Raw genomic sequence first — 57,671 nt, 5'->3', positions numbered from 1 at the left:
AGATGTACCTGGACAACCTCTTCGCGGAGACGCGCGAGGTGTCTCCCGACGAGCGCGCCCAGCAAATCGGCCGCTTCCTGTCGGCCTTCGCCGGGGAGAGCAGGGACAAGCTCTCGTGGAAGGAGGCGCGGAAGAGGCTGCTGCCCGTGGTGCGCTCGGCGACGTTCGGCCTGATGGCGCCACCGGGAGAGTCCCGCCCGCGCCCCATGGTGGAGCGCCGCACCATCCCCTTCCTGCGAGAGCTGCTGGTGTTGGACCTGCCCGACGCCACCATGTACGTGCAGCACGACCACCTGAAGGAGTGGGGCGTCTCCGAGGCGAAGGCCTTCAAGGCGGCCTTCGCCAACCTGGACCGCATCCACGCGTCCGGAGTGGAGCTCCAAGAAGAGAATCCGAGCCCGCTGTGGTCCGTGGACTCCAATGACACCTATGAGGCCTCTCGCCTGCTGCACCCGGGCTTCCTCGCGTCCTTCACCCCCCGCGTGAATGGCCGCCCCATCGCCATCATCCCCACGCGCTCCACGCTCGTCATCGCGGGTGACGGGGACCCGGCCCTGCTCAAGCGACTGTGCACGCTCGCCGAGCGCGAGCACGAAGCCAGCACTCGCGGCATCTCCCCCGCGCTCTACACCGTGGACGACGCCGGGCACGTGGTGCCCTACCGGCTCGCCGGCAACGACGAGTTCGCGCAGTTGGTGCGCCGGGGCCACCTGCGCCTCGCGATGGGCGAATACGCCACCCAGAAGCAGTTGCTGGAGGCCCAGCACGCGGCGGAAGACGTGGACGTGTTCGTCGCCAGCTTCGGCGTCCTGGTCCGCGAGCAGGACAACCGGCCCATCAGCTGGTCCAGTTGGAGCAAGGACGTGGACACGCTGCTGCCGGTGACGGACGTGGTGGCCATCCAGGCGGGCGAGGAGGACTTCTTCATGGTCGCCTACCCCGACGTGGAGCGGATCGCCTCCAGATACCTCTCGTTCATGCCGGAGCTGTGGCCGCCGCGCTACCGCACCATCGCGTGGCCTTCGAACGCGGTACTCAACGAACTGCGCGCCGCCCAGGTGGACCTGGCGGCGTACGCGGACGACTGAGGCCCTTTCGCGCGACGTCAGCCGACCGAACGCCTCCGCGTCCGCCGGGGGCCGTGCTCCCGAGGAGATGATGATGCTCGCCTGCGTGGATGTGGACTACCGCGATGACGTCACCGTGGCCGCGTGCGTCGTGTTTCGCGACTGGGCCGATGCCTCGGAGGCCGCGCACCACGTGGACCGGGGCCCTCCCGCGGCGGCCTATGAGCCCGGCCAGTTCTACCGCCGCGAGCTGCCTCATCTGCTGCGCGTGCTCGCCCTGGTGCCGGAGCCGCTGGAGGCCATCGTCGTCGACGGCTACGTCTGGCTGGGACAGGACAAGCCGGGCCTGGGCGCGCACCTGTACGAGGCACTCGGCCGCGCGGTGCCCGTCATCGGCGTGGCCAAGACGTCCTTCCACTCCAGCGACGTCGCCCTGCCCGTGCTGCGCGGCCAGAGCCAGCGGCCCCTCTTCGTCAGCGCCGTGGGCCTGGGCTCCCCCACCGCCGCCGAGTTCGTCCAGCGCATGCACGGCCCCTCCCGGCTGCCCACCCTGCTGGGCCGCGTGGACCGGCTGTGCCGCGAGTCGTGAGCCCGCTTCACCCCTGACACGCGCGTCGCGCTTACGCGCCATCCAGACCGCCTTGCGGGGGCTGCTTCCCTCGGAGGAAGGAGCCCACACCCCTGGTATGCGCCTTGCTCTGGGACTGGACCCCATGCGTCCACCCCGCCTTCAACGACATCACCTCGTCACGGGCCTGCTGCTCGTCCTCGTCGTCTCGGCCTGCCCTCCGGAGCGCCGGGACCTCACCCGCGAGGAAGTCGCCTCCATCACCTTCACGCGGCTGGAGCGCTTCGAGTCGGAGCAGACGTTCGACAACCACGTGAAGCAGCTCGAGGCGATTCGAAACAGCCTGTCGACGGGCGGCGGCCCTGTCGTCGGCTGTGGCGGCACAGGCTCCGACATGGAGCCCCCCACGCAGACGCCCGGGTCGGGGGAGCCCTCCATCACCAACAACCAGGAGGCCGGCGTCGACGAGGGAGACATCGTCAAGGCCGTGGGTGACTGGTTCGTGGTGCTGCGCCGGGGCCGGCTCTTCACCGTGCGACAGACGGAGGGTGCGCTGGAGGCGGTGGGTCAGGTGGACGCCCATGCGCCGGGATTCACCTTCGGCACCTGGTATGACGAGATGCTCGTGTATGGCCGTCGCGTCATCGTCGTGGGCTACAGCTCCACGCTGAGCGCCACGGAGATTGGCCTGTTTCGCCTGGATGACGCCGGAGTGCTCACCCACGAGGGCACGCACTTCCTGAACGCCGGCGACTACTACTCCAGCCGCAACTACGCGAGCCGGCTGGTGGGCGGCACCCTCGTCTTCTACATGCCGTACCCCCTGGCGTGGTGGGGCAGCGAACGGATGATGATGCCGTCCGTGCAGAGCTGGATGAGAGACAACGACAGGACGCCCTGGCGACCCATGCTCTCGCGGAGCGACGTCTTCAAGCCCGTGCAGACGACGCTGTGGCCCATTCTGCACATGGTGGTGCGCTGTGACCTGGACGCGCGGGACTTCACCTGCACGGGCAACGCGCTGATGGGGCCGCCGGCGCGGACCTTCTACGTGTCGCGCGACGCGGTGTATCTCTGGGTCAACCCGGGCTACGAGTCGTGGACGGTGGAGGGCGAGACGCGCGACGCGAAGACACCTCGGGACTCCGTGGTGTACCGGCTGCCATTGGACGGAGGCGAGCCCGGAGCCCTGCGCGCGCGCGGCGGCCCGGTGGACCAGTTCTCCTTCCGGCAGAACGAGGATGGACACCTGGATGCGCTGCTCGTGGCCACGGGCAAGGGCGATTCGATGTGGGGCCCCGAGCTGACCCCGGGCGACGGCCGCTTCGCGCTGCTGCGCGCGCCGCTGGACGCGTTCTCCCCGGAGCTGACCAGCCTTCGCCCCGAGGACTTCACCACGCTCCCCGGCCCCCAGGAGGGCACGCTCCAGAATCGCTTCGTGGGCAACCACGTGCTGTGGGGCTCGGGCGAGGCGTACGACGACAGCGCCACTCCGGGCGAGCGCGCGGTCTGGGTGACGGACGTGCGCGCGCCCTGGGATGTCCATCGCTTGTCCCTGGGCCACACGGTGACGCGCCTGGAGCCGCTGGGCGAGGGCAGCGCGCTGGTGGTGGGTGAGAACACGCTGGGCCTGCGACTCACCACCGTGGCGCTCGGGGAAGGCGGGCCCGAGCTGAAAGGCACGCTGCTGCGCCCCGGCGCCGAGCAGGGCGAGTCTCGCAGCCATGGCTTCTTCTTCAAGCCGGACGGCTCGGGGGGCGGGGTGATGGGGCTCCCGCTGCGGTTCCAGGGTGGGGCCTGGAGTTCGCTGCGCTACGGCTCCGCGGAGGTGTCCTTCGTGCGGGTGGACCCGGAGTTGGAGCTGACGACGCTGGGCTCGCTGGGCGCTTCGGTGGAGACGGGCGACGACGCGTGCACGAAGTCGTGCACGGACTGGTACGGCAATGCGCGCCCCATCTTCTACCGGGAGCGCATCTTCGCGTTGATGGGCTACGAGCTGGTGGAGGCCCACCTCACCGAGCGCGCCGTGGAGGAGTCCTTCCGCGTGAGCTACCTGCAACCGGGCCGCTGAGCCCGGCTGCCTGGGGTGGAGGGAGGCACCGCGCGGGACGACTCGGGCGCGGTGCCCACCGGAGCGTGACTCCGAAGCGCTTCCCCTGGGGCGGGACCTGCGAGACAACGCGGGCCATGCACCGCCGTCACTTCCTGCGATTCTCCGCCCTGGGGGGCAGCACGCTCGCCCTGGGGAGCCTCGGCTTCTGGCGCAACGTGTACGCCGCGCCAGCCACACCGAGCGTCGGCGCGGGCCCCTACGGGCCGCTGGCGGACAGCCCGGATGCCCAGGGGCTTCGGCTGCCGCGCGGCTTCACTTCGCGCGTCATCGCTCGCAGCGGTGACGTGGTGCCGGGCACGGATTACGCGTGGCACATGGCCCCGGATGGGGGCGCCTGCTTCGCCCAGCCGGACGGCGGTTGGATTTATGCGTGCAACAGCGAGACGACACCGGATGGCGGTGTGTCCTCGGTGCGCTTCGACGCGAAGGGCAACGTCACGGGCGCCTGGCGCATCCTCTCCGGCACCCACGTCAACTGCGCGGGAGGCCCCACGCCCTGGGGGACCTGGCTGTCCTGCGAGGAACACCCGAGGGGGCTCGTCTGGGAGTGTGAGCCTTCACGACCGGGACAGGGCGTCGCGCGGCCCGCGTTGGGGGCGTTCACGCACGAGGCGGTGGCGGTGGACCCGATTGGCCGGCGGCTGTACCTCACGGAGGACACGCCCACGGGGCGGCTCTACCGCTTCACTTCGGCGAAGTGGCCCTCGCTCGAGGAGGGCACGTTGGAGGCGGCTCGCGTGATGGGAGACCCTCGCACGGGAGTGAAGGTGCAGTGGGTGCCCGTGTCGCCCCAGGCTCCGGCAGCGATGCAGGCGGCGGGGAGGGAGACCACCGCGTTCCCGGGTGGTGAGGGCTGCTGGTACGACGGCGGCGTGGTGTACTTCACCACGAAGCACGACAACCGCGTGTGGGCGCTCACGCCGCTGACGGGCCGGCTGGAGGTGCTGTACGACGCGGCCACGTATCCGAGCGCGCCCCTGCGCGGCGTGGACAACGTCACCGTCTCGCGGGCGCGGGAGTTGTTCATCTGCGAGGACGGGGATGACTTGCAGATGTGCCTGCTCACGCCGGACCGGAAGGTGACGCCGTTCCTCCAGGTGATGGGGCACGCGGGTTCGGAGCTCGCGGGCGCGGCGTTCAGCCCGGATGGCAAGCGGCTCTACTTCAGCTCCCAGCGCGGCTCGGACAGGCGCGGGGTGACGTACGAAGTGAAGGGCCCCTTCCGCGCCCGTGGCTAGGGGACCGTGGCAGCAAGCCCCCAAGACGGCTCGTCAGACGTGATCGGACAGCCCTCCTTCAGAGCCCGCGTGTCGGATGGTGACCGGGCGGACGAGCGTTCCTCTGGAAACCGCCCCCTCTGGAGGCATACCTTCCGGTAGCGATGGGAGTTCCCCCCTCACAGCTCGGGCTGTTCGACACGGTGCGGACCGAACGGCCCGCGTCGACGCCCCAGCCCGGCCGCGCGCAGGAGCCAGCCTCCACCGCGCGCTCAGGTCGCGAGGAGCAACGGCGCGCGGCGGCACTTCCCGTTCGCGACGAGCCCGCTCCCGCGCCTCGCTTCGCCGAGGATGTCGAGGCGACCACCGCCCCGCTCTTCTCCGAGCACGACGAGCCCACCCCCGAGCGCCGCCTGCCCGAGCGTGAAGAAGCGCTGCTCCAGGCCGCGAGCCTCGCGCGCCGCCTGGCCGTGGAGCTGGGCGCGCCGGTCCACCTTCGACTCACCGACAACCGCGCCACGCTGGTCAGCTTCCGCCGCGTCGCCCAGGGCCTGCGGCTGCGCGTGCACCACCTCTTCCTCGAAGCCCCCGACGACGTGGTGCGCGCCATCGCCCGCTATGCCATCCGGTCCGACGCGAGCGCCGGTGAACTGCTGGAAGCCTACGCCCGCGAACGCCAGGGACTCGTGCGCCGCGAGCGTCGGCCCGGAAAGGCCCTGCGCACCCGGGGCCGCTGCTACGACCTGCGCGCCGTGCAGTCACGCCTCAACGCGGACTGGTTCGACGGCCGCGTGCGCGTGGACATCGGCTGGGCGCGACGCCCCTCCAAGGGTCGCCGGCGCACCATCCACCTGGGCGGCTACGACGCACGGCTGCGGGAAATCCGCATCCACCCCGCCCTGGACCGCCCCCACGTCCCCGCCTTCGTCGTGGACTACCTCGTCTTCCATTCGATGCTGCACGCCGACCTCCACGAAGAGGGCGGCTCCAGCCTCGACGCCGAGGGACGCTGCACCCCAGGCCACTCGCCCGCATTCCTCCAGCGAGAAGACACCTTCCCGCTGCGAGACACCGCCCAACGCTGGCTGCAGGACAACCACACCTCCCTGCTGCGCGGCTGAGCGTCGACACGTCTCCACACGCCCGCCGACTCCGTGCGGTTGTCCGCGCTCCGGAAAACGAGCGATGGCGGCGGCGAGGCAGACCCCTGCATGCTCCACGGCCATGCGCTACTTCAGCGTCGACGAAGCCAACCGACTGGTGCCCCTGCTGAGCCGCACCTTCGAGCACATCCGCCCGTGGGTGGAGCGCGTGCAACAGCTCGTGGAGACGCTGGGCACCCCCGAGGGCAAGGCCCTGTCCAATCAGGAGGCGCTGCGCGAGGAGCGCGATGCCCTGCTGGAGAGGGTCCGCACCGAGCTGCACCACTTCCACGAGATGGGCCTGGAAATCAAAGGCGCGCAGGGGCTCGTCGACTTCCGAGCCCACCGCGGTGACGAACCGGTGTACCTGTGCTGGCGCATCGGAGAGGCCGCCGTCTCGCACTGGCATGGCATGTACGACGGCTTCTCGGGGCGACGTCCCATCGACAGTCCGGACGAGTTCGCCCCCACGTACCTCAGTTGAGCCACACCCTCGGCTCAGCCGCCGTTGAAGCTCTTCTGGAGCAACGTCATCTTGTTGCGCGCGGCCAGCAACTGCTGACGCAGGGAGTCCGCCTGCCGCGCGATGTCGTTGAACTCGCTCTGCTCCGCGGCCTGGCTCAACGACTGGGCCTCGTCCGCCACCTCGGACATGCGGTCCTGCAGGGACTGGAACGTCACGGCCAGCGCGGCCTGCTCCTCCGGCGTCTTCGCGTTCTGGCGCTGCGTGGCGAACTCCTGCATCCGCACGTTGAGCTCCGCCGCGCTCTGCCCCAGGCCGCCGTAGCGCACCAGCAGGTCCTTGAAGGTCTCGGTGCGCGCCTGGAGTTCCTGCGCGCGCACGTGCACGGCCTCGGCCTGGGCCTGCTGCCTGTCACGCACCTGGGAGATGGCGCCCACCAGGGCGCTGACCCGGGCCCGCAACTGCTCGTCCATGTCGGCCAGGGCCTTCAAGGTGGCGGAGGCTCGCTCCAGGTGTTTCTCCGCCTGGAGGGGCGCGTCCTGGAGTTGTTGGGCCAGGGCCTCGAATCGCTCCAGTCCCTCGTCCAGGGAGCGGGCGGCCTCGACCAGCTCGGAGTCCTGCGGTTTGTCTCGCTTGCTCATGGGCGAGCGGGAACATGGCACGCGCGAGGGGCACACGGGGCGAGGACTTCACGGCGGATACGTCCAGGGCCCGCCTGCCCCCCTGCCCGGCGGGCCCGGCCGTGGGCACGGGCGGCTCCTTTCCCACGCTCGCCAGACCCACCCATCGTCCCCAACTTCCCGACATCCAGCAGACCTGTCTGTCGTGAGGTTCACACATGCCCAGGGCTCACTCCCTTTCCGTGCTCGTCACAGGCGCCACCGGTCGGCAGGGCGGCGCCGTGGCGCGCTACCTCCTTCACCGGGGACACCGCGTCGTGGCCTATGTCCGCCAATCCAACTCCCCTTCCGCGCGCGCGCTGGAGTCCCTGGGTGCCGAGCTGTCCGTGGGCGACTTCGACGACGTGGACACGCTCGCCCGGGCCGCCAGCGGCGTGGATGCGTTCTACGCCATGGCCACGCCCTTCGAATCAGGTGTCGAGGCGGAGATACGCCACGGCATGAACCAGGTGGACGCCGCGCGGCTCGCCGAGGTGAAGCACCTGGTCTACGCGTCGGTGGCGGGAGCGGACCGGCTGACGGGCATCCCCCACTTCGACAGCAAGCACCGGGTGGAGCTGCACGTGCGCCGCAGTGGCCTGCCCTTCACCATCCTGGGGCCCACGTTCTTCATGGAGAACTTCACCAGCCCCATGTTCGAGGAGGGACTGAGGGCGGGAGTGCTCGCCTTCGGGCTGCCCCCCTCACGCGGGTTGCAGATGGTGACGACGGACGACCTGGCCGCCTTCGCGACGCGGGTGATGGAGGACGCGGAGCGCCACGCGGACCAGCGCATCGACGTGGCGTCGGACGAGGTGACGGGCCAGCAGGCGGCGGGCCTCCTGTCGATGGTGAGTGGCCATCGCATCCACTTCGAGCAGCTCCCGCTGGACTTCATCCGCGAGCGCAGCGAGGACCTGGCCGCCATGTACGAGTGGTTGGACCGGGTGGGCTACCACGCGGACATCCTCACGCTGCGCCACAGCTATCCGGACCTGCGCTGGCACACCTTCGAGGACTGGGCGCGGCGTCAGGACTGGAGCGCGCTCACCTCGCCCGCCTGGCCGCACGCCGCCGCCGAGGTCACCCCGCCTGCCGAACAGTGAGGCCCCGCGCCCCCTGGCGACGCGCCGGGGTGGCGCCGCTCACGCGTGCTCGGCGTGCCTTGCCGCTGCCTACCTTCGAACAGAAGGAGGCATCTCATGCGCTCGCTCGTGCCCGTCGCCGCGATGTTGCTGGCGGCAGGCTGTGTCACTGAATCGAATCTGAAACCCTCGATGGAGGCCCAGGTCCTCCAGGGAGACAAGGACACCGCCGTCGCGGAGTCCTCGGGGGTGACCTTGGTGGCGGATGGCGCCGCGTGGAAGGGCAGCCCCTCCAACCTGGAGCGCGCCCTCACGCCCGTCTACGTACGACTGGAGAACCAGAGCGGCAGGACGCTGCGCATCCGCTACGAGGACTTCTCGCTCGTCGGCACGGAGTCGCGCTTCAGCTACTCCGCGCTGCCACCCTTCACCCTGCGACAGCCGGTGGCGTCGTCCTCGTCGGTGGAGGGGACACTGGAGGGCACGGGAGGCTCGGGGAGCGGCGCGGTGTACATCGGCGCGGGGCCCGCATGGCGCACCGGCAGCTGGAGCTACGGACCGCGAGGCGCGTGGGGCAGTCCCTTCTACCCATATTATGGCCCGTACTACCCGGGGCCCTACACGACGTATCAATGCGAGGAGCCCCTGCCCACGCGGGACATGCTCCAGAAGGCCCTGCCCGAGGGCACGCTGGCGGACGGCGGCACCGTGCAGGGCTTCATCTACTTCCAGGTCGTCACCGGCCGGGAGAACGGCGTCATGCTCCAGGCGCGGCCCGTGGACGCGAACAGCGGCGAGTCGTTGGGGACGCTCGACATCCCCTTCCGGGTGGGAAAGAGCTGAGCGCCCCCACGCGCCGTCACCGTGACGGCGCGCGGGCCGATCGTCAGTGGAGCGTCATCGAGACGCAGCGCGAGGACGCGCGCCGGTGGCCGTTGAGCAGCGAGGCCTCTCCCGTGACGCCCAGCTCGCGGCGGATGTCCGAGCCGCGCATGGGAAGCCCGAAGAGGGGCCCCAGCAACACCAGGTCCAGTGATGCGGCGACCAGGGGTCCCAGGCCCAGCAGGGCCACCGCGGCGCCCCGGGCCGTCCCGGTACGCAACCCGCCCAGCACCAGACAGGAGCCCGTCACGATTCGCAGCCAACGCCCCGTTCGCGATGCCATGAAGCCGACGACCATGCGCACCTCCCCAGGGCGAAGATGGACACGCTCCGGCGAGCGACCACGGGCCTGACCTCTCCGCTCGGATGCCATGCGGGCGTCCGGACAAGCGCCCTCTTCAGTGGGTGGCCACCGCGTCTGGCTCGAGCGGCCAGGGCAACGCCGCGGCGGCCTCCCGCCCCAGCCTGCCCCGGGACTCCAGGAGGTGCTCCAGGGCCACGGCCGCGAAGTCCCGAGGTTGCTCGGGCGGGCGCCGCTGCTCCAGCGCATGGACCGCGGAGAGCTGCGCGCAGGAAGACACCAGCGCCATGTGCGTGAAGGCCTGGGGGAAGTTTCCCAGCGCCTCGCCGGTGAGCGGGACGGCCTCCTCCGCGTACAGCCCCACGTCGTTGGCCAGTCCCAAGAGCCGCGACAGCAGCACCTCCGCGTCCTCCCGCCGTCCCTCATGGGCCAGCACATCCACCAACCAGAAGGAGCACAGCAGGAAGGCGCCCTCTCCGCCCGACAGTCCGTCCGGCGCGAGGTAGCGGTACAGCAGGCCACCGGACTCCAGCCGCTCGCGCACTCGCCGCACCGTGCCGCGCACCAGCGGATGCGCCAGGGGAAGGAAGCCCAGGGCCGGCACCAGCAGCGTGGAAGCATCCGCCACGTCCGAGCCCCGCGACTGCGGAAACCAGCCGTCCGCCGCGCACTCCATCAGGTAGCGACGCAAGGCCTCGCGCTCCCGAGCCCAGCGCACCAGCGGCACCGGCAGTCCTCGCTCCCGCGCCAGTCGCAACCCCCTGTCCAGCGCCACCCAGCACAAGAGCTTCGAGTGGATGAAGTGTCGAGGCGCGTCCCGCATCTCCCACAGCCCCTGGTCCGGCAGTCGCCAGCGTCGGCACACCTCTTCCACGAGTCCGGAGAGGAAGGCCCAGTTGCTCGGCGTCACCGGCCCGCCCGCGCGCGCATACAGCCACGTCGCCTCCAGCAATTCTCCCGGCACGTCGAGCTGGAGCTGCTTCACCGCGCCATTGCCGATGCGCACCGGGCGCGAGCCCGCGTGTCCGGACAGGTGGCTCAGCTCCACCTCGGGCATCAGGCGATGGCCCTGGATGCCGTACATGATTTGCACGTCCTCCGCGCGCCCCGCGCTGGTGCGCCGCAGCCAGTACCGGAAGGCATCCGCCTCTTCGCGGTAGCCCAGCACCAGGAGCGAGATGAGCGTCAGCGACGCATCCCGCAACCAGGTGAAGCGATAGTCCCAGTTGCGCGAGCCCCCGAGTTCCTCGGGCAGCGAAGTGGTGGGCGCGGCCACGAGCGCCCCGGTGGGCGCGTACGTCAGGGCCTTCAGCGTGAGCGCCGAGCGCCGCACCGCCCTCGCGTGCTCGCCCGTGTATTCGCAGCGGCCAATCCACGTCCGCCAGAAGGTGAGCGTGTCCTCCAGGCGGCGACGGAAGTCTGCGGGGCCCGGCGCGTCCGTGGGAACCCGCTCGACGAAGGACGGCGTCCACGCGGCTTCAATCCACGCCTCGTCTCCCGCGCGCAGCGTCCAGCGGGCGCGCAGGGCGGACTCATGGGCCATGAGCGGATGCGTGGCGGCAATCCACAGCGCGTCCGCGCCGCCGACGACCTCCGCGGTGCGCCATGACGTCAGCCGCACGCGAGGGACGAAGGCGCCATACTCGAAGCGCGGGGCCACCACCGCGCGCACCCGGACCTCGCCGTCGAGACACCGCACGCGCCGCAACAGCGCGTGACGCGTGCTCACGCTCGTTCCGCCCGACGCCCCGGGCGACACCGGCATGCAGTCCACCACCTCCAGCACGCCACGCGACGTGGTGAAGGTGGTGGCCAGGACGTTGGTGTCCTCCACGTAGGCGCGCGTGGCGGTGAAGGGGCCCTCGGGTGACACGCCGAAGCTGCCGCCCCGCCGCGCGTCCAGGATGCGGCAGAAGACAGCGGGCGCGTCGAAGCGCGGGAAGCAGGCCCAGTCGATGGAGCCGTCCCGTCCCACCAGCGCCGCGGAATGACAGTCACCCAGGAGGGCATAGTCGGCGATGCGTCGCATCCACGCTTCCTTCCCGGAAGGCTCGCTTGTTTCAGTCCTGGAGACAGACCTCCTCACACCGATGGGGACGCGCGGGCGCGGGTGCAACCAGGCTTCAGCCCATTCCCGGACTCACCGCGTCGGTCGCCTGCCTCCTATGAAACATCCCTGTCGACTGAAACATCACCCGCACGCCCGGGCGCCGAGTCGCGGGGGTAGCCGTCTCCCGCAAAGCCTCCGAGGGGCCGTCTCACCGTGCGGGCGTTGCACCCGGCGAGGTCCCTCTCCAGCTTGGCCACGAGGGGCTTCTCCCACGCCCCCAGGGAGCTCCCATGTTCAGCCGAGCCGAGATTCAGAAGGGAATGAAGGTCCGCGGCAATGATGGCCACACCATCGGCCGCATCATCGACATCACGGAAAAGGAGCTCATCGTGGAGAAGGGCCTGCTGCGCCGCCATGACTTCGCGGTGTCCTTCGACGATGTGACAGAGGTCCTCCACGGAGAAGTGGTGCTGCGCCATGGACGCGACAGCCTCTTCTCCGCCCCCCGAGAGGTGCCCCCCGTCGAGCACTGAGCGCTAGTCCGCGCGCGCGGCCCCGGGAGCGGCGGTCGTCAGCGGAGCATCATTCCACCCCGCGCGGGCGTCGTCCTCGCGCGCGGCGCGCTTGCCTGCCTCCACGTCCACGCGCCACAGCACCGCCGCGCCCGCGCCGAAGAAGCCGAGCAGCGACAGCACCGCCAGGCGACTGGAGCCCGTCAGCTCCACCGTGGCCGCGAACACCAGCGGGCCCGCCACCGCCGTCACCTTCTCGAAGACGCTGAACAGGCCGAACATCTCCGCGGCGCGGTGACGCGGAATCATCTGCGCGAACAGCGAGCGGCTCAGCGCCTGGCTCCCGCCCTGCACCATGCCCACCAGCAGCGCCAGCGCGAAGAAGTGCACGGGCGAGCTCATGAAGTAGCCCAGGAACGTCACCACCACGTACACCGCCAGCGCGAACATCAGCGCCGGCTTCGAGCCTACCCGCGACGCCGCCTTGCCGAACAACACCGCGCAGGGCACGCCCACCGCCTGCGTCATCAGGAGCGCCCCCATCAACGCACCCTGGCCAATGCCCAGCTCCGTCCCATACAGCGTGGACAGCCGGATGATGGTGCCAATGCCATCGCTGTAGAGCAGATACGCCACCAGCAGCAGCAGGGCCTGCCGGTATTGCCGCAGCGCCCGCAGCGTCTCCGCGAGCTGCGAGAAGACGCCGGTGAGCGACAGCCGGGGCAGGGGCGCGCCGCTCGGGGGCCGAGGCTCGGGGACGCGCAGGAACAGCGGCACCGAGAACGCGCCCCACCACAGCGCCACCGTCACGAAGGACACGCGCGAGGCCGCCGCCGCGTCCGGCAGCCCGAACCAGCCGGGCTTCACCAGCAACACGAGCTGCGCGGCCAACAGCAGCCCGCCCCCCAGATAGCCCAGCGCGTAGCCCGCGGTGGACACCCGGTCCAGCTCCTCGTCCCTGGCGATGTGTCGCAGCAACGCGTCGGAGAAGACGATGCTGCCCGTCACCCCCACGTTGCCCAGACCGAAGCACACCAGCGCCCAGGCCCAGTCACCGGGCCCCACGCCGGCCAACCCCACCGTGGCCAGCAACCCCAAGGCGAGGAAGCCACCCAGGAGCGCCTTGAGTCGGCCCGCCCTGTCGCTCAGCGCGCCGAGGACGGGCGACAACACCGCCACCGTGCCCAGCGCCACGGCCGTGACGGCGGCGAAGCGGCCCGTGGCCACCTCGCGCTCCAGCCCCTTCGACGCGACGGAGGCGTAGTAGATGGGAAACACCACCGCGATGACGGTGGTGACGTAGGCGGAGTTCGCCCAGTCGTACATCGCCCACGCGCGCAGCTCCGGCCGCGTGAGACCCAGCCGCGACATGAGCGAGTCCCAGACCCTCATGCGCTGAAGTCCATGCCCTGGATGGCGTCATCACCCCGCGCGGCTTGATACACGTGCCACGCGGCCGCCAGGTCCTGGAAGGGCAGCCCCATCGCGCCGAACACCGTCACCTCCGCTGGAGACGTCCTGCCGGGTTTCAGCCCGGCAATCACCTCGCCCAGCTCCGCGTGGATGGCGTCCTCGCCCAGCCCCACGTTGCCCACGGCCCCACTGGCGACGGACAGGCCCCGGTGGTCGCAGATGAAGCGCGCCTGTCGAAGCAGCTCCGCGGAGACCTCCGCCTTGCCCGGCTCGTCCGCGCCCAGCGTGGTGACGTGCGTGCCCGGTCGCACCATGCCGGGGTGGAGGAAGGGCTGCCGGCTCCACGTCGCAGCGATGACGATGTCCGCGTCCGCCACCGCGTCCGCCACGGAGTCCTCGGGCCGCACCGGCAGGTTCAGCTCCTTGTACATCCGCGTGGCGAAGGCGAAGGAGCGCGTGGGGTCCGTGTCGTAGACCCGCACGTGGGACAGCGAGCGCACCAGGCGCAGCGACTTGAGTTGCATCACCGCCTGCGCGCCCGCGCCAATGATGGCCACCCGGCTCGCGTCCGGCCGCGCCAGCACGTCCGCCGCCAACGCGCCCATCACCCCCGTGCGCACCGCCGTCAGGTGTCCGGAGTCCATCACCGCGAGCAGCTCGCCGGTGGCCAGGTCATTCAGGTGCAGCACGCCCTGGATGGCCGGCGTGCTCGAAGGGAACTTCGCGTGCACCTTCACCGTGTACGCGGGGATGCCGGGCAGACAGCCGGGGAGGAGCGCCATCACGGTGCCTTCGGCGTGCAGCGACGCGCGCACGCGCTGGGGAGCCACGGTGCGTGCCAGGGCGTCGGTGCGGAAGGACTCTCGCAAATCCTCCAGCAGGGTGAGCGCCTGGAGATTGCGAGACACATCGGAGCGGGTCAGCAGGAGGGTGCGCATCTGCCACTCACCCTAACCGAGCGCGTGCACTCCGACAGCCCCCGACGTCGTCCTTCGGGGTCAACCGATTGCCGGTGGACGGACGAAGACCTCGTCCAGCGGGGAGCGACGGACGACTCCGGCGGGCGCCACGCGGGCTCCTCGGATGACGAGGGCTCGGGGTGGCCCTCGCACGCGCGACTCCCGCCAAACGGAGGGGCCGGACATACATACAACTGCCCAGGTGCCCAGATTCAAGTCAGGGCGGCGCGAGGGGGCGGGGCCTCAGGAGGTCGGTGATGCTGGAGCCGGAAACACGCTCCACGGAGCACGGCGAGCCCGAGCGGGAAACACCGCTCAGGGCGTCGGACTTCCTGCGCGCGAATCGAGAGGCCCTCTTGTCGGAGTGGGAGCATGCGATGCACGCGCTCCACGCCGGCTTGCGCGAAAAGCCCTCCTGGTTGCTGGACCACATGCCGGGGCTGCTCGTGTCGCTGGCGGACGCGCTCGACCAGGGCGAACAGGGCCCCGACACCGCGCTGGCGGACGAGCACGCGGTGGTGAGACTGGACCAGGGCTTCGATTTGGGCGAGGTGGTGGCCGAGTACGCGCTCCTTCGCAAGTGCATCCTCCGGAGGCTGGAGGCCCAGGCCCGGCCCCTCGAGCCCGGGGAGCTGGAGCGACTGGAAGGCGCCCTGGACCGGACGGTGGTGCGGACGGTGCAGCGCTTCGCGGAGGAGCGACAGCGCAGCCTCCAGGCGCTGGACCGCATGGCACAGGCCACGCTGGACGGCCCCGCGGTGGACACGCTCCTCGTGCGCCTGCTCAACGTGGTGATGGAGTCGACCCTTACCGTGGACTCGGCGGGGGTGTTGATGTTGGAGGCGGACCGCCTGGTGGTGCGCGCCGCGGTGGGGCTGGGCGGAGACAAGGCCCTGGGCAGCTCGCTGGCGCTGGGCGAGGGCTTCGTCGGCGAGGTCGCCGCGACACGCCAGCCCATGACACTGCGCTCGGCCTCCACGGACTCGCGCGTCGTGCTGACGGTGCTGCGCGACGTGGGGCTGCGCGCCGTCTACGGCGTGCCCCTGGTGGAAGGAACGCGGCTTTTGGGCGTGGCGTACCTGGGCTCGCGTACGTCTTTTGGCTTCTCCGACGCGGACCTGTTGCTGTTTCGCACCATGTGTCAGCGCGCCGCCGCGTACATCCTCCAAGCCCGGCTCCAGGACATGGAGCGGGATGCGCGGGTGGAGGCCCAGCGCTCGCTGGCGCTGCTCGACGCGCTGCTGGCGGCCTCGCCCCTGGGCATGGCCTTCCTGGACCCGGAGCTTCGCTACCTGCGCATCAACCAGACGCTGGCGGACATCAACGGCTTCCCGCCCGAGGCGCACCTGGGCCGGACGCTGCGGGAGATGCAGCCGAAGGCGGTGGCGGACCTGATGGAGCCCTTGCTGCGGCGCGTGCTGGAGACGGGCGAGCCCCTGCAGTCCTTCGAGTTCGCCACGCCGACCTCGCTGATGCCGCCGCGAGGCAAGCGCATGTGGCAGGTGACCTTCTATCCGGTGCGCGAGCCCCAGGCCTCGGGGCTGCTGGGCCTGGGCTGCGTCCTGGTGGACATCACCCATCACAAGCAGACGGAGGCCTCGCTCCAACGCGCGGTGGACTTCCGGGAACAGCTCCTCGCCGTCCTGGGACATGACCTGCGAAACCCGCTCAACGCCATTGGCGCCTCGGCCTTCCAGTTGGCGCGAGCGGAGGAGCTGGAGGCACCGGAGCGCCGCGCGGTGGAGCGCATCCGCAAGTCCGCCGGGCGCATGGGGCGCATGATTACGGACATCCTCGACTTCGCGCGCAGCAAGCTGGGCGAGGGCATCCCCGTCTCACCCCAGCCGATGGACCTGGCGGACGTGTGTCAGGCGACGCTGGAAGAACTCCAGGTGAGCCACCCGGGGCGTCCGCTCCTGTTCGAGTCGTCGGGAGACACGTCGGGCGACTGGGACCCGGACCGGGTGGCGCAGGTGCTGGGGAACCTGGTGTCCAATGCACTTCAGCACGGAGGCGGCGACACGCCGGTGCACACCCGGGTGCGTGGAGAGGCCCACGACGTGGTGCTGGAGGTCCACAACCGCGGCGAGCCCATTCCCGCGGAGCTGCTGCCGCGCATCTTCGACCCGTTCAAGACGCCGGTGGCGACGTCCGAGTCGGCCTCCACGTATCAGAAGCAGCGCAGCCTGGGATTGGGCCTCTACATCGTCCACCAGATTGCCCGCGCGCACGGCGGCCGCGTGGAGGTGCGCTCCTCGGAGGAGGAGGGCACCACCTTCCGCGTGTACTGGCCCCGCGCGAAGAGCCCACCCGCGCGGGTGTAGCCCTTACTTCTCCTTCGCGGAGACGGGCGCGGGCGTGAGGGCCAGCGTGTGGATGGCCTCCGCGAGCATGCGCGTGCCCAGGTCCAGGCTCTCCAGCGAGATGGACTCGTCGGGCGCGTGGCCGGTGTACTCCTCGCCCGGGAAGCCAGGGCCGAAGTCCACCGCCTTGGGGAACAGCCGCGCGTAGGTGCCGCCGCGCACGGACGTCGCCTTCGCGTCCGGGACGTTCTTGTGACGCTTGTAGATGTCCAGCAGCGTGGTGACGAGCGGCCCAGACGTGTCGGCCACGTGCGCGTCTCCCACGTAGCGTCCGCCACCCTCCTTCACGCGGCCTCCGGAGTCCTGGCCCACGCGCTCCGCGGCGTGGTCCAGCGAGGCATTGAACGCCGCCGCATCCTTCCCCTGGGGACGGCGCATGTTGACGCCCAGGCTCACCTTGCCATCCGCCACGCGCAGCACGGTGGGCGAGACGATGAGCGTCCCCATCAGCCCGCCGTCCGAGTACACGAGACCCAGCTTCTCACCGTGGTGGTCGCGGTCGAAGCGCGTGGCCAGGACGCGCAGCATGGCGGCGATGCCGTTGTCCTCCATGAGCAGCCTCGCCGCGACACCGGACAGGCCCCACAGCGCGTTGTTTCCCTCGTCGGCGATGGAGGCATGCACCGCCTTGCCGTGGACGGTGAGCACCACCGCCCCACCCTCCTCCTTCACGTCTGCCTTCAGCCCGGGGCGCACCCGCTGCTCCTCGGTGACGGCGCTCCGGACGGTCTCCAGGGCGACGGAGAGCGAGCCCTCATCACCGGGCAAAAGCTTCAGCGTGGCCGTGCCGGGCACCTGCGTGAGGAACTCGCCGGCCTTCACGTCCACCGGCCGCAGCGCGACCTTGGAGGACTTCAGAGCCGGCCCCATGGGCGCGACGAGGTTCCACGCGACGAAGCCGGACTGCGCGGCGACGACGGGGTAGCCCGAGTCCACGGAGATGACGTGCGTGGGCTTGGGCTCGGTGGCCGCGTACTTCGCCATGCCGTTCCAGTCGCTCTCCTCGCCGTTGCCGACGATGACGAGCACCTTGCCCTGGGGCTTGAGCCCGAGCCTTCGCGCGTGGTCGAGCGCCACCAGCGCCGACGCGAGCGGCCCCTTGTCGTCCTCCACGCCCCGGCCGAACAGGCGGCCCTCCTGGACATAGGGTTCGAAGGGCGGGCGCTTCCACTCATGCACGGGGGCGGGGACGACGTCACCGTGGAAGACAAGGCCCAGCGTCGGCGCGCCCTCGCCCCAGGCAATCTCGAACACGTCGTTGTCGCCCACGACGCGGTACGCCATTCCATGGGCCTTGGCCCATTTCTGGAGGAAGCGGCCCATGGCGGCGATGTCGGGGCTCTTCGCGGGAGGCGCCTCGCTGCTGACCGTCTTGAAGCGCACCAGCTGCTTCGTCAGCTCCACCACCTCGTCGAGCGCACATGCTTGCACATACGCGGCATGGCGCTGCTGGGCGGAGGCGCCCTTCATTTCCTGCGCGGAGAAGCGGCTGGCGCGGCAGCGGGAATCCGCACCCGCGAGCGCGAGGGAAGGGACGAGACACAACAAGGCCGTGGCGGTGGGGAGGCGCATTCGGTGGGAGACCCTATTTCAGCGGGGCAGGTCGGCCTACCTTGGTGGAGGAGGGCCTGTGGCCCCAACACCGCCTGATTGGCCGCCTGCTCCTTCTAGGGGTGAAACCAGACGGGCGGGAGGCTATTCCTAGGGCATGTTCTTCAACTCCACCAAGAAGCTGCGGATGCCGTCCCCGGCGGAGGCGCTGCCGGGCCGTACGGAGGAGATGTCCGTTCCCCCCAAGCACGAGGTGCTGGGCACCCCGCTGAAGGGGCCTGTTCCGGAGGGCCACGAGGTCGCCATCTTCGGCCTGGGCTGCTTCTGGGGCGCCGAGCGCAAGTTCTGGCAGACGCCCGGCGTGTACAGCACGTCCGTGGGCTACGCGGGGGGCCTGACGCCCAACCCCACCTACCGCGAGGTGTGCAGCGGCATGACGGGCCACAACGAGGTGGTCCGCGTGGTGTTCGACCCGAAGAAGCTCAGCTACGAGCAGTTGCTGCGAGTCTTCTGGGAGAGCCACAACCCGACGCAGGGCATGCGGCAGGGCAACGACGAGGGCACGCAGTACCGCTCCGGCATCTACACCACCAGCGAGTCCCAGAAGCGCACCGCCGAGGCCAGTCGGGACGCCTACCAGAAGGCGCTCACCGCGAAGGGCCTGGACACCATCACCACCGAAATCATCCCGGCGCCCGAGTACTACTTCGCCGAGGATTACCATCAGCAGTACCTGGAGAAGAACCCCGGTGGGTACTGCGGCCTGGGCGGCACCGGCGTGAGCTGCCCCATCGGCGTGGGCGTCAGCGCCTGAGCCGAAGTCCGTGACAGGAGTCACCGGGAGGCACCTTGGGTGCCTCCCGTCGCCGCCGTCCGCCTCGGACTCGCACAGCTCCCGCGCCGCCCTATCGCGTCGGCAGCTCGCGGAACGTGATGCCGTCCAGTTCCAGGCGGCGCACGGCGTCCACGAAGCGCTCCGTGCCGATGACCATCGTGGCGAAGTTTCCCACCCGGAACAGGTCCAGCTCCGAGGGAAGAGATGCCGCGTCCAGGATGGGCTCGTCGGGCCTCCTGAATGCATGTCGCCCGCATGTCGGGCACGGCGGAGGCACGTCCAGAGGGACGCAATCTGGGTGCAGGCGCCCACGGGGCTGTACCTGAAGCTCCAACAGCTCTGGTGGACTCTTCTGGCGGAACCGCAGGGCTGTCGGGCAAGCATGGATGCCGCGTAGCTCCTCCGCCTGGAGACGCTCCATCGCCTCTCCGTGAACAAGTAGTACGTCGATGATCCAGGCAAAGGCGGGGAACTTTCCGAAGGCGGTTCCAACCAACGGGCCAAAGCCTGTACCGGGTGGCAGTTGCGAATCCGGATCCACCAGAGGTCGCACCAACTCGCGCAGGCGCACAAACTCTGGGAAAGGCTCGGGTCGGGCCTTCTCGAACTCGCGGTGCTCTGGCAGTTGCGACAGGTCAACGGATGGAAAGTAGTGCCCGGCCCCGCTCCAGGTAACGCCGCAAGCGGAGCAACTCGCGCCGGGCAACCCCCACTTGTGTGAGCCGTGGGCCTCGCCGCCGTACTTGTCTGCGACCGCCCTGTCTTCCCGCATCCAGAAAAATCGACTCATAGGCTCACGCTCCGGGCCGGGAATAGTACGGCTGGATGGGGCCGCCGATGAGCTGGAAACGGTGAATGAGTTCCCCCGCGTGCTTGTAGATCTCGACAGGTGCGGCCAACGGGTTGTCCGCCTTGAATTCGCGCCAGGCTTGATTCCACTGCCCACCTCGTCCCCCCACGTTGTGAATTCGGTAATGGAGGTCACGCGGAATGGGCATGGTGTAGTCGTGGATTTTGACGCCCTGGCGCGCAAACCACTCTTTGAGTTCCGGCTCCTGCGGGAAGATGTGGTGCTTCTCCCAGCGTCCGGGCGTGAGCTGTCGCGACGGAGGGATGACTTTCGTCGGAGCGCCGTTCCAGTGGGGGAACGTCATGACAGCGCCACGCGGGAGGTTCTGCGCGCCGCCCCAGTTCCTCCGAGGGCCGCTACCCGGCGCAGCAGCAGCTGCGGGCGGCCTCGAAGGCGGGAAGAGCGCTAACTCAATCTCCCCTGGTGTGTCCTCGCAGCGGTAGAAGCCACAGCCGTCATCCAGACACAGGAGGGTGACGCACTGGTCTTCCCGAGGGTCGTCGCACTCCACCTCGGCCTCTTCCCATGCCTGCTGTATGGGGGGCCTGGTGACGGTGGAACAGCCCAACCAGGACACGGCGAACAACACAATCCTCAAAGCATGAATAGTTCGCATAATCAGCAAACATACTGCTCCGCTCTGACTGGATCGAAACCACAACGAAACCGGGTCACCCCCACCCCACGAACTCCACCGAGCAGTCACGCCCACGGCCACGCAATCGAGCCGCCGCTGAGCCGTAGGTGCGTTGGATATCAGAGGGGGAGCAACACACCATGCGTGTCGACGGCTCATCACGTCCGACTCAAACCATCTCATCCGAAGGCGCGACTGAAACAGCCCGGAACGAGACATCGTCTCAGAACCACGTCGTCGAGCAGGAAGACACTTCCGGCACGGAAGGCTTCGACTCGACCTCCCGCTTCGAGGACGGTGACGGCGGCGCCGTCCACCGCGAGCGGCTCCAGCCACCACCGCCTCCACCTCCTCCCGAAGAAGAGGAACCCCCCGTCCCGCTTCCGCTGAAGGACCTGAAGCGCGGCGACTCCGGCCCCGAGGTGAAGGCGCTGCAAGACGCACTGGTGACGCTGGGCTATCTCACCGAGGAGCAGGTCGCCACGGGGCCGGGCCAGTTCGGCCCGAAGACGGCGGCGGCACTGGAGCGCTTCCAGACAGAACACGACGTGACGGCCACCGGCCAGTACGCGGCGGGGACACGCGAGGCACTCACCCAGGCCCTCACGACCCAGGGCGGCTCACGGCGGCCAGCCATGTCCGCCGAGGCCGCGTTCATCACCCAGTTCACCTCCGAGTACAACCCGACCGGTCCGCGCGGCAGCACCAACTGCGGGCCCGCGAGCCTCGCGATGTCCCTGGCGTACACGGGCCACATGCCCCCCGGACTCTCCAAGGAGCAACAGGTGGACTACGCCCGCGCGCTGATGAGCCCACGTCGCGAGAGCGAGTTCACCCACGTGAAGGCGTCCGACGGCACGCGCGTGCCGCAGTTGGACAGGGACCGCGAGCTGACGGGCGGCACCATGGTGGGTGATGGCATCAAGGCCGCGGGCCTCGGCTCTCGCTACGGCCAGGGCTGGGAGACACTGGACCAGCAGCTCGCGGCGGGAAACCCTGTCATCGCGAATGGCCAGACGAACGCGAAGTGGCGCGACCAGTTCCCCGAGCGCATGGGCTCCGGAGACATCGGCCATCTCAACGCCATCCTCGGCAAGACATCCGACGGCAAGTACCTCGTCGCGGACCCACTGCACACCGGTGGCCCCGTGGCGATGACGCGCGAGCAGCTCGGCGTCTTCTTCTCCCCCACTCGGGGACAGCCGTCCTTCACCGCGCTGGAGGGCGCCTCGCGAGCCACGAGTCCAGCCGCCAACGCGGGCTCCAGCGCGGGCACGAGCGTTGGCAACTCCATCGCGGGCAGGCTCGACGAGGCCGCCCAGGGACTCCCTGTCCCTGAGCCCGAGCTCACCACTCCGAAGTCGGGCGTGGGCATCGTCAGCGTCTCCGCCGGCACGGACGTGAAGACGCGCGCGGCGCAAGACGCGAAGGCGCTGGAGGGCACGCTCAAGAACAGCCTGGAGCAGGGCGCGCGTCAGTTCGAGCAGTTCATCGCCAGCAACCCGGACCCCGTCTACCAGGAGGCGTTCGTCCACGCCGCCGAGCCGTCCCTGGCGAAGATGGGCCAGCTCTTCGCCGGCGTGTCTCCGGAGACGAATCGCCAGCTCCACCCCCGTCCGCCGCTGCGCCAGCCCGACCTGGACAATCCGGAGGTGCTCAAGAAGCTCGCGGACCAGGAGAGCCGCATCGAGCACCAGACGTTCTACTCCCTGACGCGCGCCACGGAGCTCTTGAAGGACCCCGCCGCGGGAATGGTGGGCAAGGCCTTCACGCGCGACGCGCCTCCGGGCCTCGTGAACATGTCGATGACGAGCGCGGTGCGCACCGCCGTCAACTTCGGGCTCGGCACTCGACTCGCGTTCGACATCGAGCGCTCGCTGAATCGGAGGGAAGTGATTGCGCCGGGCAGCACCGCGCCCACCTACGGCAAGGACCAGGCGGCGCTTCACCGCACGCTGTGGAGCGCCATCGACGGCGTGCGCGGCGACTTCGCCATGGCCGCGGAGAAGGCGGAGCTGCACCAGAAGAAGCTCACCGCGCTGCTCGGCGGCCCCTCCGCCATCCTCACGCCCCAGCAGCAGAAGGACTTCATCTCCACCTATGTCGGGCAGGCCGGCATCCAGAAGGACCTCGCGGAGTTCGAGCGGCTGGGCAAGCTGCTCGCCACCGCCGCGCCGGACGGCGTGCCTCAAGGCGCGGATGACCCGCGTGTCGCCGCGCTCGCTCGCGAGCTGCCCCGCATGGCGGAGACCCAGGGCGGAGCCAGCTACCTCGCCGGACAGCTCGCGGCCAAGGCGGAGGACGCACCGCTCTTCCTCGACGTCGTGGGCAAGCTGAAGGACGGCAAGGACTTCGACGAGAAGCTCGCCCTCGCGCTCGTGAAGAGCGCGGGCACCGGCGCCCTGCTCGCGGCCGGCGGCAAGTCCCCGGGCACCGCCCAGAAAATCTTCGACGGGCTCGCGCGCTGCTCGGATGTGTTCGGCATGAAGCCGGACGACATGAAGGCCTACGTCCGCCTGCTGCGGACCATCAAGCCAGGCACCTCCGAAGCGGACGTGCGCAAGACGACGCAGTCCCTGAACGCCCTCCTGACGGAACAGGAGACGGGCCTGCCCTACAGCGCGAACTCTCCTCGGGGACAGGCGCTGCGCGGGCTGGGGTTGCTCGTCGTCGGTACGGCGTTCGCCGGAGACGCCAGCAACTGGAGTCAGGCGGACCTCGCCGCGAAGCTCAAGATTGTCGGCGACGGCCTCAGCTTCACCGCGGACGGCGGAGTGTTCCTCGCCGGTGTGCTCGGCAAGACGGCGACGGCGGCATCTACCGTCGCGGCGCTCGGCAAGGCGTCCGCCATCGGCGCGGTGCTGGGCGCGGCGGGAGACGCGTTGCAGAGCTTCCAGTACCTGCGCGAGGGCGACGGCTGGAAGGCCAGCGCGTCCGGAGCCCAGGCCCTGGGCGGCGCGTTGATGGCGGGAGCGGCGCTCTTCAGCTGGGCACCGGGCTTCCAGGTGCTCGGCGCGGCCCTGTTCCTCGGAGGACTCGGCGCCAGGTACCTGGACCCGGAGAAGGAGCGCACCCGCGAGGAGCAGGTGAAGCTGCTCACCGCCAGCGGCATGGACGCCACGCTCGCGCGCAACCTCATCACGCTGGGGCCGGAGCTGCTCGACCAACGGCTGTGCCAGGACCTGGCCATGTCGCCGGAGCAGGTGCAGAAGCTCATCGCGGACCACCCGTCGCTGGGGCAGAGCGCCACCCACCTGGACAGCCTGGTGCAGGCCGCCGACGCCATGAAGATAGACGGCGCGCGCTTCCAGGAGTTCCTCGAGCGGCTCGCGAAGGCCCACGGCGTCGACGTGGGCACCCTCGCCCGCGAGGTGCACACGCGCTTCTTCGGACACCCGCCCTCCAGTGGCGCGGGCGGCGGCGAGGTGTACCTCTCCCAGGCCCATGAGTTCCGCGCCTGGGTGGAGTCACGCACTCCCGAAGTCGCCGCGTGGGCAAAGCAGAACGAGACGCGCTGAACCCGCATCGGTCGAAGTGGGCGCGCGACAACACTCGCCGCGCGCCCGCACCCGACGCCCTTGTCGACAACGCAACGCGGCACCCGCGTAACCTGATGAAACTTCAACGCGGAGCACCGTCACGCCTTTCGCGACTTGCCGCGTTAGCGGGTCCTGGTTTGACTTTCTTTGCCGTCCGAAGAAATAGAATCGTGGGTTGAAAGGAAAGGACCGCTCGGACGCAGAACCGTCTCGGTATGCGCTGGCTCACCCCCTCCCCTACTTTCTCCAGCGGCCCGCTTTTCGTCCCCATGCGATTACCAACCCCTTTTGTGCAGGCCACGCACCGTGTCAGGAGTCTGCTGACGCGGGTGTGTGCGACAGCGGTAGCAGTGGGTGTGATGGCGTTCGGCGCGGACGCGAACGCCCAGGCCGGGAATCTCGCTCTCAACCGACCGACGGTGACGTCATCGGCACAGGAGGGAATCACGGGCAACTACGCGGTGGATGGAGATGGAGGAACGCGGTGGGGCAGCCTCTTCACAGCGAACGAGTGGATCTACGTCGACCTGGGAGCGAGCACCACCATCAGCCGCGTGGTGCTGACGTGGGAGACGGCGTACGCCATCGGTTACAAGGTGCAGACGTCCCCGGACGCGGCGAACTGGACGGACATCCGCACCATCACCGACGGCGACGGCGGGACGGATGACCTGACGGTGTCAGGCACGGGCCGCTACGTGCGAATCCTCGGCACGGTGCGCGGCGCGGTGGACTACGGCTATTCGCTGTGGGAGTTCGCCGTCTACAGCGGCACGGCCGCCACGGGCGACCTGGCGAAGAACCGTCCCGCCACGGCGTCGACGGTGGAGGGCAACGCGGCCCACCTCACGCCGGGTTATGCGGTGGACGGCAACACGACGACGCGCTGGTCCTCGGACCCGCTGGACGGCCAGTGGATTCGCGTGGACCTGGGCTCGGCGAGGACGCTCGGCAAGGTGGTGCTGAACTGGGAGGGCGCCTATCCGTCGACGTACGCGATTGAAGGCTCGACGAATGACAGCACCTGGTCACCGCTCGCGACGAACATCACCGACGGCGCGCCGGGCCGACGCGAAGTCACCGTGTCCGGCTCCGCCCGCTACGTGCGCGTGCGCGGCATCACCCGAGGCACCGGCTACGGCATCTCCCTCTGGGACTTCGAGGTCTACGCGCCCGGTGACGGACCGCAGGAGCCGCCGCCGCAGACGACGAACCAGACCATCAAGCTGATGTTCCCGGAGCTGGCGTACGCGAAAATCAATGTCTCGCCCGCGCCCATCAGCGTCACGCCCACGCCGGAGGAAGGCAACACCACGCCGTCGGTGCGCAACCCGCCCGGGCCCTTCACCTACGAGCTGACCTTCGCTCCCAACACGACGATTACGCTCTCCAAGAATCAGTTCTCGCCCACCGCGCCCAACACGGACATCCGGCTGGCGGTGACGACGTCCACCGGCACGGTGCTGCGCGGGCAGAGCGTCACCTCGCTCGCGGTGCAGGGCGCGGAGTGGAAGGTCGAAATCTTCACCACGGGCGGGCCTCCGGACGGAAGAGACCGCACCATCATCCCGGACCCGTACCAGGCACCCGCGCCTCCCGCCATCGCGGGTGCGTTCGCCGTCGTCGCTCCGGCCAACAACGCCATGGTGACGAACACGCGCCGCCCCACGTTCCAGTGGGCCGCCGTCGCGGGCGCGGCCAACTACAAGCTGTATCTGAACATCAGCCGCGTCGACTACGACTGGATGGCCGCCGGCAGCCTGCTGGACCGCTACACGCTGATGACCACGACGACGGGCACGTCGTTCACCCTGACGCAGGACCTGCCGGACCGCTGGACGTACAAGTGGTACGTCGTGGCCACGCAGGCCAGCGGCGCCACCAGTCGCTCGGACTTGCGCCAGTTCAGCGTGTACCTGCCGGTCGTCGAGACGGCGGCGGACGGCGTCGCGCTCATCAACGGCATGCGCGACTTGAACAAGAACGGCGTCATCGACCCGTACGAGGACTGGCACAACCCCATCGCCACCCGCGTCAACGACTTGATGGCGCGGATGACGACGCGCGAGAAGGCGCTGCAGATGTTCTACGAGGCCAAGACCTTCCCCGAGGCGGGCTTCACCATGGGCCCGCTGAGTCCGGAGGACATCGTCAGCTTCCAGCGCGCCTCCGCGGGCACGCGGCTGGGAATCCCGAACGTCGACGCGGGAGACTCCATCCACGGCTACAAGACGAGTTGGCCCACGCAGCCAGCGCTGGCTGCCTCTCGCGATTTGGACACCGTCTACGAGCTGGGTGACATGCAACGCCGCGAGCAGCTCGCGGTGGGCAGCCGAGGCACCCTGTCGCCGCTGGCGGAGGTGGGCACCAAGGTCCTCTATCCGCGCATCCAGGAGGGCAACGGCGAGGACGCGGACCTGTCGGCGGGTCTCACCCGCGCGCTCATCGCGGGCCTGCAGGGCGGTCCCGAGGTGAACCCGCACTCCATCTGGGTGACCACCAAGCACTGGCCCGGCCAGGGCGCGGGCGGCGAGGCCGGAATCACCTATGACGGCACCACCATCCACTACCACATGCGTCCGTGGCACGCGGCGCTGGAGGCGGGCACCAGCGGCATCATGCCCGGCTACGCGGGCAGCTGGCTGTTGGGCCCGGAGGGCTACGGCGCCGGTGACAGCGTGGGCATCCTCAACTACCTGCGTGTGAATCTCGGGTACCAGGGCGTCATCTGCTCGGACTGGCTGCCGTCGGGTGCGTGGACGCGCTCGGCGACGGCGGGCTCGGACGTCATGGGCGGGGCGAACCCCGCGCAGATGGGCGACTTCGAGACGGCGGTGCCCATCGCCCGCATCAACGACTCCGTGCGCCGGATTCTGGACCTGAAGTTCCGCCTGGGCATCTTCGAGGACCCGTACCGCAGGGGCCTCGCGGGCACGTCCGAGTGGCACACGGCGGACCACAAGGCGCTGGTGCGGCGCGCGGCGCAGAACGCGATGACGCTCTTGAAGAACGACGGCGCGCTGCCGCTGCGGCTGGGCGCGGGCTCGAGCATCGTCGTGGCGGGGCCTTGCGCGGATGCGGGCCCCTGCATGGTGACGTGGCGCTCGGACTTCCACGGCACGGAGTTCGGGGACCTGACCATCTACCAGGCCATCAAACAGCGCGCCGAGGCGGCCGGCATCACCGTCTACAAGGACAACGCTCCGGCGGGAGTCACGCCCAACGCGGCCATCGTCGTGGTGGGCGAGAGCTACTTCACCCACGGCACCGAGTGGGACAAGGAGAAGCCCTACCTGCCCGGAGACCCGATTGGCCCGGCGCATGATGCCAAGTGGGGCAACCAGTACGGCCTCATCACCGGCTTCCGCGCGCGCAACATCCCCACGACGACGGTGCTCATCCTGCCGCGTCCGTACGTGCTGACGAACGTCGTCCCGCAGACCAACGCGCTCCTGGTGGCGTACCGGCCTGGAGACTCGGGAGGCCCGGCCGTGGCGGACATCCTCTTCGGCGACGTGTTCCCGCGCGGCAAATTGCCGTGGCAGTTGCCCAGGGGCATGGACCAGGTGGGCACCGACGTGGAGAACAACCAGTTGGAGCAGTGGGACATCCCGTTCGACTTGGGTGCCACCGCCGCCGAGCGGGCGGCCATCAAGTCTCGGATTGCCCAGGGCCTACCCATCCTGCCCATCTACGGCAACCCGCTGTTCCAGTACGGCGCGGGCATCCAGGGCTTCGGGCTGACGGATGCGACGCCGCCCACGGCGTTCACGTTGCAGACACCGGCACCGGGCTCCACCATCACCACACGGCCGAACTTCACGTGGACGGCGAGCAGCGACCCTCAGACGGGCATCCACCGCTACGAGGTGTTCCTGGACGGCAGCCCCTTCCCTGTCGCGACGACGCGCACGAACTCCGCGCCCGTCATCAACGCCGCGCTGGGCAACGGCGCGCATACGTGGTTCGTGAGGGCCTACAACTGGGCGGGCGGTGTCACGCAGTCCGCCACGGCGACCTTCACGTTGAACGACACGGCGCCTCCAGCGGCCTTCGCGGCGCTTGTGCCCGCGGCGGGCGCGGCGGTGCCGGGTGCGTCGACGACGTTCATCTGGGAGCAGACGACGGACGTGGGCGCGGGCGTGTCCAGGTACGTGCTCGTGGTGGACGGCACGGACCGCACGCCGGACGTGACGCCGAAGGCCTACGTGGGCACGTCGACGAACCTGGCGCTGGCGAAGAACGTCTCCGCGACGTCCTCGGAGTTCGGCAGCCCCAACGACGCGGTGGACGGCAACGTCACCGCCACGCGCTGGTCCAGCCGAACCGACGTGGCCAGCCCCGACACGGAGTCCATCACCGTGGACCTGGGCGGCGTGTATTCCATCAAGCGGGTGAACCTGTTCTGGGAGGCGGCGTACGGCAAGCAGTACGCCATCGAGGCCTCCGTGGACGGCACGACGTGGAGGACCGTGTACACCGAGGCCAACGGCAACGGCGGTCAGGATGACCTGCTCAACCTGAGCGGCGTGGGCCGTTACGTGCGCATGCGAGGCATCCAGCGCGCCACGGGCTATGGGTACTCGCTGTGGGAGTTCGAGGTGTACGGCGTGGGGACCGAGCAGACGACGCTGACGGGCCTCGCGGCGGGCAGCCACACGTGGCGGGTGCGGGCGGTCGACGGAGCGAACAACACCACGCTCTCCAGCGGCCCCATCACCTTCACCAAGTAGTCGGCCCGCACCGGGACGAGGGGAAGACGGCGGCTGACCTCCCGGCCGTCTTCCCTTCGCGTGTCGGGGCAAGCCCTGGTGCCAATACTCACAACGAAGCAGCACGGGCTCGCTCATGGCGAGCGCCCGGTTCTCCGAGCCGCGCTTCTTCCGGATGCATGTGACACGGCAGCACCCGGTCAACAGTCGTACAACCGACGCCACGCTGTCCCCATCGCGTCGCGTGACAACCTGTCACGACACCCTGTCACCCGTGAATCCGCGACGCGTGACAGGAGGGGTCTTCGCCAGGCCCGCAAGACAACGCGGGCCCGCCCCGGCGCGACGCGGCCCCGAGTGAAGACAGACACGCGCACCTCCCTGGCACCGAGCTTGCTCTTGTCTCCTTCACCCTTCACGGGGGAGGAGGCAGGACACGATGAAGCACAAAGTCTTCTGGCGGTACGCGGGGTTCCTCTCTGGCGCGCTCATCCTCGCGGGAGCACTGGTCGCCGCGCGCACGTTCCATCTCTTCACCAAGCCCCCGCTCGACGATTCCGATTCGAGCGTGGACATCCGGAGCGTCGGCGAGAACGCCTACGAAATCACCAGCAAGGACCCGCTCGTCGACACGTTGCAGCCCCGGCACTCGGAGATGGCGATGCAGGCCCGCATCGTCCCTGCCTTCAAGGATGGCAAGGCGCAGGGCTTCAAGCTCTTCTCCATCCGCGAAGGCTCGCTCTACGACAAGCTGGGCTTCCAGAACGGCGATGTCATCCAGCGCGTCAATGGAATCTCGCTCGACACGCCGGAGAAGGCGCTGGAGACCTACGCGCTCTTGAAGACCGCCCGCAGGCTGGAGGTGGACCTGCACCGCGACGGAGCCCCGCTGCGCAAGGTCTACGACGTGAAGTAAGGGAAGAACAACACAGGCCCGGAGACGGGGACGCTCGTGACGAGCGCCCACTCCATCCCGGGCCCACGGCCCACTCAACCCAGGTTGTGGAAGACGCGCTGCACGTCGTCGTCCTGCTCCAGCGAGTCCACCAACTCGAGGACCTCGTTGGCCTTGTCCTCGGGCAGCTCGATGAGGTTCTCCGCGATGTACTCGGAGTCGGCGGAGATGGGCGTCAGGCCCTTGGCTTCAATCGCCGTCTGCAGCTTGCCGAAGTCGGAGAAGTCACACCGGATGATGAGCTGCTTCTCGCCCTTCTCTCCCGTGCCCTCGCCCAACTCCTGGAGGCCGTGGTCGATGAGCTCCAGCTCCAGTTCGTCATGGTTGAGCCCCTCCGGATTGAGACGGAAGACGCCCATCCGCTTGAACATGAACGCGACGCTGCCCGCGTTGCCCATGTTCCCGGAGTACTTGTTGAAGCGCATGCGCACGTTCGCCACGGTGCGCACGACGTTGTCCGTGGCCGTCTCCACCAGCAGCGCGATGCCGTGGGGCGCGTAGCCCTCGTAGAGGACGATTTCGTACTGCGTCGCCGTCTGGCCGCTGGCGCGCTTGATGGCGGCCTCGACCTTGTCCTTCGGCATGTTGGCCGCACGGGCATTCTGGAGGACCCGGCGCAGCGTGGAGTTCGTGTCCGGATTGGGCCCACCGGACTTCACCGAGATGGCGATGTCCTTGCTGATCCGCGTGAACACCTTCGCCATCTTGTTCCAGCGGGCCATCATCGTGGCCTTGCGCGTCTCGAAAATGCGTCCCATGGGTCGATGCGACTCTTTGGTAGGGGGGCGTTGAAGCGGTGCGGCCAATCTAGCGCAACTCGGGTGGGGCGCCCGCGCTTCGTGTGCGGGGCGGCGGCCTACCCGGCGCTCGGTCCACGAAACGGGCGGGCGGCGACCTCCAGGCCACCGCGCCAGTCCCCTCCCAAGGGCCCTGCGAATGACTCAGCGCGCCTGCTGCGCGGGAGCCTGGGGCTGCGCCTGCTGCGCGGGCGTGAGGCTGTTGGCCCCCGTCCCCTGCTCGCCGTTGGCGAAGGCCCGCTCCATGTGGGCGTCGAGCTGCCCCACCGCCATCAGCCCCGCCATCCGGAAGTCGGAGATGAAGGACCAGAGCGGGTACTTGAAGCTCGCGGGCTTGTTGCGCTCGATGAAGAAGTGGCTGAACCACGCGAAGCCGTAGGCGGCGACCAGGGCGGCCGGCACCAGGGCCCCGCGTCCGGTGACGATGGCCGCCACGCCCGTGGCCAGTCCCAGACTGGTGCCCACGAAGTGGAACCGTCGAGTCACGGGCAGTGAGTGCTCGCGCAAGTAGAACGGCCAGAACTCGCCATAGGTCTGGAGGGGCTTGGGCATGGAGTGAAGTTGTGTCCAGGCAGGGGCATCCCGTCAACCCGCTCCAGGTCGGAGCGTGAAATCAGGGCCCTCGCCGGCCCCCGAGGGCATGGCCAGCGAGCGGGCAAGCGGCCCCCTGGTGCGTATTTCCCGACAGGTGGGCCCCCTCCCCCGCCGGGGACGACCGGACCCCGAGTGCTCCAGACTTCGAGCCCGGGGCTACTTCTTCACCTTCTTCGCGGCGGCGCGGAAGCACGCCTCGAACTTCTGGGTCTTGCTCTGGACCAGGCCCAGGTGCTTCATCATCGCCATCGTGGCGGAGCTGCTCCTGTCGCGGATCTCCGTATCCATGCACGTCATCGCCGCGTCCCAGCGCGAGCACATGCCCGTGTCGCTGAAGAGGTTCTGGCCCTGGATGCACTTGTCGAGGAGCGGCAGGAACCCCTTCACCGTCGACTGGGCACACGGCATCAGGTGCTTGTCGAAGCAGGCCGACGCCTCCTTCAGGAAGCGCTCCGGGAGCGGCTTCTCACCGACGACGGCGCACACCTTCGCCCGGTCCTCTTGAATCGTCTTGAAGAGCGCCAGCGTGGTGGACATGGTGGCCCCCGCCACCTCGGGACATTGCTGGGCCCGTGCCCGCAACGGACAGATGGCGATGACGGCGACGAACAGCACTCCCGCGAATCTCGACATGTCGTGCTCCTGGTGCCCCGCCCACCAGAGGGTGCCGCCGTGGACGTCCGGGCGTTCTCCTGAAGTTCTAGCGCCAGGGACAGCACTAGAAAAAGCAGGAAAACCAGCACCTCTGGCATGAGGGCTCGCGGCCTCTTGGGACGGCTTCTCGCGCCCCTCGTCGCCCCTGGCGCATGCCGTCGCTTCACAGTTTTCCGCTCGTCATGCATCGCGAGACGGGCCCTCTCCACCTCGTACACGGGTCGTGGGAGACTCGGAGCTGATGACGGATTGGATTCCCAAGCCGAACCCCCAGGTGGACCTGCGCTCCCTGGTGCTCAGCGCGGAAGAAGGCTTCGTGCTCTCGCGGCTGGATGGAGCGACCGCCGCGCGGAATCTGCCCGCCCTCACCGGCCTGCCTCCCGAGCGACTCCAGGGCATCCTCACGCGCCTGGTGTCGCAAGGCGCGCTGCTCCCCGCCGCGCAGCAACCAGCGCCCGCCGCGAGGAGTTCCTCCGCCACGAGCCCCACGCCGCCCTTCCCCAGCACCGCGAGGCCCCTGGCCACGATGCCCCCAGGCGGAGCAGCCACAGGAGGCCCTGTTGTCACGGCCCCCTCCCCTGTCGGTGGCTCGGCGCCCGCACCGCGCACCGCCTCGCCCTCCACGGTGAGCCCGGGCTACGAGCCGCTCGCCGCACCCGCCACGGAAGCCTCGTCGCCGGACGAGGAACTGCCGATGCTCGACCTGCTGCCCCAGGAGGCGGAGGAGCCCGACTCCTCGGAGTCCGGAGCCCATGACGGCGAGGCTCCGGAAGAGGACACGGAGGACGTGCCTGAAGTCGCGCTGGGCAACTTCCGCCAGCTCTTCGAGACGCGGTTGCATCCGCAAACGGAGGACCAACGCGTGGCGCTGGCTCGCGCGTGTGAAGACCCGGAGCTGTCCGCGCTGTGCTTCGACCCGCTGCCTTCCGTCGTCAAGGCGGTGCTGGAGAACTCTCGCGTGGGGCTCGCGCATGCGCGGCTCATCGCGCGCAACCACCGCAACCCCGTGGGACTGGAGGCGCTCTGTGGCCGCGCGGCCTTCACCGCGGACACGGGCGTGCGCCGGTGGCTGGTGCGCAATCCACAGCTCCCCTCCGGACTCTTCCGGCGCCTGTGGAGCTCGCGGCGACTGATGGAGCTGTACAAGGTGACCATCGACCGCGACGTGCCGGAAGGCACGCGGCGCTCTTCACGCGAGGTCCTCCGTCAACGCTTCACCACCGGCCCCGCCGAGGAGAAGGTGGAGCTCATCCTCAACACGGAAGGCCGAGCGCTCGCGTCGCTCATCGGCATGTCCGTGGACGGCAAGACGGCGTCGCTCTTGTGCGGGCGCACGTATCGCTCACCGATGCTCATCCAGAACATCGCCCGCTGGAGCGCGGCGCCACCGCCCCTCATCGCGCACCTGTTGAAACAGGAGGCGGTGCGCCGCCAGCCTCAGTTGCGCATGTTGCTCACGCGCCACCCCAATGCTCCGGCGGACGTGAAGCGCGGCGGCGGCTGAGCCTCACGGCCTGCGCGCGGTGAGGATGGGCTGGTGGAAGCCGGTCTCCTCGGGCGAGTACCAGCGTGTATCCATCAGCCCCGCCCGGGTCAGCGCGCGCTCCACCTCCACGCGCTGGAGGGCCCGGTAGACGCCGGTGTGCTCCGTCGCCTGCCAGCCCGCGCCCTCGGGACGAAGGATGAACTGGTGCACCTTGTACGTGCGGCCGTCGGCGGCCCAGTCCCAGACCTGAAACAGAATCCGACGACCCTCGGGTGCATCCAGCACACGCTCCGAGGTGAAGCGCGGCTGCTGCGCCATCAACAAGTCGTAGTCGCGCACGCTCAGCGCCAGCATGCCGCCCGGTTTCAGCTTGGAGGCCATCGCGTGCGCCGCGGCATCCAGGTCCTCGTCGGTGAGCAGGTGCGGCACGGCGTTGTCGAAGGCGAGCACCAGGTGGAAGGTGCCTGACACCTGCGTGTCCAGATGCCGCATGTCCGCGACGCCCGTGGTCAGCGTGATGCCCATGGCGCGCGCTTCGCGCTCGGCGCGAGCCACGGCGGCGGGGCTCAAGTCCGTGGCGTGGACGACGTAGCCTCGGCCCGCGAGCCCCAGGGCCTGGGTGCCGATGCCGCACGCGCAGTCCAGCACGCGCCGAGGGGGAGGCTCGCCACAGCGACGCAGCAGCGCATCCAGCGCGGCGCCCTGCCGCTCCACCGACTGCGCCCAGTTGACGAAGAGCAGGTGGTACTCCTCCGCCAGCCCCTCGTAGAACCCGAGCACGGAGTCACTCATGCGCACGGGCTCCGTGAGCACAAGTCCCGTCTTGGAGTGAGTCGCTCCGGAGGTCTCATGTCCCGAAGGACCGTCCCTCCACGGCCTCGATGGCGGCGCGCAGGTGCGCGGGCACGGGGACGGTGTCGTTGGTGACGTAGTTCAGGGTGACGATGACGGCGGTGCCCTTCGTGTAGAGCACACCGTCCTCCTCGCCGAACACGGCGTGCTCCAGCGTGACGGACGTCGTGCCGATGCGGGAGACGCGCGCGCAGGCCACGAGGCGCGCCGGGAAGACGACGGGGCGCACGTATTCGGCCTGGGTGGCCTTGAGGATGGGGCCCACGCCGCCCGGGGCCCGGGTCTCTCCCGTGCCCGACGGACCCGTCATTCCGATGCGCACCAGGTAGGAGATGCGGGCGGACTCGAACCACGTGAAGGTCCGGGCGTTGTTGGCGTGGCCGAACGCGTCCATCTCACTCCAGTGCAGGGTGAAGGGGACGGCAACGGGGAAGTCCTGGGAGGTGAGGTCCGCCATGTCGGGCAGGGTGCCCCAGTCGAGGCCATGAGGGAACGAAGAACACCGCCTGCCTGCTCTCCAGTCAGGGGCCGTGGCCGTGATAATCCAGCTACACGATGAGTCCACGACTCCAGATCTCCGCGCTGGCCCTCATGGGGCTCGGTATCGCCACTCCAACCTGGGCCGGCGAGCCCGCGCCCCAGACATCGCCCGGTGTGAGCTCGCCCCGTCCGACTGTCGACACATCGCGAGCCACCGCCGCGCCAGGCGCGAAGCCCACGCCACCCGCCGACACGCGAAGCGCTCACGCCTCGAACCCCACCGCCGCGCCGGGCACGAAGCCCATGCGACACCGCGTCACCACCGCCGAGGCCCCGCGTCACATCATCGCGGGAGGCAAGGGCCGCGCGACGCTGTTCCTCAACGAGGGCACGGGCGCCACCGCCGCCTCGCTGACGCTGCTGGAGCTCCAGCCCGGAGGCGAGGTCCCCGAACACACGCACGACACGAGCGTCGAGATTCTCTACATCGAGGAAGGCGACGCGGACATGACGGTGTCGGGGCAGACGATGCGCGTGAGCAAGGGCGACGCGGTCTACATCCCCGCGGGAGCGAAGCACTCGGCACGCGTCGTCTCTCCAGGCGCGCCCTTCAAGGCCGTGCAGGTCTACGCCGGCCCCGGGCCCGAGCAGCGCTTCACCCAGGGCCCGAGGGAGAACATCCCCCATGGCAAGTGAGCGGGACGGGGCGGCGGCGCGCAAGGACGGCGAGGCACCCGCGACACAGTCCGCGAAGGTGACGACGGGTGAGCGTCCTCACCTGGTGGAGTCGAGAAACGAAGCCGCGCTCATCTCCGACAGCGGCACGGCGACGAAGCCTCGGCGGCACGCGGGCATGGTGCGCTGGCTGCACCCGGCCCAGCTGTTGCGCACGGGCCTGGATGCACTCGTGGCGGCCGTGTTCGGCGCGCGCGCGGACCATCGCCTCATCGAAGCGGTGGTGCGTCCGCAGGAGCCCTACTTCGACTACTCGCAGGAGACGCTGCCCGACGGCGACTTCTGGCTCGACTACGTCGCGGACACGGGAGACGGCTGGGACTCCACGTACACGGTGGCGCGACTGCTGGCCCTGCCGGAGCTGAAGCTGACCGTGCGAGGACAACCCAGGGCGGGTGAATACGACACGAAGCGTGGACGCGTGCTCGTCTCTGGCGGCGACGGCGTCTACCCCGGCGCCAGCCGTGAGACCTACGAGGAGCGGCTGATACAGCCCTACGAAGCGGCCATGCGTCGCTCGGTCGCGCCCAATCCAGACCTGTTCGTCATCCCGGGCAACCACGACTGGTATGACGGCCTGTCTTCCTTCATGCGGCTGTTCTGCGCGAACCGGTGGATTGCCGGACGGCGCACGCGGCAGAGCCGCAGCTACTTCGCGCTGAAGCTGCCGCACCGCTGGTGGCTCATCGGCACGGACGTGCAGCTCAACAGCGACATCGACGTGCCGCAGGTGGAGTACTTCCGGCAGGTGGCGGAGAGCATGGGCCCGGAGGACCGCGTCATCCTCTGCAACGCGGAGCCGGCGTGGATTCTCGCGGCCACGCAGCGACGCAAGGGCAGCTACCTGGAGAACAACCTGGAGTACCTCCAGGAGAAGGTGCTCGGCCGGCGCATCAGCGTCTTCCTCGCGGGAGACCTGCACCACTACCGGCGCCACGAGGATGCCGCGGGCCGGCAGAAAATCACGGCGGGCGGAGGCGGTGCGTTCCTGCACCCCACGCACGCGCCCAAGGCGCACGTGCTGCGCGACGGGTACAAGCTGGAGAAGAGCTTCCCGGACGAGCGCACCTCGCGGAAGCTCGCGCGAAAGAACCTGTTCCTCATCCGCTACAGCCCGCTGTTCGGCTTGATGACCGGGGCGCTGTATCTGCTGCTCGCGCTGGCCGCGTACGCGGAGGTGGGCTCGCTGGGCGTCGCTCAGCTCGGCGACGTCGTGATGGCGGTGGCCAACAGCATGGTGAGCCGTCCCTGGACGATGGTGCTGGGGCTGGGCACCATCGGCGGGCTCATCGGGCTGGCCGACGCGGCGTTCGGGAAGTGGCGGTGGTTGGCGGGCACGCTGCACGGACTGGGGCACATCCTCGCGGCCTTCTTCGTGGCCTGGGGTGGGACGTACATCGCGGTGAGCGGGCTGGGCATCTGTCCGGAGCTGACGCCGGACGGACTCAACTGCACGGCGGGCTGGGCACACCTGGCGGGCAAGTTCCTGATGTCCTCGGGGCTGACGTTCCTGGGCGGCTTCCTGGTCGGCCCCTTCGTCATGGGGCTCTACCTGTGGCTGAGCGTCAACGTCTTCGGGGCGCACTCGAACGAGGCGTTCATCTCGCTGGCGCTGCCGGACTGGAAGAACTTCCTGCGCCTGCACATCAACGAAGCGGGGCACCTCCTGGTGTACCCGGTGGGAATCGAGCGGGTGCCTCGCAAGTGGAAGCAGGTCCACGCGGGTCCCCATGCGCCCGCGTACGAGCCGGATGACTCGAAGGCCACGCCGCCCGCGCTCATCGAACCACCCCTGCGCGTCTAGGTCGTTTTCCCTGGAGGCGGACGTGCCACCTCCGAACGCGGCCGTCCCACAAGCGCACAGTGGACGAGGCTCCCCTGACGACGCACGTCGTCACTTCGCGCCCTTGAGTCGGGGCGTCGGGTTGGCACGCGAATGGCTTTGAGGTGGGGCATGCCCTCTTTCATCCAGGACCTGCGCCACGGCGCCCGCTCACTGCGTCGCAGCCCCGGCTTCACGCTGGCGACGGTGCTGGCGCTGGCGCTCGGCATCGGCGCGAACACCATGCTCTTCAGCGTGGTGAGCGCGCTCCTGCTGCGCCCGCTTCCCCTCCCTGGAGCGGACAAGCTGCTGTCGGTGTGGGGGCAGGACACGCAGCGGACGGACCGGAACACGGGCCTGTCGCGGCTGGACGCGGAGGACCTGCGGCAGAAGGTGAAGTCCTTCGACGGCTTCGTGGCCTTCGACGTCAATGGCGTCACGCTCACCGGGCCGAATCTGGAGCCCGAGCGGGTGGAGGCCGCGGCGGTGTCGGAGGACTTCTTCCGCGTGGCGGGGGTGAAGCCCCTGCTCGGTCGGGTGCTCATCGACGAGGAGTTCCTGCCCAACGGCGCACGCGCGGTGGTGATTTCGCACGGGCTGTGGAAGCGCCGCTTCGGGGCGGACCCGCGCGTCCTGGAGCGCATGGTGGAGATGGAGGGAAACGCCTACCAGGTCGTCGGGGTGATGCCGCAGGGGTTCGACTTTCCGAGGGAGGGCGCCAGCGAGCCGCTGGGGCTCTGGGCCTCGCTGGCCTCGCAGGACTTCATCCGTGACAACTGGGACAGCCGAGGCACGCACCTGCTCGTGGGCATGGCGCGGCTGGCGCCCGGAGCGACGGTGGAGCAGGCTAACGCGGAGGCTCGCTCGGTGATGGCGGCGCTGACGCAGGCGTATCCGGACTCCAACCAGCGCACGAGCGCGACGGTGATGGGCTTGCAGGCGCGGCTGTCCCAGGACACGCGCCGTCCCGCGCTGCTGCTTCTGGGTGCGGTGTCGTTGTTGCTGCTCATCGCCTGCGTCAACGTGGCGCAGTTGCTGCTGGCGCGCGCGCTGGCTCGGCAGCAGGAGTTCGCGGTGCGCACGGCGCTGGGAGCGGGTCGGCTCGCGTTGGCGCGGCAGTTGTTGGCGGAGGGCTCGTTGCTGGCCGTCACGGGCGGAGTGTTGGGATTGCTGTTGGGAACCTGGGGCACGGATGCGCTGAGCGCGCTCCTGCCCGAGTCCGTGCAGCAGGTGCAGACGGTGAGCGTGGACGGACTGGCGCTCGTGTATACGGCGGGGTTGGTGCTCGCGGTGGCGTTGTTGTGCGGGTTGGCGCCGCTGGGCACGGCGGTGAAGGCGAGCCTCGGCGGTCTGCTCCAGAGCACACGTGGCACGAGCGCCAGCAAGTCCGCGTTGCGCTGGCGCGCCGTGCTGGTGTCCACGCAGGTGGCGCTCGCGTTGGTGTTGCTGGTGGGGGCGGGGTTGTTGGTGCGCAGCGCGCAGCGACTGGCGGCGGTGGACCCGGGCTATCGGTCCGAGAACGTGACGCTGATGCGGTACAACCTCCCGGCGGCGCGCTACACGGGCGAGACGATGGCGACCTTCTACGCGCGCTTGCTGGAGCGGGTGCGCGCGCAGGCGGGAGTGGAGGCGGCGGCGCATGTCACGCCGGGCGTGGTGACGGGTGGAGGCATCAGCCTGACGTTGGATATCCCAGGTCGGCCCACGGCACCGGGCGAGCAGCAGGACACCAGCTACCGGGCGATGAGCGACGGGGCCTTCGCGACGCTGGGGATTCAGCTGAAGCGGGGCCGGGACTTCACGACTCAGGACACGTTGACGTCGCCGCCGGTGGTGGTGGTGAACGAGTCCTTCGCGCGGCGCTTCTTCCCTGGGGAGGAGGTGCTCGGCAAGCGGGTCATGATTGGTTACGGCGACAAGGTGGAGCGCGAGGTGGTGGGGGTGGTGGGAGACGTGCGAGGGCGGGCGCTGGACAGTCCGGCGGAGCCGGAGCTCTACGCGCCGCTGGGGCAGACTCCGTGGCCGGGGACGACGCTGATGGTGCGCAGCCGCCTGCCGATGGAGAGCGTGGCGGCGGCGGTGAAGGCGGAGATGGCGCAGCTCGACTCGCAGTTGTCGATGCGCAAGCCCACGACGCTGGAGGCGAACCTGGAGCGCTCGGTGGCGGACCGGAACTTCCAGCGCGTGTTGCTCCTGGCCTTCGCGGTGTCGGCGGTGGCGCTGGCGTCGCTGGGTATCTACGGGTTGATGGCGTACAGCGTGGCGCAGCGCCGGCGGGAGCTGGGCATCCGGCTGGCGCTGGGAGCGATGCCGGCGGACGTGGTGCGGCTGGTGATGAGGCAGGCGCTGCGGATGTGCGCGGTGGGCCTGGGCGTGGGATTGCTGTTGGCGCTGGCGATGTCCCAGGTGCTGGAGGGCATGCTGTACGACGTGAGCGCGACGGACCCGCTGACCTTCCTGGCGGTGCCGGTGCTCCTGCTCACCGTGGTGGCGCTGGCCAGTTGGCTGCCCGCGCGCCGGGCCTCGAAGGTGTCGCCCGGCGTGGCGATGTCCGCGGACTGAGGCGCTGACCTGACGGCTCGAGGCTCTCCACCCCGCGGGCCGAGGTGGACCCCGCGCCGAGCTGAGAGGAAACATCGTTCCATCAGGTGCGAGCCCGGGCGACAGCGGCTCACCATCGGGTTGTCATCTTTCAGTCCGGCCACGCTCAGCACTGCGCCGGCTCCTCCTGGATTCCCCACGGTGGGAAGTCATTTTCCCACCCCCGTCGGGCATACGCCTTGCTGTGCATCTGGCGGCAGCGAGATGCCCTGGGAGGGTGGATGCGCGGTGGGTGGCGATGGGCGACGGCAGTGGGCATGGCGGTGTTCCTCGGCGCATGCGGTGACTCCTCCGACGCGGACGACATCGATTCGCCTGATGGCCCGGGCCCCTGGCCCACGGACGCGGTGAAGGACTACGCGGCGTCGTTTGGCATTGGCGCCGGTGTCCAGAGCATCGGCGTCGACGAAGGGCACAACATCTGGCTGCTGAAGGGCGCGGAGATCGGCGTGCTGCGTCCCGGCGACACGGCCCCCACGTGGACGCGCGGCGTCGGACAGGCAGCGGAGGGCTTCGGTCGGGACAAGAAGGCGCTCGGCGCCACCGTCATCTGCGGTGGCGAGGCGGGGCGCGCCTACGTGGGCTACCACACCTACGAGCTTCAGCCCGAGGTGCCGGAAAAGCCCCACGCATACATTCCCCTGGAGGGAGAGCCTCACTACTCCGCGGAGCGCTTCGCGGAGTACCAGAAGGGTGACCTGGACGCGGTGCGCCTGGGGTCCGACGGCAAGGTGGAGTTGGAGGAGCACCTGTGGCGCAGCGCGGGCGTATCCGGCGGCAAGCAGCAGCTCGGCCTCCGCAACACCAATGACTTCCACTACGACGAGGACCGCTCGGTCCTCACCTGTCAGCGGGTGATGCGCGGGAGGGACCGGGGAGATGTCTACATCGGCACCAACCACGGCGTGACGCTGATTCGCGGCCTCACATACAACAGCCACCGTCACGCGGCCTGGTATCGCGAGACACCGCGCGAGGACGGCAGCGTGTCCCAGTCACTCCAGGCGGGCTTCAACTGGGGGCTCGGACTTGGCCCCGACGGTGAAGTGCTGGTGGCCAATGACTGGCTGGTGGGCATCCTGGAGCCCAATGGCGTGCTGGAGGACTTCGACAAGGAGCGCACCTGGGAGGGCCCGGTGCCCTGGAGCTACAAGGGGCACAACTCTCAGCTCAACAGCCTGGAGGAGTTCGACCACTGGCGCGCCATTGCCCGCACGAAGGCGGGTGCCACGTGGGTGGGCAGTCGCGACTTCGGCCTGTGGCGCATGGAGCAGACGGATCGCTCCAGCGCGAACTACACGCGCATCACCGCCCTGCCCTCCGACAACGTGACGGCGCTGGCGGCCACCGACGGGGGCATCGTCTACGTGGGCACCGATGACGAGGGCCTGTGGCGCATCGAGGAGGACGCAGAGACGCTCACCCGCGTGGACTCCGTGAATGGAAAGCAGGTGCTCCAGCTCGTGTACGACCCCACCGTGGCACCCGCCATGCTCTACGTCCTGACCGACACGGGCCTCACTGTGTTGCGGGAGTAGCGAGACGACCTCCGACCTTCCCTTGCAAGGCATCGCACCACGGGCAATGCAGCCAGGTCCCCTCCAGGCGAAATCAAGCAAGACTTCAATCGGAACCGGAGCAAGTCGGCGAGCCACACCGGCCACACCGCCGCGCCGCACGTCTGGCAATGACGCGCGACGCGGCGTGAAGACTCACCAGACCTGCACGGGAGCGGCCCGGATGAGTGACAATCCGGTGCCAAGCTGTCCATTGGCGCTGCCGCCCCAGGACCAGAGGCTCCGGTCCGCGAGGATGGCGTGGGAATGGTCTCCTCCGGCGGCGACCGCCACTGCGGTACCAAGCGCGCTCACTCGCGCGGGCAGGAGCTTCGACGTGGACGGGACTCCATCTCCCAGCTGTCCCTGCTCATTGCGTCCCCAGGACCAGACCAGTCCTCCCACCGTGATGGCGAGGTTGTGATTCACACCCGCCGCGATGGACAACACTCCGGTCAGCACCTTCGTCTGGACGGGGATGAGCTTGCCGACCGTGGTGCCCTCCCCCACCTCTCCGTAGGAGTTGGAGCCCCACCCCCACACCGTCCCGTCGGACTTCAAGGCCAGGACATGGCTATTTCCCGCCGACACGGCGGTGATGGCCGTGAGCCCCGGCACCTGGACGGGCAGCGAACGCGGCACCGTGGAGTTGATCCCCAACTGCCCCTGACTGTTGGCGCCCCAGGTCCACACCGTCCCGTTCGCCCTCAAGGCCACCGAAAAGGAGTTCCCCGCCGCGATGGCAGTCACCTGCGTCAGCCCCTGCACCTGGACCGGCTGGGAGCGCAGGGTCTGCGTCCCGTCCCCCAGCTCTCCATATCCATTGCCCCCCCAGGCCCACACCGTCCCATCCTCCGCCAGGGCCATGCTGTGCGCGGACCCCGTGGAGATGGACAGAAACCGGGTCGAGGGCATCACCTGCACGGGATTGAAGCGCTGGGTCCGCGTCCCGTCTCCCAAGGTTCCACTCGAGTTCGACCCCCAGGCCCACGCCGTTCCGTCTGACTTCAGCGCCAGCGCATGGGAATACGCCATGGAGACAGCCACCATCCCCGTCAGCCCGGGCACCTCGGTGGGCTCCGGCCGGGTGAATCTGCTTCCGTCCCCCAACTGCCCCCACGTGTTCACGCCCCAGGTCTGGACCTTGCCGTCCGGAGTCAATCCCATCGAGACCTGAGTGGCCGCGGCCACCCCACGCGAGCGAAGCACCAACGAGGGAACAGGGCTCGCCTTCCTGTCGGTCACCCCATCACCAATCTGGCCGTAATAGTTGTGCCCCCAGGACCACAGCGTCCCGTCGTCCTTCATCACCAGGGAATGCGTCCCGCCCGCCATCAGGGACCGGACATTGGACACACCCGGAACCTGCGCGGGCAGCGGCCGCGACGCGGAGACGCCCCCGCCCAGTTGCCCGAGCGAGTTCCCGCCCCACGTCCACACCGTCCCGTCCGCCTTCAGCGCCGAGGAGAACGCCCCATTCGCGGACACGGCGACCACCCCCGACAGCCCCACCACCTGGGCAGGCGCCATCCGAGACACGAAGGTGCCATCCCCCAGCTGCCCGGAATCGTTGTTGCCCCAGGCCCAGACCGTTCCATCCGCCTTCAGCGCCACGGAGTGGCTGTTGCCGCCCCCCACGGCCACCACGTCCGAGAGCCCCTGCACCTGCGTCGGGGCCACCAGACCTGGTCCGATCGGCTCCTCGGGGTCCAGCTCCATCGGGAGCGTGCTGTTGTAGCCCCACGTCCAGACCGTGCCGTCGGACTTCACTGCCAACGAATGCGCCTCACCCGCGGCGATTGAAACGATGCCCAACAGCCCCGGGACATAGGTGGGCAGGGTCCGGTTGAGTGCCGTCCCATCGCCCAGCTGTCCGGCGGAGTTCGCACCCCAGGACCACACCGTGCCGTCCGCCTTCAACGCCAGGGAATGACGGATGCCGGTGGCCACGGCCACGGCCACCAGAGGACCTGGGACCTGGACCGGGAGCTTTCGCCAGGTCGTCGTCCCATCTCCGACGGAGCCGTAGCCGTTGTAACCCCAGGACCACACCGTGCCGTCTTCCCTGAGGACCACCGAATGCACTCCTCCGGCCGCGACCGAGCCCACCAGGGGCAGCCCCGGAAGCGTGACCTTGATGGGCCCCCAGCGCGACTCGGTCGACCCATCACCCATCTGCCCATACAGATTGCTGCCCCAGGACCAGACAGTGCCGTCCGCCTTCAACGCCAGGGAATGGCTCTGCCCCCCCGAAGCCTCGACTCGCTCCAGCCACGCGCGCGTCGCGATGGGCACCGACTTCATCAGATACGTCCCGTCGCCCACCTGCCCGTCGCTGTTCGAACCCCAGGCCCAGACTTCGCCGCTCGCCTTCACCGCCACCGAGTGCTGTCCGCCGCCCGCCGACACGCCCCGGACCTGCGTGAGGCCTGGCACCTGCACTGGAGACAGCCGCTGGAGCATCGTCCCATCCCCCAGCTGCGACCTCGCGTTGCTGCCCCACGCCCACACCGTCCCATCGCCCTTCAGCGCCACGGTGTGCTGCCCGCCGCCCACCACCGCCTCGACACCACTCAGCGCCGGAACCTGCGTGGGCACGAGGCTCACGCCGGTCGACCCCAGGCCGAGCTGGCCTTCGTCGTTCTTGCCCCAGGTCCACACCGTGCCGTCCACTCTCAGCGCCACCGTGTGCGAGCCTCCGCCCGACACGGACGTCAGGCCCGTCAGGCCCGCGAGCGCCGCGGGCAGGGTGCGGCCCGTGAGGTCTCCGGTCCCCAGCTGTCCGTCCGCGTTGCCGCCCCAGGACCAGACGCGCCCATCCGCGGTCAGCGCCAGTGAATGGACATTGCCCGCGGAGATGGCCATCACCCCGGACAGGCCCTGCACCTGCACGGGCGACGTCCTTCGCGTCGTCGTCCCATCCCCCAGCTGTCCTGTCGCGTTGTTGCCCCACGCCCACACCGTTCCATCCGACTTCAGGACCAGGGAGTGGGAGAAACCCGCGGCGATGGCCACGCCGTTCGTCAGTCCAGGCACGGGCACGGGCACGTGCCGCGAAGTCATACTCCCATCCCCGAGCTGTCCACTCATGTTGTTGCCCCACGCCCACACCGTCCCATCCGACTTCAGCGCCAGCGAATGCAGCTCACCCGCGCCGAGCGCCCGGATGTCGAACAAGCGCCACACCCGCACGGGGAACGGACGCGAGCGCGTCGTGCCATTGCCCAGTTGTCCGAAGGTATTGCCACCCCAGGACCACACCGTCCCATCCGAGCGCAGGGCCAGGGAGTGGTTGCGCCCCGCCAGCACCGTTCCCTGACGAGAGAAGCCCTCCGCGGCGCGCGCGGAGGCGGGCTCAGGTGTCGTCTCCTCCGGAGCACTTCCTGTGCATCCCCCCATCCACAGCGCGCACAGCAACCCGCACCACGCAGCGATGCCAGACATCCGTCTCGTGCCACGATTCATGAGTGAGTCCCCCTTTTCAAAACAGCTCGGGAACCAAGCACCCGTGAGGACAAAGAACAAGACCCCGAATGTCTCTCACGGCCTCACGGACGTGAAAAACGTCTCGGGACTGGCTGACACGTGTGTCTCGGTTGCATCCAACCGCCAGGTCAATGGAGACCTCCAGGTTGGGGGTTCGTGTGGTGACGGGAAACGCAGGCCGTTACGCTGCGCTGCCCCTCCTCCCCCTCACGACACGAACATGCCTACTCTCTTCGACCCCATCACCGTGGGCGACCTGCGGCTCGCCAACCGAATCGTCATGGCGCCGCTGACGCGCAACCGCTCGCCTGGTGCCATCCCTCCGGACCTCGCCGCCACCTACTACGCCCAGCGCGCCTCCGCCGGGCTGCTCATCAGCGAGGCGACCGCCATCAGCCACCAGGCGCAGGGCTACGCCGACGTGCCCGGCCTGTACGCCCCCGAGCAGCTCGCCGCGTGGAAGAAAGTCACCCACGCCGTGCACGAGGCAGGGGGCCGCATCGTCACCCAGCTCTGGCATGTGGGGCGCGTATCCCACACGGAGCTTCAGCCGGGCAACGCAGCGCCCGTGGCTCCCTCGGCCGTCGTCGCCAACACCCGGACCGTGTTGTTCAGGAACGGAGTCCCCACGTTCGAGCCGACCTCCGTTCCTCGCGCGCTGGAGGCGGCGGAGCTCCCCGGCATCATTCGTGATTACGCGCGTGCCGCGCGCGACGCCGTGGAGGTCGCGGGCTTCGATGGGGTGGAGATTCATGGCGCCAACGGCTACCTGCTCGACCAGTTCCTCAAGACGGGCTCCAACCAGCGCACGGACGACTACGGCGGAAGCATCGAGAACCGGGCTCGCCTGATGCTGGAGGTCACGCGCGCGGTGATTGACGCCGTAGGGGCCGGACGCACGGGCATCCGCCTGTCCCCCGTCACCACCGCCAACGACGCGTTCGACGCCAACCCGCAGCCGCTCTTCGAGTCCGTCGTGCGGGAGCTGGCGAAGCTCGGCCTCGCCTACGTCCACATCATCGAGGGGGCCACTGGGGGAGCGCGTGAGCTGGCGGACCGTCCATTCGACTACGCCGCGCTGAAGAAGGCGTATCGCGACGCGGGCGGAAAGGCGGCGTGGATGGTCAACAACAGCTACGACGGGGAGCTCGCGCGCAAGGCCGTCGAGGCGGGCGCGGACCTCGTCTCCTTCGGCCGCTTGTACATCTCCAACCCGGACCTGGTGCGCCGGTTGCGTGAGAACGCGCCCCTGGCCCGGCTCGACAAGACGACGCTCTACGGCGGCGGCGCCAAGGGCTACATCGACTATCCCAGCCTCTGACCTGGGGCGGGGTAGCGCCACTGCCAGACATCGGCGTGGCCTTCACCCACTCCGCGCGACTCAGGGTGCGCGAAGCTCCACCTGCGAGGACTGTTTGCCCAGCCATTCACCTCGCAGGTGGTTGTTGCCAACCTCCAGTCGCAGCTGCGCCACCGGGGTGCCGTCCGCATCCTGCTCCTGCAGGTCGAGCTTCCCGCCTTCTTCCTGGCCGTTCAGCTCAATCCGCTTGCGATATTTCTCGTAGAAGTACACGCCGGACACCGAGTTGTCGTACTGCTTCTCCAACACCATGACAATCGGCTGCTTGCCGATACGACCGCGCAGCACCTGACCCAAGACATCGCCTGACAACGCCTGGCCTTCACCCAGCAGCACGCTCTTGCCATAGGCCGTCAGATGCGGACGCAGGGTGGCGTACGGCAGTGACAGGCTGACACCGCCTACGTCGTCGAGCGCGCGCGAGGCGTGGTTGCTGCAGCGCTCCGCCGTCAGAACGGCTACCTCCGCATTGAACTCCCAGCGCTCATCGAAGGAGGTCCTGGCGGACGCTGCCTCTGCATCCTGCGCATTGCTTGCCAGACACTCGCGATTGAGGGCGATGCGCGCCTCCAGGTCGTCAAGCGTCTCGCTATCAGCTTTCTGCTTGCGTGACGCCTTCAGCTCCTTCTCATGCTTCGCCATCTGCGCCCGGTAGACGCGCTGTTTTTCTTTCTGCATGCGTTTGCTCAGCGCCTGCACTCCGACACGGCTGAACAACTCCTGCGGATTGAGCAGGCGGCCGGTCCGTGTGTCGAAGCTGAAGGCGACATGGTCCGTCTCGCAGTAGGCGCCGCAGACTTCGGCCTTGAATCCAATCGTGAGCAGCCGCGCATCGTTGCGCTTCACTCCGAATTCCTGACCGGCCAGGCCCGCCAGGTCCATTTCCTGAGCGGGCAGTCGAGGTTCCGCCTTGGCTGGCGCCAGCGCCTTGAACCGGGCGATGAACAGGCGGTCATTGATATTCGCGGCCACCTCCGGCTTGTCGTGGGTGATGAACGGCATCTGGATGACGTCCTGCGGATAGGGGTGCTCCGCATCCGGCTTGGGGATGACCGTGAGCGTCGTCACCTTCAGGTCGGCCGCCTGGGTACCGCCCGCGAGCAGCGTGGCCAGAAGAGGGAGCAGCGCGAGATGTACGGGAAGACGCTTCATCGGGAATCCTTGGACATGACGACGACGTCGGCATCCTGCCGCATGGAGCAGCCGAAGAGCAGCCCATGCACCACGTCGTGGACTCGCGCCTGGCGTTATTGCAGGCTTCACTCGTAGGCCGTGCGGGATATGACACTCCGACGGCCCTGCACGGCTTCACAACCGCCGTACCCACTCGACCCGGAGGACCTCCATGCCCCGTTCCGCTTCCGCGCTGCTTGCCCTGGGACTGCTGCCTTTCGCCCTGACCGCCTGTGGTTCCCCCGAGGAGCCCACCCTCGGTGACGACGCCCTGGGTGAGGCCGAGCAGACCGTCTGCACCCCGAACATGTCCGTCACCTTCGGAACGGCTGACAACTTCGGCGGAGGACCGGACCCGTTGCCCTACGCCCCCACGGCGATGCCCGAGTTCGTCACCTACCTCGCGGCCAACGGCATTCCGGCCAGCCAGCTCAAGACGCTGGATGACGCCACCTCCAACCGTCATACCGTGGCCACGCTGCGGCACGGACTTCGGAGCTGTTTCACCCAGACACCGTTCTGCACGCTGACGCTCTGCGCCTATTCCCGGGCGCTTCCGACAACCCCTCAGAACGACACCATCACCGTGCACGACACGGACTTTGGCACCTACAGCTTCCCCATCATCGCCAACACGGCCGTGACGCCCGCGCTGACCCCGACGTGGAACCCGGGCAACACCGCCTTCCTGTGCATGCCGCTCCCCATCACCTCGGTGGGCGACATGCTGCAGTTCCGCATGCAGAACGAGTCCATGGTGGACTTCATCCGCATCAACCTGAACTGCTGAACTCAGTAAGTCGGATGGAGACCTGACGGCCCGCGGAGCAACCCTCCGGGGGCACGACCCAGGCGGAATCCTCAAGCCTGTTTCTTCATCTGAATCTCCACGACGCGCGCTGATGCGAGCTCCCCCAGAATCCTCCGCAGGCTTCCGGGGTTGTTGCCGCCAAGGTCGAAAGCCCGCCGGTTCCCGGTTCCTGCTCTCGGCGTGCCCATGCACACCATGACCGCGTCAGGCCGCTCATACAGCCTGCAGAACGGGCCCGTGGGAATTGGTTGGTCGAATCCAAGACTGCTCATCACGGGGTCGAGGTTCATCAAGAAGTCTGGGGTGTCGCCCTTGAGGCTGCCGCTGCAGGTGTGCGGTGCCCTGTCGATGCGAAACAAGGAGAGCGCTCCCCACGCGAGCATCTCCCTCAGCGTCTCGAATGCGTCGGTCAGTTCCTTGCCGCGAGCTTCACGCGACGTGACCATGGCATCGTTTCGTACAGGCGCCTTGAAGTCGTAGAAGAGATGCAGCGGCATCATCTCATCGGACTCGTAGGCGATGAGCAGAAAGCGGGGATCAGGCTTGACCAGCGCCTGGGCGTAGCACGCCAGCACGCGCTCGGCCGAGAAATCCAGGGTGGGGTAGGCCAGGGGTCCCATGCTCTGTCCCATGTGACCCAGGAACCAGCGATAGAACGGAGGCAGGGGACGGCCGGCAATCCGCTCGACCTTCTCAATCGTGGAAGGACTGGCGCCCCGCCACTGCTCCGCGAGCCCAGGGACGGTCCGCAGCAGCAGGCTCTCCAGTTGGGGCTCTACTCCTTCGTGTGTCGGCATTGCCTCTCCTGGACTTCCGGGCAGATCATCATGGGGAGGAGGACACAACAGGTGCCGCACGGCGGAACCGTCTTCCCATGCGCGAATGGACCTGCGACCACCGTACCGCTCGCCCGGTCCCGGAACTTGATCTTCCCTCGGGTCGGTCTGCCTTCGGGATGGAACCACTGCTCCGTGATGCCGGAAGGGAAGGCATCGTCCTCCAGCACGAGCAGAAGCGCTTTAGGAGCAGCACAGCGTCCTGGAGGGTATGCGGCCGGTCGCTGCTGATTGCGACGGAACTTCTGGTACTCCTTGCCGGCGTCCACCCAGACGGTCTTCACTTCGTCCGCGCGCTGCTTGAACCGTCGCTTGAAGCGGATTGACCCAGCCACCGCGCCCCTCTCCTCCCACTGAACCCCACGCGACCCGCCATGAGGCGGTGTACACAGAGGCCATGCGTGCCCCTGTCTCCTTCTTCCTGACTCCCCCCGAGGGACTCGCCGGTGTGCTGACTCCCACGCGACTCGCGGCCATGCGCGCCACGGTGGCCGAGGGCCTGGAGGACCCCGAGGAGGACGATGACGACGTCCTGCTCCTGGAGCTGATGGACCACCTGTCCCGGCACGGCGCGGACACCGTGACCCGGCTTCCCGAGCGACTCGAGGACGGAGTCTGGGACCTGCTCGACGTGCTCGCGGACGAACTCGTCCACCTGGACGAGGACACACGAGGGGAACCCCTGGAGCTGGCCACGCAGCTCCATCCCAGCGAGTACGACCTCCAGGCGGCGGAGGCCGTCGTCGGCGCGTCCTGCCCGGAGCCCATCCAGCGACTCTGGCGCTTCACCGTCTCGGGCCGCATGCCCGGAAAGGATGGACCCATGGGCCGTGGCTTCAAGCGCGTGTACCCGGCCCTCGGCTTCTGGACGGGCACCGAGGTGCGCCAGCTTCGCGAGGGCCTGCGCGAGCACCTCGCTGGCGCCCCCGACTACAAGCCCCTCCTCCGCTCCGCCCGCATGCGCGCCTGGTTTCAGCGCAAGCTGTCCCTCGCGCGACGCGGCGACCCGGCACGCGCGCTCGACGCGGCCACGCACGCCCTGGACAAGGCCTCCCGCCAGGGCCTGGGCCTGCTCTTCATTCGCTGAAGCCCCGTCACGCGAGGCTGCGCGCCAGGCTCCCCAGCGTGGACACCGCCGCTTCGACTCGCGGCGTCCACGGCTGACCACAGCTCAGTCGGATGAAGTTCCGATACGAGTCCGGCCGCGCGGAGAAAATGGGCCCGGGCGCGATGCTGATGCCCGCCTCGATGGCGCGCTCATGCAACGCCAATGAGTCCACCTTGGGCGGCAGCTCCACCCACAACAACGAGCCCCCCGACGGCCGAGCCACCCGCGTCCCCTCCGGGAAATACTCCGCCACGCCCCCGGCCATGCTCTCCACCTGGGACATGAGATGGCGGCGCAGCGAGCGCAGGTGCCGGTCATACCCGCCCTCTTCCAGGAACCGCGCAATCGCGAGCGGAGGCAACGACGCCGTGGCAATCGTGTGCGAGAACTTCAGCAACTCCACCCGCTCGCGGAACCGTCCCGGCGCCACGTACCCGACGCGGAACCCTGGCGCGAGCGTCTTCGAGAACGAGCCACACAGCAGCACGTTCCCCGACGTGTCGAAGGACTTGCACGTGCGCGGGCGCTCCGCATCGAAGTGCAGGTCTCCATACAAGTCATCCTCGATGAGCGGAACGCCCCGCGCCTCCAGCATCGCCACCAACCGACGCCGCCGCGCCTCCGGCATGCAACTGCCCACCGGATTGCTGAAGCTCGGCACCACCAGGACCGCCGCCACGCGCCGCCGCTCCAACGCCGCCTCCAACGCATCCAGCTCCATCCCATGTCGCGGCGAGCACGGAATCTCCAGCGCCTTCAGCCCCAGCGACTCGATGGCCTGCAGCGTGCCGTAGTACGCGGGAGACTCAATCGCGATGGTGTCCCCCGTGCGCGCCACGGCGAGCAGGCACAGGTGAATCGCCTCCGCCGCGCCACAGGTGATGATGAAGTCCTCGGGTGCCAGCGCCCCACCCCAGTCGAGCGAGCGCCGCGCCAGTTGCTGCCGAAGTTCCGGGCACCCCGGCGGCGCGTCGTACAGCACCCCCACGTCACCCGCCTCGCGCGTGAGCGCGTTCAACTCCCGGTACAGCCTGCGCGTGGGCAACAGCTCCGGCGCGGGCCACGCCCCACCGAGCTGCACGATGCGAGGGTCCCTCATCGCCTGGTACACGCGGGACACCAGCCCGCTGATGGTGACGGGCGTGGCGCTCGTCGCGGGCCGGGACACCTGCGGCTCGGCGAGACGCGGGCGCTCGCGGCGACGCACGTAGTGGCCCGACTGCGGCCTCGTCTCGATGAGCCCCACCGACTCCAGGTGCAGATACGCTTGGAGCACCGTGGAGACACTCACCCGCTCACGCAGGCTGAGCTGTCGCACCGAGGGAAGCCGGTCCCCCGCTCGCAGCGTCCCCGCGGCGATGGCCTCCTCCAGTCGCTCGGCCACCTGCTCGTACAGCTTCGGTTTGTGTGCCAGCGCGCCCATGCCACCTCCGTCGAGATGCCGTCCCGCGACCCGTATCGGTACCGGGCCCGACGCCCGCTGCCCAGATACACCTGACCGCATGTCGGACCGGTACAGTTTCCCACCCCGGGACTGTACTGGTCACAATGACAATCGGCTGCATCTGTTCTGTTCCCGCGACAGGGCGCATGTTGCGACGCGCAAGGAGGTCATGGAGCCATGGAGTCGATGTTCGCTCTGACGCGGCGGAGTTGGTGGAGCACGCTGTGGAGTCACTTGAAGCCGGAAGCACACCCGGAAGCGGAGTCAGGCTGCTTCGGACTGTTCCAGGGCGCACTGTGGAGTCGGCGCGTGCGAGGAACCGAGGGCCTGACGCTCACCTGCACCGAGGGTCGGCTCTGGCTCACGCTCGACGCGGACCCGACGGACCATGTGCTGGAGCCCGGCGCCACGCTGCGCCTGGAGCAGGCAGGCCACATCGTGGTGCAGGCCCTGAGGCCGGCGCGCTTCCGCCTGACGAAGGGCGCGCACCCGCCTCCCTGTCCCTCGTGAGCCTCACCCCTCCAGCTTCACGGGCGCGGGCACACCCACCGCGTCCGGACGCTGGCCCAGCACACTCAGGAGGAAGGCCGCCCCCACCCCCAGCATCAGCACGGGTGGGAGCACCCCCTGCTCGAGCTGGGCGGCGAAGGACAGGTTCGGCTGGGCCTCGCGGAACAGGAGGCTGACCAGGGCCAGGCCCCCCTGCAGCGTGAAGAACAGCCCGCTCAGCAGCCCCACGGGCCGCGAGCGCCACAGCGCACGCACCGCCAGGAGGACACCGCCCAGGAGCAGTCCCTCCAACGCGGCCTGATAGAGCAACACGGGGTGCCGCGCGGGGAGGATGCGGTGCAGCTCCGCGAGGAAGGCCGCATCCGCGCGCGTCAGCGCCGCCACCTCATGCCCCGGCGCATAGGCCAGGGTGGACACGTCGAACGACGGCGTCACCACGGGCTGGAAGCCCGGCATCCCCACCTCGGCGGGAAAGCGCACGGCCCAGGGCACGGAGGTCACCTGCCCCAGCGGCGCGCCATCCATGAACACCGCGAGGTACGCGAGCAAGAACCCCAGCGGCGCGAGCACCACCAGCGCATCCGCCACCTGGAGCCACGGGCGTCGCTGCTGGCGAGCGAAGTACACCGAGAAGGCGAGAACTCCCAGCACCGCCCCCAGCACCGACGCGCCCCCCTGTCGGAACTGGAAGAAGACCGAGCCGTCGCGGGAGAAGTCATCCCACTGATGCAGCAGCACGTACCCCAGCCGTCCGCCCAGAATGACCCCGAAGAGGCCGGCGTAGAGCACGAAGCCCGACACCTCCTGCTTCGCGACAGGGCCTTCACCTCGCGCCGCCTGACGCCGGAGCACCACGAACGCGAGCAGGAAGCCCACGAGGTACGCCGCCCCCGTCCAGCGAAGGGAGAGCGTCTCCGAGAAGCGGAACAGGAAGGGATTGATTCCGTGCAGGAAGGGGGTGTCCACGGCGCCTCGCTCGGCAAGTCCCACGGGCGGGCGAGCCACCCCACCCGTGGGCACACGTCCGCTACTTGAAGAAGTCTTCAGGAGGGATGTTCGTGAGTTCCGTCCCGACGACCTTCCGGAAGTAGAGCGTGTACGCACCATTGCTGCCGATATCGGCCCGCTGGTAGCGGAAGCCATCCAACTTGCCATCGGCGAGCAGCCGATTCCAGTCCGTCCCGTTGACACGGATGGTCGCGCTGGGGCCACAGCAATTGTAGGTGACGTCCGACGTAATCACCCCCCCGGTCCAGGACATCGACATACAGCTCTGCTCATACAAGCCGAGCTTCACCGTGGCGGAGCCCTGATTCATCGTCTTGATGCAGTCCTCGGCACCCTGCGCCGTTCCCTGGGACAGACACAGCCAGACAAGACACAATCCCGCCATCATCTTCTTCATATGATTTGCCCTCCGTTGGGTTTCGAGTCAGGGCTACAGCAGCGGCTTGCTGGCGGTCTCGGTGGCCTTGGTGTCCACCTTCTTGTTCTTCGGCTCCTGCTTCGCGGCCTTGTCCTCCTCGATGGTGAGCGTCCTGGGCTCGGCGGCCTTGGACTCCGGCGCCGGCTTCGTGGTGGAGGGAGGAGGCGTCTTGGCCGGCGGAGTCTTGTCCGCGGCGAATGCTCCGGAAGCGATGCAGACAAGGCACAACGTCACCCAGTTCTTCATGGGAACGATTCCTTTCAGGACTGAAGGGATTCATGGGCCCTCTGAATGACGCGAAGTCACACCACGATGGGCCCACGCGCACTGTTGCCGCGTGGCATCAAACTCACAATCACCCTGGCAGGCTGATTGCTGTTGCTATTCAAACAGCGGGAGCGCTATCGGAGGCTCCTCTTCAGATAGAGCGCGAACGGCACGTGGGTGACGGCCTCGCCGGAGAGCGGGACCTCCAGCGTGCCGTCATACCGCGCGGGCCTGCGCCCCCGGGAGACGACCTCCGGCTGGATGGTGATGCTCATCCCCACCTTCAAGAAAGGCTCCCGCGAGTCCTCCACCTCGGGGGCCTTCAGTCCGAAGTAGAGGTCCAGCTCGTACCGCTGCGCCGACTCATTCACCCGGAACGCCGCGCGCTCCACGAGCAGCTTCTCCTCCAGCTTCTTCAGGACGCCCGGGATGAAGTCCACCTGGAAGGTCCCCTCCAGCGTCTGGATGACATCCTGGACGCTCTTGAGCGACTGGGGGTCGACAGCGATATCGAGTGCCATGGCGCGCCTCCGGCGACACAACCGCGTGGACAGTCCCTCGTCGGAGCGCTCCGCGTCGCGAAAGCCAGACACGTCGAGCCCCGGCCAGGCGCAGGTGATACCGCACCGTCCGGACGAGGCTGGGAGGCCATTTGACGGGGGCGTCGACTCCGCGACAGGGATGAAGCCCTCGTGTCGGGAAGTCCGCGAGCCGGAGACTGTCTGCCTTCACACGGCGGGCTCGGACCGCGGGGCGACGCGGGAACACCGTAGGTGCCCGAGGAGGCCCCCTGGTGTGCAGGGGGCCTCGTGCGGCGGAGGACGGCTCAGGGCACCGTGAGGATTTCGGCGCCCTGCTCGGTGACGAGCAGCGTGTGCTCGAACTGCGCGCTGCGGGTGCCGTCGGCGGTGACGGCGGTCCACCCGTCGTCCCACGTGCGGTGGCCCCAGCCGCCCTGGTTGATCATCGGCTCGACGGTGAAAATCATGCCCGTCTGGATGACGGTGTCGGCCTCCGGCTCGTAGTAGTGCGGAATCTGGAGGGCCGTGTGGAACGTCTCGCCGATGCCGTGGCCACAGTAGGCGCGCACCACGCTCACGCCGTTCTTCGTGGCGTGCGTCTCAATCGCGCGGCCGATGTCGCTGATGGGGCGACCGGGCTTCACGGCGGCGATGCCCAGCTCCAGGCACTCGCGCGTGACGCGCACCAGTCGCTCGCTCTCCGGCTGCGGAGTGCCCACGAAGTACGTGGCCGAGCAGTCCCCATGCACCCCATCCAGGAAGATGGTGATGTCCAGGTTGACGATGTCCCCATCCTCCAGCGCGCGGCTGTCGGGGATGCCGTGGCAGATGACCTCGTTGACGGAGGTGCACAGCGACTTGGGGAAGCCGTGGTAGTTGAGCGTGCTCGGGTAGCCGCCCCGGCGGATGTATGCCTCGTGGGTGATGGCATCCAGCTCGTCGGTGGTGATGCCCGGGCGGACGTGGCTGGCCACCTCCTGGAGCACCTCCGCGGCGGCCTTGCAGGCGCGGCGCATGCGCGCGATGACGTCCGGCGTCTTGATGTCGGAGTCCCCGCCGCCTCGACGCAGCGGCCGCCCGGACACGGCGTAGTCCGGACGAGGGATGTTCAGGGGCACATCGCGGCGGGGGCTGATGATGCCCGGCCGGATGCCATTGCGCGCCACCTCGGGGCCCTTCTTGCGGGCCTCGACGGCGTCGGCGCCACGGTGACACTTCTTGTACTTGGTGCCGCTGCCGCACCAGCAGACGTCATTGGGACCGGGCAGCACGGCGGGAGGGGTACGGGGACTGGCGGTGGTCATCACTCAACTCCGGTGTGGACCGTGTCGGACTTGCGGGCGCGCAGCCAGCGCATCACCTGGGGACGCAGCCACAACCGGGGACGTCCCGTGCCCAGGTCCAGGATGGGCCGGGGCATGTCCGGGTAGCGGCGCAGATAGGTGCTGACGCTGTTGGAGTGGCGCAGCTGCAGCAGCCCGGCCACGCCCTGTGCGTCGATGAGGTCTTCGGTCTTCACCATGGGACACATGAAGGGCTTGTCTATACCCTTAGACACGGCTCGGCGCACGGCTTCTTTCCGCCTCCCCGGGTGAGGGGCGGCCGGGCGACCAGTGGAGAACAACGCCCCCTGGGGGCCCTCCGGCCGAGGTCGGGGACGCCAGGGCCGGAGGGGAGCGGGCCCGCGGGTCGGCGAGCGCCTGGTGCCGGGCTCCAGGCGGCTTCCGCCCCATGTCGCGCGGGCACGTCGAGCCCTGCCCTGGGAGTTGTCCGCCGGTGACCCACCATGGCGGGTCACACGAGGAGGGTTCGACCTGCTAGGTTCATCGGCTTCCAGGAGACCTCTGACGACCATGAGCACGCGGACCCCATCGATGAATCCGGACGCCCTTCCTCCGGGCCTCGTCATCACGGGCGGATGGCGCGTCATCGAGCGGCTGGGCTTGGGGGGCTATGGCGTCGTCTACCGCGTGGAGCCCACCGACGCGCCGGGGCGCTACTTCGCCCTCAAGCTGGCCCGCGACGCGTCCGAGGGCCGTGCGCTGCGCGAGCTCACCCTCTTGCTGGACCGCGCGGTGCATCCGAACGTGGTGGCGGTCCACGCCTGTGGCCGCTGGCCGGACATCGTCACCGGCCACTTCTACTTCGTCATGGACTGGGTGCCCGGGCCTCCGCTCCACGTCTGGGCGGACCACCACAACCCCACCTTCCGACAGCTCCTGGAGACGCTCCGTCGCGTGGCCCTGGCGCTGGACACGCTGCACGCGGGGGACGTGCTGCACCGGGACCTCAAGCCGGAGCACATCCTCTTGCGGACCCCCGAGGGAGACCCGGTGCTCATCGACCTGGGCGCGGGCGTGTACACGGGTGCGCCCACGCTGACCACCGGTCCCCTGCCCCCGGGGACGCTCTACCTGCGCAGCCCGGAGGCCATCCGCTTCCACCAGCGCCACTGGCGTCATCCGGATGCCCGCTACACCTCCGTGGCCACCGATGACCTCTATGCGTTGGGGGTCTGTCTGTATCGCGCCGCCACCGGGCACTACCCCTTCCTCCCCGACTGGCCGGCGGACGTGCTGTGCGCCGCCATCACCTCGCAGGAGCCGCCCGCGCCCTCCACGGTGAATCCCCGCGCGCCGCCCATGCTCGACACCCTCCTCCAGCGGATGCTGGACAAGGACCCCGCGCGCCGCTTCCAGAGTGGCGCGGAGCTGGCATCGACGCTGGTCGCCACCCTGGAAGGCACACCCGGCGAGGCCTGGGATGAGCCCCTCTTCGACTGGGCGGAGGCTCCGCTCGTCGCGGTGGACGGCGAGCCGTCGCAAGCGCTGCGCCGCGTGCGCCGTCCGGAGTGGGCTTCACATCTGCGCAAGCCTCCATCGAAGGCACGGGCCCGGTTGCAACAACTGTGGGCCACGGTGCTGGGCACCCTGCGGCCACCACCGAGTCCCGCGCCATGGACCTCGCCCAGACACGCCACGTTGGAGGGCCAGGCGCGGCGGCTGCATCCCCATCCCTATCGACGCCTGCTGTTGACGCTGGTGGGAGTGGTGGCCCTGGGCGTGTTTGGGAGCCGTTTCATGGGCGGGTGGAGACAGACAACTCCACAGGTCATCCATGAAATGACCTCCCCCACTGGTCAGAAACTGGCCAGCGCGCGTGAGTCGCCGCACAGTGGCGGAGTCGCGATTTCGCCCATGGCGGAGCCCACCCCCGCGACCGTCGCCCCCGTGGCGCCGTCACTCCAGGACCCCACTCCCGTGAAGAAGGCCCCCGCCC

The 57,671-nt window shown here is 69.0% G+C and carries 48 protein-coding genes (1 of these 48 running past the window's edge); 24 read left to right on the top strand and 24 right to left on the bottom strand.

Annotated elements, in window-relative coordinates:
- The 6 genes from FJV41_RS00720 to FJV41_RS00695 form a co-directional block, all read left to right on the top strand.
- On the top strand, positions 1-1,088 hold the 3' portion of the coding sequence (locus tag FJV41_RS00720) for a DUF1444 family protein (protein ID WP_141640418.1). It extends 199 nt beyond the left edge of the window; the window shows 1,088 of its 1,287 coding nt (coding positions 200-1,287); its start codon lies off the left edge, out of view; its stop codon occupies positions 1,086-1,088.
- Between the two features lie 67 nt (positions 1,089-1,155).
- A complete protein-coding gene (locus FJV41_RS00715) occupies positions 1,156-1,656 on the top strand; it encodes an endonuclease V (protein WP_246136919.1) in 501 nt (166 codons plus the stop codon).
- A 124-nt stretch (positions 1,657-1,780) separates the two neighbouring features.
- Positions 1,781-3,706 (top strand): beta-propeller domain-containing protein, encoded by a 1,926-nt coding sequence (locus FJV41_RS00710; RefSeq protein WP_181790302.1) that lies wholly within the window; start codon positions 1,781-1,783, stop codon positions 3,704-3,706.
- 116 nt (positions 3,707-3,822) lie between these two features.
- Complete coding sequence (locus tag FJV41_RS00705) at positions 3,823-4,986, top strand: alkaline phosphatase PhoX (RefSeq protein ID WP_141640416.1); 1,164 nt, start codon at positions 3,823-3,825, stop codon at positions 4,984-4,986.
- Positions 4,987-5,129: 143 nt separating this feature from the next.
- Positions 5,130-6,086 carry a hypothetical protein gene (locus FJV41_RS00700; RefSeq protein ID WP_141640415.1) on the top strand — a complete coding sequence of 319 codons (957 nt, stop codon included), beginning with the start codon at positions 5,130-5,132 and terminating at the stop codon, positions 6,084-6,086.
- A gap of 64 nt (positions 6,087-6,150) precedes the next feature.
- A complete protein-coding gene (locus FJV41_RS00695; protein WP_141640414.1) occupies positions 6,151-6,591 on the top strand; it encodes a DUF2203 domain-containing protein in 441 nt (146 codons plus the stop codon).
- Positions 6,592-6,605: 14 nt separating this feature from the next.
- Here FJV41_RS00695 and FJV41_RS00690 read toward each other — a convergent pair whose 3' ends face one another.
- Positions 6,606-7,211 (bottom strand): hypothetical protein, encoded by a 606-nt coding sequence (locus tag FJV41_RS00690; protein WP_141640413.1) that lies wholly within the window; start codon positions 7,209-7,211, stop codon positions 6,606-6,608.
- Positions 7,212-7,408: 197 nt separating this feature from the next.
- On the opposite strand from FJV41_RS00690, the gene FJV41_RS00685 reads away from it, so the two are divergent.
- On the top strand, positions 7,409-8,335 hold the full coding sequence (locus FJV41_RS00685; protein WP_141640412.1) for an NmrA/HSCARG family protein: 927 nt from the start codon (positions 7,409-7,411) through the stop codon (positions 8,333-8,335).
- A gap of 96 nt (positions 8,336-8,431) precedes the next feature.
- Positions 8,432-9,157, top strand: coding sequence for a hypothetical protein (locus FJV41_RS00680; protein WP_141640411.1), 726 nt, complete (start codon positions 8,432-8,434; stop codon positions 9,155-9,157).
- A gap of 43 nt (positions 9,158-9,200) precedes the next feature.
- Here the strand turns inward: FJV41_RS00680 and FJV41_RS00675 are convergent, their stop codons facing one another.
- Both FJV41_RS00675 and FJV41_RS00670 read right to left on the bottom strand, forming a co-directional pair.
- Positions 9,201-9,494 (bottom strand): hypothetical protein, encoded by a 294-nt coding sequence (locus FJV41_RS00675; protein WP_174453839.1) that lies wholly within the window; start codon positions 9,492-9,494, stop codon positions 9,201-9,203.
- A gap of 100 nt (positions 9,495-9,594) precedes the next feature.
- Complete coding sequence (locus tag FJV41_RS00670; protein WP_141640409.1) at positions 9,595-11,526, bottom strand: glycoside hydrolase family 15 protein; 1,932 nt, start codon at positions 11,524-11,526, stop codon at positions 9,595-9,597.
- 311 nt (positions 11,527-11,837) lie between these two features.
- Here FJV41_RS00670 and FJV41_RS00665 point away from each other — a divergent pair, with 311 nt between their 5' ends.
- Positions 11,838-12,080, top strand: a complete 243-nt coding sequence (locus FJV41_RS00665) for a hypothetical protein (RefSeq protein ID WP_141640408.1) — start codon at positions 11,838-11,840, stop codon at positions 12,078-12,080.
- 3 nt (positions 12,081-12,083) lie between these two features.
- Here FJV41_RS00665 and FJV41_RS00660 read toward each other — a convergent pair whose 3' ends face one another.
- Positions 12,084-13,451: an MFS transporter gene (locus FJV41_RS00660; protein ID WP_141640407.1), complete on the bottom strand. Its 1,368-nt coding sequence runs from the start codon at positions 13,449-13,451 to the stop codon at positions 12,084-12,086.
- Positions 13,448-14,410, bottom strand: a complete 963-nt coding sequence (locus FJV41_RS00655) for an ornithine cyclodeaminase family protein (RefSeq protein WP_141640406.1) — start codon at positions 14,408-14,410, stop codon at positions 13,448-13,450. The genes FJV41_RS00660 and FJV41_RS00655 overlap by 4 nt, the downstream gene beginning before the upstream one ends.
- 278 nt (positions 14,411-14,688) lie before the next feature.
- Here FJV41_RS00655 and FJV41_RS00650 point away from each other — a divergent pair, with 278 nt between their 5' ends.
- Positions 14,689-16,755: an ATP-binding protein gene (locus tag FJV41_RS00650; RefSeq protein ID WP_141640405.1), complete on the top strand. Its 2,067-nt coding sequence runs from the start codon at positions 14,689-14,691 to the stop codon at positions 16,753-16,755.
- A 3-nt stretch (positions 16,756-16,758) separates the two neighbouring features.
- On the opposite strand, the gene FJV41_RS00645 is transcribed toward FJV41_RS00650, so the two are convergent.
- A complete protein-coding gene (locus FJV41_RS00645) occupies positions 16,759-18,366 on the bottom strand; it encodes a Sapep family Mn(2+)-dependent dipeptidase (RefSeq protein ID WP_141640404.1) in 1,608 nt (535 codons plus the stop codon).
- Positions 18,367-18,502: 136 nt separating this feature from the next.
- Between FJV41_RS00645 and msrA the strand changes: the two genes are divergently transcribed.
- On the top strand, positions 18,503-19,159 hold the full coding sequence (msrA, locus tag FJV41_RS00640; protein ID WP_141640403.1) for a peptide-methionine (S)-S-oxide reductase MsrA: 657 nt from the start codon (positions 18,503-18,505) through the stop codon (positions 19,157-19,159).
- A gap of 91 nt (positions 19,160-19,250) precedes the next feature.
- Here msrA and sitI6 read toward each other — a convergent pair whose 3' ends face one another.
- Entirely contained in the window at positions 19,251-19,970 is a 720-nt protein-coding gene (gene sitI6 / locus FJV41_RS00635) for a SitI6 family double-CXXCG motif immunity protein (protein ID WP_141640402.1), read from the bottom strand.
- A gap of 4 nt (positions 19,971-19,974) precedes the next feature.
- A complete protein-coding gene (gene sitA6 / locus FJV41_RS00630; protein WP_141640478.1) occupies positions 19,975-20,646 on the bottom strand; it encodes a SitA6 family polymorphic toxin lipoprotein in 672 nt (223 codons plus the stop codon).
- Between the two features lie 161 nt (positions 20,647-20,807).
- On the opposite strand from sitA6, the gene FJV41_RS00625 reads away from it, so the two are divergent.
- The 3 genes from FJV41_RS00625 to FJV41_RS54505 all read left to right on the top strand — a co-directional run bounded on the left by FJV41_RS00625 (position 20,808) and on the right by FJV41_RS54505 (position 29,834).
- Positions 20,808-24,185 carry a peptidoglycan-binding protein gene (locus FJV41_RS00625; RefSeq protein ID WP_141640401.1) on the top strand — a complete coding sequence of 1,126 codons (3,378 nt, stop codon included), beginning with the start codon at positions 20,808-20,810 and terminating at the stop codon, positions 24,183-24,185.
- Between the two features lie 380 nt (positions 24,186-24,565).
- Entirely contained in the window at positions 24,566-28,939 is a 4,374-nt protein-coding gene (locus tag FJV41_RS00620) for a galactose-binding domain-containing protein (RefSeq protein ID WP_141640400.1), read from the top strand.
- A 418-nt stretch (positions 28,940-29,357) separates the two neighbouring features.
- Positions 29,358-29,834 carry a hypothetical protein gene (locus FJV41_RS54505; protein ID WP_141640399.1) on the top strand — a complete coding sequence of 159 codons (477 nt, stop codon included), beginning with the start codon at positions 29,358-29,360 and terminating at the stop codon, positions 29,832-29,834.
- Positions 29,835-29,908: 74 nt separating this feature from the next.
- Here FJV41_RS54505 and FJV41_RS00610 read toward each other — a convergent pair whose 3' ends face one another.
- The 3 genes from FJV41_RS00610 to FJV41_RS00600 form a co-directional block, all read right to left on the bottom strand.
- Positions 29,909-30,631, bottom strand: coding sequence for a YebC/PmpR family DNA-binding transcriptional regulator (locus FJV41_RS00610; protein ID WP_141640398.1), 723 nt, complete (start codon positions 30,629-30,631; stop codon positions 29,909-29,911).
- Positions 30,632-30,814: 183 nt separating this feature from the next.
- Positions 30,815-31,222: an Mpo1-like protein gene (locus FJV41_RS00605; RefSeq protein WP_141640397.1), complete on the bottom strand. Its 408-nt coding sequence runs from the start codon at positions 31,220-31,222 to the stop codon at positions 30,815-30,817.
- Between the two features lie 198 nt (positions 31,223-31,420).
- The gene (locus FJV41_RS00600; protein ID WP_141640396.1) at positions 31,421-31,897 is read right to left on the bottom strand and encodes a hypothetical protein; all 477 of its coding nucleotides are present in this window, start codon (positions 31,895-31,897) and stop codon (positions 31,421-31,423) included.
- 262 nt (positions 31,898-32,159) lie between these two features.
- On the opposite strand from FJV41_RS00600, the gene FJV41_RS00595 reads away from it, so the two are divergent.
- A complete protein-coding gene (locus tag FJV41_RS00595; RefSeq protein ID WP_181790301.1) occupies positions 32,160-33,422 on the top strand; it encodes a hypothetical protein in 1,263 nt (420 codons plus the stop codon).
- Positions 33,423-33,425: 3 nt separating this feature from the next.
- Here the strand turns inward: FJV41_RS00595 and FJV41_RS00590 are convergent, their stop codons facing one another.
- Positions 33,426-34,196, bottom strand: coding sequence for a class I SAM-dependent methyltransferase (locus tag FJV41_RS00590; RefSeq protein WP_141640394.1), 771 nt, complete (start codon positions 34,194-34,196; stop codon positions 33,426-33,428).
- 55 nt (positions 34,197-34,251) lie between these two features.
- Positions 34,252-34,713, bottom strand: a complete 462-nt coding sequence (locus FJV41_RS00585) for an acyl-CoA thioesterase (protein ID WP_174453825.1) — start codon at positions 34,711-34,713, stop codon at positions 34,252-34,254.
- A 98-nt stretch (positions 34,714-34,811) separates the two neighbouring features.
- On the opposite strand from FJV41_RS00585, the gene FJV41_RS53415 reads away from it, so the two are divergent.
- The 4 genes from FJV41_RS53415 (at position 34,812) to FJV41_RS00565 (ending at position 41,432) form a co-directional block, all read left to right on the top strand.
- A complete protein-coding gene (locus FJV41_RS53415) occupies positions 34,812-35,432 on the top strand; it encodes a cupin domain-containing protein (protein ID WP_246136918.1) in 621 nt (206 codons plus the stop codon).
- A gap of 157 nt (positions 35,433-35,589) precedes the next feature.
- Entirely contained in the window at positions 35,590-37,275 is a 1,686-nt protein-coding gene (locus FJV41_RS00575) for a metallophosphoesterase (protein WP_141640477.1), read from the top strand.
- A gap of 150 nt (positions 37,276-37,425) precedes the next feature.
- A complete protein-coding gene (locus FJV41_RS00570; RefSeq protein WP_141640392.1) occupies positions 37,426-39,855 on the top strand; it encodes an ABC transporter permease in 2,430 nt (809 codons plus the stop codon).
- 260 nt (positions 39,856-40,115) lie between these two features.
- The gene (locus FJV41_RS00565; protein WP_181790300.1) at positions 40,116-41,432 is read left to right on the top strand and encodes a ligand-binding sensor domain-containing protein; all 1,317 of its coding nucleotides are present in this window, start codon (positions 40,116-40,118) and stop codon (positions 41,430-41,432) included.
- Between the two features lie 174 nt (positions 41,433-41,606).
- On the opposite strand, the gene FJV41_RS00560 is transcribed toward FJV41_RS00565, so the two are convergent.
- The gene (locus tag FJV41_RS00560) at positions 41,607-44,894 is read right to left on the bottom strand and encodes an RCC1 domain-containing protein (RefSeq protein ID WP_181790299.1); all 3,288 of its coding nucleotides are present in this window, start codon (positions 44,892-44,894) and stop codon (positions 41,607-41,609) included.
- A gap of 262 nt (positions 44,895-45,156) precedes the next feature.
- Between FJV41_RS00560 and FJV41_RS00555 the strand changes: the two genes are divergently transcribed.
- Positions 45,157-46,257 carry an alkene reductase gene (locus FJV41_RS00555; protein WP_141640389.1) on the top strand — a complete coding sequence of 367 codons (1,101 nt, stop codon included), beginning with the start codon at positions 45,157-45,159 and terminating at the stop codon, positions 46,255-46,257.
- A gap of 60 nt (positions 46,258-46,317) precedes the next feature.
- On the opposite strand, the gene FJV41_RS00550 is transcribed toward FJV41_RS00555, so the two are convergent.
- Positions 46,318-47,448, bottom strand: a complete 1,131-nt coding sequence (locus FJV41_RS00550) for a hypothetical protein (protein WP_141640388.1) — start codon at positions 47,446-47,448, stop codon at positions 46,318-46,320.
- A gap of 193 nt (positions 47,449-47,641) precedes the next feature.
- On the opposite strand from FJV41_RS00550, the gene FJV41_RS00545 reads away from it, so the two are divergent.
- A complete protein-coding gene (locus tag FJV41_RS00545) occupies positions 47,642-48,259 on the top strand; it encodes a hypothetical protein (protein ID WP_141640387.1) in 618 nt (205 codons plus the stop codon).
- 71 nt (positions 48,260-48,330) lie between these two features.
- On the opposite strand, the gene FJV41_RS00540 is transcribed toward FJV41_RS00545, so the two are convergent.
- Positions 48,331-48,900, bottom strand: a complete 570-nt coding sequence (locus FJV41_RS00540; protein ID WP_246136917.1) for an SMI1/KNR4 family protein — start codon at positions 48,898-48,900, stop codon at positions 48,331-48,333.
- Between the two features lie 155 nt (positions 48,901-49,055).
- Positions 49,056-49,451, bottom strand: coding sequence for a hypothetical protein (locus FJV41_RS00535; RefSeq protein WP_141640386.1), 396 nt, complete (start codon positions 49,449-49,451; stop codon positions 49,056-49,058).
- A gap of 62 nt (positions 49,452-49,513) precedes the next feature.
- Between FJV41_RS00535 and FJV41_RS00530 the strand changes: the two genes are divergently transcribed.
- Entirely contained in the window at positions 49,514-50,203 is a 690-nt protein-coding gene (locus tag FJV41_RS00530; RefSeq protein WP_141640385.1) for a hypothetical protein, read from the top strand.
- A gap of 7 nt (positions 50,204-50,210) precedes the next feature.
- On the opposite strand, the gene FJV41_RS00525 is transcribed toward FJV41_RS00530, so the two are convergent.
- Positions 50,211-51,647 carry an aminotransferase-like domain-containing protein gene (locus FJV41_RS00525; protein ID WP_141640384.1) on the bottom strand — a complete coding sequence of 479 codons (1,437 nt, stop codon included), beginning with the start codon at positions 51,645-51,647 and terminating at the stop codon, positions 50,211-50,213.
- A gap of 198 nt (positions 51,648-51,845) precedes the next feature.
- Here FJV41_RS00525 and FJV41_RS00520 point away from each other — a divergent pair, with 198 nt between their 5' ends.
- Positions 51,846-52,178 (top strand): DUF2917 domain-containing protein, encoded by a 333-nt coding sequence (locus FJV41_RS00520; RefSeq protein ID WP_246136916.1) that lies wholly within the window; start codon positions 51,846-51,848, stop codon positions 52,176-52,178.
- A 3-nt stretch (positions 52,179-52,181) separates the two neighbouring features.
- On the opposite strand, the gene FJV41_RS00515 is transcribed toward FJV41_RS00520, so the two are convergent.
- The 6 genes from FJV41_RS00515 to FJV41_RS00490 all read right to left on the bottom strand — a co-directional run bounded on the left by FJV41_RS00515 (position 52,182) and on the right by FJV41_RS00490 (position 55,914).
- Entirely contained in the window at positions 52,182-53,144 is a 963-nt protein-coding gene (locus tag FJV41_RS00515) for a prolipoprotein diacylglyceryl transferase (RefSeq protein ID WP_181790298.1), read from the bottom strand.
- Positions 53,145-53,205: 61 nt separating this feature from the next.
- Complete coding sequence (locus FJV41_RS00510) at positions 53,206-53,583, bottom strand: hypothetical protein (protein WP_141640382.1); 378 nt, start codon at positions 53,581-53,583, stop codon at positions 53,206-53,208.
- 33 nt (positions 53,584-53,616) lie between these two features.
- On the bottom strand, positions 53,617-53,850 hold the full coding sequence (locus tag FJV41_RS00505; RefSeq protein ID WP_141640381.1) for a hypothetical protein: 234 nt from the start codon (positions 53,848-53,850) through the stop codon (positions 53,617-53,619).
- 155 nt (positions 53,851-54,005) lie between these two features.
- Positions 54,006-54,392: a hypothetical protein gene (locus FJV41_RS00500; RefSeq protein WP_141640380.1), complete on the bottom strand. Its 387-nt coding sequence runs from the start codon at positions 54,390-54,392 to the stop codon at positions 54,006-54,008.
- 305 nt (positions 54,393-54,697) lie between these two features.
- On the bottom strand, positions 54,698-55,696 hold the full coding sequence (gene map / locus FJV41_RS00495) for a type I methionyl aminopeptidase (RefSeq protein ID WP_141640379.1): 999 nt from the start codon (positions 55,694-55,696) through the stop codon (positions 54,698-54,700).
- A complete protein-coding gene (locus FJV41_RS00490; RefSeq protein ID WP_174454334.1) occupies positions 55,696-55,914 on the bottom strand; it encodes a hypothetical protein in 219 nt (72 codons plus the stop codon). The genes map and FJV41_RS00490 overlap by 1 nt, the downstream gene beginning before the upstream one ends.
- 331 nt (positions 55,915-56,245) lie before the next feature.
- On the opposite strand from FJV41_RS00490, the gene FJV41_RS00485 reads away from it, so the two are divergent.
- A partial coding sequence (locus FJV41_RS00485; RefSeq protein WP_141640377.1) for a serine/threonine-protein kinase occupies positions 56,246-57,671 on the top strand: 1,426 nt, incomplete at its 3' end.

Source organism: Myxococcus llanfairpwllgwyngyllgogerychwyrndrobwllllantysiliogogogochensis (assembly GCF_006636215.1).
Lineage (GTDB): Bacteria > Myxococcota > Myxococcia > Myxococcales > Myxococcaceae > Myxococcus > Myxococcus llanfairpwllgwyngyllgogerychwyrndrobwllllantysiliogogogochensis.
Note: the sequence above shows the minus strand (reverse complement) of the source record. Positions and strands in the feature narration are given on the sequence as shown.

Coding starts and splice junctions, on each gene's coding strand:
- FJV41_RS00525 (WP_141640384.1), bottom strand. CDS start 51,647: ATGGGCGCGCTGGCACACAAACCGAAGCTGTACGAGCAGGTGGCCGAG.
- FJV41_RS00555 (WP_141640389.1), top strand. CDS start 45,157: ATGCCTACTCTCTTCGACCCCATCACCGTGGGCGACCTGCGGCTCGCC.
- FJV41_RS53415 (WP_246136918.1), top strand. CDS start 34,812: ATGAGTCCACGACTCCAGATCTCCGCGCTGGCCCTCATGGGGCTCGGT.
- FJV41_RS00545 (WP_141640387.1), top strand. CDS start 47,642: ATGCCCCGTTCCGCTTCCGCGCTGCTTGCCCTGGGACTGCTGCCTTTC.
- FJV41_RS00645 (WP_141640404.1), bottom strand. CDS start 18,366: ATGCGCCTCCCCACCGCCACGGCCTTGTTGTGTCTCGTCCCTTCCCTC.
- FJV41_RS00695 (WP_141640414.1), top strand. CDS start 6,151: ATGGCGGCGGCGAGGCAGACCCCTGCATGCTCCACGGCCATGCGCTAC.
- map (WP_141640379.1), bottom strand. CDS start 55,696: ATGACCACCGCCAGTCCCCGTACCCCTCCCGCCGTGCTGCCCGGTCCC.
- FJV41_RS00590 (WP_141640394.1), bottom strand. CDS start 34,196: ATGAGTGACTCCGTGCTCGGGTTCTACGAGGGGCTGGCGGAGGAGTAC.
- FJV41_RS00710 (WP_181790302.1), top strand. CDS start 1,781: ATGCGTCCACCCCGCCTTCAACGACATCACCTCGTCACGGGCCTGCTG.
- FJV41_RS00660 (WP_141640407.1), bottom strand. CDS start 13,451: ATGAGGGTCTGGGACTCGCTCATGTCGCGGCTGGGTCTCACGCGGCCG.
- FJV41_RS00570 (WP_141640392.1), top strand. CDS start 37,426: ATGCCCTCTTTCATCCAGGACCTGCGCCACGGCGCCCGCTCACTGCGT.
- FJV41_RS00605 (WP_141640397.1), bottom strand. CDS start 31,222: ATGCCCAAGCCCCTCCAGACCTATGGCGAGTTCTGGCCGTTCTACTTG.
- FJV41_RS00690 (WP_141640413.1), bottom strand. CDS start 7,211: ATGAGCAAGCGAGACAAACCGCAGGACTCCGAGCTGGTCGAGGCCGCC.
- FJV41_RS00665 (WP_141640408.1), top strand. CDS start 11,838: ATGTTCAGCCGAGCCGAGATTCAGAAGGGAATGAAGGTCCGCGGCAAT.
- FJV41_RS00565 (WP_181790300.1), top strand. CDS start 40,116: ATGCGCGGTGGGTGGCGATGGGCGACGGCAGTGGGCATGGCGGTGTTC.
- FJV41_RS00585 (WP_174453825.1), bottom strand. CDS start 34,713: ATGGCGGACCTCACCTCCCAGGACTTCCCCGTTGCCGTCCCCTTCACC.
- FJV41_RS00520 (WP_246136916.1), top strand. CDS start 51,846: ATGGAGTCGATGTTCGCTCTGACGCGGCGGAGTTGGTGGAGCACGCTG.
- FJV41_RS00500 (WP_141640380.1), bottom strand. CDS start 54,392: ATGGCACTCGATATCGCTGTCGACCCCCAGTCGCTCAAGAGCGTCCAG.
- FJV41_RS00540 (WP_246136917.1), bottom strand. CDS start 48,900: ATGGGACCCCTGGCCTACCCCACCCTGGATTTCTCGGCCGAGCGCGTG.
- sitI6 (WP_141640402.1), bottom strand. CDS start 19,970: ATGAGTCGATTTTTCTGGATGCGGGAAGACAGGGCGGTCGCAGACAAG.
- FJV41_RS00650 (WP_141640405.1), top strand. CDS start 14,689: ATGCTGGAGCCGGAAACACGCTCCACGGAGCACGGCGAGCCCGAGCGG.
- FJV41_RS00600 (WP_141640396.1), bottom strand. CDS start 31,897: ATGTCGAGATTCGCGGGAGTGCTGTTCGTCGCCGTCATCGCCATCTGT.
- FJV41_RS00560 (WP_181790299.1), bottom strand. CDS start 44,894: ATGTCTGGCATCGCTGCGTGGTGCGGGTTGCTGTGCGCGCTGTGGATG.
- FJV41_RS00530 (WP_141640385.1), top strand. CDS start 49,514: ATGCGTGCCCCTGTCTCCTTCTTCCTGACTCCCCCCGAGGGACTCGCC.
- FJV41_RS00685 (WP_141640412.1), top strand. CDS start 7,409: ATGCCCAGGGCTCACTCCCTTTCCGTGCTCGTCACAGGCGCCACCGGT.
- FJV41_RS00595 (WP_181790301.1), top strand. CDS start 32,160: ATGACGGATTGGATTCCCAAGCCGAACCCCCAGGTGGACCTGCGCTCC.
- FJV41_RS00655 (WP_141640406.1), bottom strand. CDS start 14,410: ATGCGCACCCTCCTGCTGACCCGCTCCGATGTGTCTCGCAATCTCCAG.
- FJV41_RS54505 (WP_141640399.1), top strand. CDS start 29,358: ATGAAGCACAAAGTCTTCTGGCGGTACGCGGGGTTCCTCTCTGGCGCG.
- sitA6 (WP_141640478.1), bottom strand. CDS start 20,646: ATGCGAACTATTCATGCTTTGAGGATTGTGTTGTTCGCCGTGTCCTGG.
- FJV41_RS00490 (WP_174454334.1), bottom strand. CDS start 55,914: ATGGTGAAGACCGAAGACCTCATCGACGCACAGGGCGTGGCCGGGCTG.
- FJV41_RS00675 (WP_174453839.1), bottom strand. CDS start 9,494: ATGGTCGTCGGCTTCATGGCATCGCGAACGGGGCGTTGGCTGCGAATC.
- FJV41_RS00610 (WP_141640398.1), bottom strand. CDS start 30,631: ATGGGACGCATTTTCGAGACGCGCAAGGCCACGATGATGGCCCGCTGG.
- FJV41_RS00670 (WP_141640409.1), bottom strand. CDS start 11,526: ATGCGACGCATCGCCGACTATGCCCTCCTGGGTGACTGTCATTCCGCG.
- FJV41_RS00705 (WP_141640416.1), top strand. CDS start 3,823: ATGCACCGCCGTCACTTCCTGCGATTCTCCGCCCTGGGGGGCAGCACG.
- FJV41_RS00620 (WP_141640400.1), top strand. CDS start 24,566: ATGGCGTTCGGCGCGGACGCGAACGCCCAGGCCGGGAATCTCGCTCTC.
- FJV41_RS00550 (WP_141640388.1), bottom strand. CDS start 47,448: ATGAAGCGTCTTCCCGTACATCTCGCGCTGCTCCCTCTTCTGGCCACG.
- msrA (WP_141640403.1), top strand. CDS start 18,503: ATGTTCTTCAACTCCACCAAGAAGCTGCGGATGCCGTCCCCGGCGGAG.
- FJV41_RS00505 (WP_141640381.1), bottom strand. CDS start 53,850: ATGAAGAACTGGGTGACGTTGTGCCTTGTCTGCATCGCTTCCGGAGCA.
- FJV41_RS00680 (WP_141640411.1), top strand. CDS start 8,432: ATGCGCTCGCTCGTGCCCGTCGCCGCGATGTTGCTGGCGGCAGGCTGT.
- FJV41_RS00700 (WP_141640415.1), top strand. CDS start 5,130: ATGGGAGTTCCCCCCTCACAGCTCGGGCTGTTCGACACGGTGCGGACC.
- FJV41_RS00625 (WP_141640401.1), top strand. CDS start 20,808: ATGCGTGTCGACGGCTCATCACGTCCGACTCAAACCATCTCATCCGAA.
- FJV41_RS00510 (WP_141640382.1), bottom strand. CDS start 53,583: ATGAAGAAGATGATGGCGGGATTGTGTCTTGTCTGGCTGTGTCTGTCC.
- FJV41_RS00575 (WP_141640477.1), top strand. CDS start 35,590: ATGGTGCGCTGGCTGCACCCGGCCCAGCTGTTGCGCACGGGCCTGGAT.
- FJV41_RS00715 (WP_246136919.1), top strand. CDS start 1,156: ATGATGATGCTCGCCTGCGTGGATGTGGACTACCGCGATGACGTCACC.